This window comes from Paenibacillus sp. sgz302190 (genome assembly GCF_059820445.1).
On record NZ_JBZYAO010000001.1, the window covers coordinates 672,568 to 730,238 of the forward strand.

Annotated in this window: 52 protein-coding genes and 1 riboswitch (2 of these 53 only partly in view); all 52 genes read right to left on the minus strand. The window is 51.1% G+C overall.

Translation table 11 applies throughout. The annotated features are described in order from the left end of the window. On the minus strand, nt 1-300 hold the 5' portion of the coding sequence (locus AC6RNO_RS02875; protein ID WP_474683144.1) for a HoxN/HupN/NixA family nickel/cobalt transporter. Its footprint begins 504 nt before the window's first position; only the first 300 of its 804 coding nucleotides appear in the window; the start codon lies at nt 298-300; its stop codon lies beyond the left edge, outside the window. A 19-nt stretch (nt 301-319) separates the two neighbouring features. Next, nucleotides 320-508: riboswitch (cobalamin riboswitch) on the minus strand. A 41-nt stretch (nt 509-549) separates the two neighbouring features. Continuing rightward, on the minus strand, nt 550-1,020 hold the full coding sequence (locus AC6RNO_RS02880) for an arsenate reductase/protein-tyrosine-phosphatase family protein (RefSeq protein WP_497104487.1): 471 nt from the start codon (nt 1,018-1,020) through the stop codon (nt 550-552). Next, nucleotides 1,017-1,751, minus strand: a complete 735-nt coding sequence (locus tag AC6RNO_RS02885) for a phosphonate ABC transporter ATP-binding protein (RefSeq protein WP_474683146.1) — start codon at nt 1,749-1,751, stop codon at nt 1,017-1,019. The genes AC6RNO_RS02880 and AC6RNO_RS02885 overlap by 4 nt, the downstream gene beginning before the upstream one ends. Before the next feature lie 117 nt (nt 1,752-1,868). Beyond that, nucleotides 1,869-2,285, minus strand: coding sequence for a YlbF/YmcA family competence regulator (locus AC6RNO_RS02890; protein WP_474683263.1), 417 nt, complete (start codon nt 2,283-2,285; stop codon nt 1,869-1,871). Between the two features lie 82 nt (nt 2,286-2,367). Beyond that, nucleotides 2,368-3,849, minus strand: a complete 1,482-nt coding sequence (gene miaB, locus AC6RNO_RS02895) for a tRNA (N6-isopentenyl adenosine(37)-C2)-methylthiotransferase MiaB (RefSeq protein ID WP_474683147.1) — start codon at nt 3,847-3,849, stop codon at nt 2,368-2,370. A 159-nt stretch (nt 3,850-4,008) separates the two neighbouring features. After that, entirely contained in the window at nt 4,009-4,581 is a 573-nt protein-coding gene (pduL, locus tag AC6RNO_RS02900) for a phosphate propanoyltransferase (protein WP_488437558.1), read from the minus strand. Between the two features lie 76 nt (nt 4,582-4,657). Further along, nucleotides 4,658-5,524, minus strand: coding sequence for a 2-oxoacid:ferredoxin oxidoreductase subunit beta (locus tag AC6RNO_RS02905; RefSeq protein WP_474683149.1), 867 nt, complete (start codon nt 5,522-5,524; stop codon nt 4,658-4,660). Beyond that, entirely contained in the window at nt 5,512-7,260 is a 1,749-nt protein-coding gene (locus AC6RNO_RS02910; RefSeq protein WP_474683150.1) for a 2-oxoacid:acceptor oxidoreductase subunit alpha, read from the minus strand. Before AC6RNO_RS02910 ends, AC6RNO_RS02905 begins: the two co-directional genes overlap by 13 nt. A 196-nt stretch (nt 7,261-7,456) precedes the next feature. Further along, the gene (locus tag AC6RNO_RS02915) at nt 7,457-8,413 is read right to left on the minus strand and encodes a dipeptidase (protein ID WP_474683151.1); all 957 of its coding nucleotides are present in this window, start codon (nt 8,411-8,413) and stop codon (nt 7,457-7,459) included. 75 nt (nt 8,414-8,488) lie between these two features. Beyond that, nucleotides 8,489-8,749 carry a stage V sporulation protein S gene (locus AC6RNO_RS02920; protein WP_005550495.1) on the minus strand — a complete coding sequence of 87 codons (261 nt, stop codon included), beginning with the start codon at nt 8,747-8,749 and terminating at the stop codon, nt 8,489-8,491. Between the two features lie 114 nt (nt 8,750-8,863). Continuing rightward, the gene (locus AC6RNO_RS02925) at nt 8,864-9,658 is read right to left on the minus strand and encodes a TIGR00282 family metallophosphoesterase (RefSeq protein WP_497104493.1); all 795 of its coding nucleotides are present in this window, start codon (nt 9,656-9,658) and stop codon (nt 8,864-8,866) included. Nucleotides 9,659-9,751: 93 nt separating this feature from the next. Continuing rightward, a complete protein-coding gene (gene rny, locus AC6RNO_RS02930) occupies nt 9,752-11,293 on the minus strand; it encodes a ribonuclease Y (protein WP_474683153.1) in 1,542 nt (513 codons plus the stop codon). Between the two features lie 389 nt (nt 11,294-11,682). Continuing rightward, nucleotides 11,683-12,381, minus strand: a complete 699-nt coding sequence (locus tag AC6RNO_RS02935; protein WP_474683154.1) for a regulatory protein RecX — start codon at nt 12,379-12,381, stop codon at nt 11,683-11,685. A 70-nt stretch (nt 12,382-12,451) separates the two neighbouring features. Then, nucleotides 12,452-13,495: a recombinase RecA gene (gene recA, locus AC6RNO_RS02940; protein WP_474683155.1), complete on the minus strand. Its 1,044-nt coding sequence runs from the start codon at nt 13,493-13,495 to the stop codon at nt 12,452-12,454. A 172-nt stretch (nt 13,496-13,667) separates the two neighbouring features. Next, nucleotides 13,668-14,918 (minus strand): competence/damage-inducible protein A, encoded by a 1,251-nt coding sequence (locus AC6RNO_RS02945; RefSeq protein WP_497104496.1) that lies wholly within the window; start codon nt 14,916-14,918, stop codon nt 13,668-13,670. A gap of 37 nt (nt 14,919-14,955) precedes the next feature. After that, complete coding sequence (pgsA, locus tag AC6RNO_RS02950; RefSeq protein ID WP_474683157.1) at nt 14,956-15,543, minus strand: CDP-diacylglycerol--glycerol-3-phosphate 3-phosphatidyltransferase; 588 nt, start codon at nt 15,541-15,543, stop codon at nt 14,956-14,958. Next, nucleotides 15,540-16,868 carry a 30S ribosomal protein S12 methylthiotransferase RimO gene (gene rimO, locus AC6RNO_RS02955; RefSeq protein ID WP_474683158.1) on the minus strand — a complete coding sequence of 443 codons (1,329 nt, stop codon included), beginning with the start codon at nt 16,866-16,868 and terminating at the stop codon, nt 15,540-15,542. The genes pgsA and rimO overlap by 4 nt, the downstream gene beginning before the upstream one ends. 127 nt (nt 16,869-16,995) lie before the next feature. Then, nucleotides 16,996-17,487 (minus strand): YajQ family cyclic di-GMP-binding protein, encoded by a 492-nt coding sequence (locus AC6RNO_RS02960; RefSeq protein ID WP_474683159.1) that lies wholly within the window; start codon nt 17,485-17,487, stop codon nt 16,996-16,998. Between the two features lie 138 nt (nt 17,488-17,625). Next, complete coding sequence (locus tag AC6RNO_RS02965; RefSeq protein WP_474683160.1) at nt 17,626-18,513, minus strand: helix-turn-helix domain-containing protein; 888 nt, start codon at nt 18,511-18,513, stop codon at nt 17,626-17,628. A gap of 48 nt (nt 18,514-18,561) precedes the next feature. Then, nucleotides 18,562-19,305 (minus strand): DUF3388 domain-containing protein, encoded by a 744-nt coding sequence (locus AC6RNO_RS02970; RefSeq protein WP_474683264.1) that lies wholly within the window; start codon nt 19,303-19,305, stop codon nt 18,562-18,564. A 126-nt stretch (nt 19,306-19,431) separates the two neighbouring features. Beyond that, nucleotides 19,432-20,262 carry a hypothetical protein gene (locus AC6RNO_RS02975; protein ID WP_497104499.1) on the minus strand — a complete coding sequence of 277 codons (831 nt, stop codon included), beginning with the start codon at nt 20,260-20,262 and terminating at the stop codon, nt 19,432-19,434. Nucleotides 20,263-20,383: 121 nt separating this feature from the next. Continuing rightward, entirely contained in the window at nt 20,384-20,635 is a 252-nt protein-coding gene (locus AC6RNO_RS02980; RefSeq protein WP_474683162.1) for a DUF3243 domain-containing protein, read from the minus strand. 126 nt (nt 20,636-20,761) lie between these two features. Beyond that, nucleotides 20,762-21,511: an elongation factor P 5-aminopentanone reductase gene (gene ymfI, locus AC6RNO_RS02985; protein WP_474683163.1), complete on the minus strand. Its 750-nt coding sequence runs from the start codon at nt 21,509-21,511 to the stop codon at nt 20,762-20,764. Between the two features lie 2 nt (nt 21,512-21,513). Further along, a complete protein-coding gene (gene yfmH, locus AC6RNO_RS02990) occupies nt 21,514-22,800 on the minus strand; it encodes an EF-P 5-aminopentanol modification-associated protein YfmH (protein WP_497104501.1) in 1,287 nt (428 codons plus the stop codon). Between the two features lie 3 nt (nt 22,801-22,803). Beyond that, on the minus strand, nt 22,804-24,084 hold the full coding sequence (yfmF, locus tag AC6RNO_RS02995; protein ID WP_474683165.1) for an EF-P 5-aminopentanol modification-associated protein YfmF: 1,281 nt from the start codon (nt 24,082-24,084) through the stop codon (nt 22,804-22,806). Nucleotides 24,085-24,230: 146 nt separating this feature from the next. Continuing rightward, nucleotides 24,231-25,013, minus strand: coding sequence for a spore cortex-lytic enzyme (sleB, locus tag AC6RNO_RS03000; RefSeq protein WP_474683166.1), 783 nt, complete (start codon nt 25,011-25,013; stop codon nt 24,231-24,233). A 116-nt stretch (nt 25,014-25,129) separates the two neighbouring features. Continuing rightward, nucleotides 25,130-27,694, minus strand: a complete 2,565-nt coding sequence (locus AC6RNO_RS03005) for a DNA translocase FtsK (RefSeq protein WP_474683167.1) — start codon at nt 27,692-27,694, stop codon at nt 25,130-25,132. Nucleotides 27,695-27,764: 70 nt separating this feature from the next. Then, a complete protein-coding gene (locus AC6RNO_RS03010; RefSeq protein WP_474683168.1) occupies nt 27,765-28,007 on the minus strand; it encodes a YlzJ-like family protein in 243 nt (80 codons plus the stop codon). Continuing rightward, nucleotides 28,004-28,735: a ClpP family protease gene (locus AC6RNO_RS03015; protein ID WP_474683169.1), complete on the minus strand. Its 732-nt coding sequence runs from the start codon at nt 28,733-28,735 to the stop codon at nt 28,004-28,006. The genes AC6RNO_RS03010 and AC6RNO_RS03015 overlap by 4 nt, the downstream gene beginning before the upstream one ends. A 150-nt stretch (nt 28,736-28,885) precedes the next feature. After that, on the minus strand, nt 28,886-30,562 hold the full coding sequence (locus AC6RNO_RS03020; RefSeq protein WP_474683170.1) for a ribonuclease J: 1,677 nt from the start codon (nt 30,560-30,562) through the stop codon (nt 28,886-28,888). Between the two features lie 171 nt (nt 30,563-30,733). Beyond that, nucleotides 30,734-31,597 (minus strand): 4-hydroxy-tetrahydrodipicolinate synthase, encoded by an 864-nt coding sequence (gene dapA, locus AC6RNO_RS03025; protein ID WP_497104505.1) that lies wholly within the window; start codon nt 31,595-31,597, stop codon nt 30,734-30,736. Nucleotides 31,598-31,624: 27 nt separating this feature from the next. Next, nucleotides 31,625-32,842, minus strand: coding sequence for an aspartate kinase (gene dapG / locus AC6RNO_RS03030; protein ID WP_474683172.1), 1,218 nt, complete (start codon nt 32,840-32,842; stop codon nt 31,625-31,627). Nucleotides 32,843-32,893: 51 nt separating this feature from the next. After that, nucleotides 32,894-33,931 (minus strand): aspartate-semialdehyde dehydrogenase, encoded by a 1,038-nt coding sequence (locus AC6RNO_RS03035; RefSeq protein ID WP_497104508.1) that lies wholly within the window; start codon nt 33,929-33,931, stop codon nt 32,894-32,896. A 32-nt stretch (nt 33,932-33,963) separates the two neighbouring features. After that, nucleotides 33,964-34,560: a dipicolinate synthase subunit B gene (locus tag AC6RNO_RS03040; protein WP_474683174.1), complete on the minus strand. Its 597-nt coding sequence runs from the start codon at nt 34,558-34,560 to the stop codon at nt 33,964-33,966. Beyond that, nucleotides 34,557-35,456 (minus strand): dipicolinate synthase subunit DpsA, encoded by a 900-nt coding sequence (dpsA, locus tag AC6RNO_RS03045; protein ID WP_474683175.1) that lies wholly within the window; start codon nt 35,454-35,456, stop codon nt 34,557-34,559. Before dpsA ends, AC6RNO_RS03040 begins: the two co-directional genes overlap by 4 nt. Nucleotides 35,457-36,693: 1,237 nt before the next feature. Beyond that, nucleotides 36,694-37,149: a dUTP diphosphatase gene (dut, locus tag AC6RNO_RS03050; RefSeq protein WP_474683176.1), complete on the minus strand. Its 456-nt coding sequence runs from the start codon at nt 37,147-37,149 to the stop codon at nt 36,694-36,696. Then, nucleotides 37,136-38,392, minus strand: coding sequence for a M16 family metallopeptidase (locus AC6RNO_RS03055; RefSeq protein ID WP_474683177.1), 1,257 nt, complete (start codon nt 38,390-38,392; stop codon nt 37,136-37,138). Before AC6RNO_RS03055 ends, dut begins: the two co-directional genes overlap by 14 nt. A gap of 82 nt (nt 38,393-38,474) precedes the next feature. Further along, nucleotides 38,475-39,497 (minus strand): polysaccharide deacetylase family protein, encoded by a 1,023-nt coding sequence (locus AC6RNO_RS03060; RefSeq protein WP_497104511.1) that lies wholly within the window; start codon nt 39,495-39,497, stop codon nt 38,475-38,477. 156 nt (nt 39,498-39,653) lie between these two features. Next, on the minus strand, nt 39,654-41,756 hold the full coding sequence (gene pnp / locus AC6RNO_RS03065; RefSeq protein ID WP_497104513.1) for a polyribonucleotide nucleotidyltransferase: 2,103 nt from the start codon (nt 41,754-41,756) through the stop codon (nt 39,654-39,656). 367 nt (nt 41,757-42,123) lie between these two features. Continuing rightward, the gene (gene rpsO / locus AC6RNO_RS03070; protein ID WP_474683180.1) at nt 42,124-42,393 is read right to left on the minus strand and encodes a 30S ribosomal protein S15; all 270 of its coding nucleotides are present in this window, start codon (nt 42,391-42,393) and stop codon (nt 42,124-42,126) included. Between the two features lie 152 nt (nt 42,394-42,545). Beyond that, a complete protein-coding gene (locus tag AC6RNO_RS03075; RefSeq protein ID WP_497104515.1) occupies nt 42,546-43,493 on the minus strand; it encodes a bifunctional riboflavin kinase/FAD synthetase in 948 nt (315 codons plus the stop codon). Nucleotides 43,494-43,549: 56 nt separating this feature from the next. Next, nucleotides 43,550-44,464, minus strand: coding sequence for a tRNA pseudouridine(55) synthase TruB (gene truB, locus AC6RNO_RS03080; RefSeq protein WP_474683182.1), 915 nt, complete (start codon nt 44,462-44,464; stop codon nt 43,550-43,552). After that, nucleotides 44,461-45,462: a DHHA1 domain-containing protein gene (locus AC6RNO_RS03085; RefSeq protein ID WP_497104517.1), complete on the minus strand. Its 1,002-nt coding sequence runs from the start codon at nt 45,460-45,462 to the stop codon at nt 44,461-44,463. The genes truB and AC6RNO_RS03085 overlap by 4 nt, the downstream gene beginning before the upstream one ends. After that, on the minus strand, nt 45,459-45,818 hold the full coding sequence (rbfA, locus tag AC6RNO_RS03090; protein ID WP_474683184.1) for a 30S ribosome-binding factor RbfA: 360 nt from the start codon (nt 45,816-45,818) through the stop codon (nt 45,459-45,461). The genes AC6RNO_RS03085 and rbfA overlap by 4 nt, the downstream gene beginning before the upstream one ends. Nucleotides 45,819-45,825: 7 nt before the next feature. Next, the gene (infB, locus tag AC6RNO_RS03095) at nt 45,826-48,696 is read right to left on the minus strand and encodes a translation initiation factor IF-2 (protein WP_497104520.1); all 2,871 of its coding nucleotides are present in this window, start codon (nt 48,694-48,696) and stop codon (nt 45,826-45,828) included. Nucleotides 48,697-48,769: 73 nt separating this feature from the next. Further along, on the minus strand, nt 48,770-49,072 hold the full coding sequence (locus AC6RNO_RS03100) for a L7Ae/L30e/S12e/Gadd45 family ribosomal protein (RefSeq protein WP_474683186.1): 303 nt from the start codon (nt 49,070-49,072) through the stop codon (nt 48,770-48,772). Beyond that, nucleotides 49,062-49,376, minus strand: a complete 315-nt coding sequence (gene rnpM / locus AC6RNO_RS03105) for an RNase P modulator RnpM (RefSeq protein ID WP_497104522.1) — start codon at nt 49,374-49,376, stop codon at nt 49,062-49,064. The genes AC6RNO_RS03100 and rnpM overlap by 11 nt, the downstream gene beginning before the upstream one ends. Nucleotides 49,377-49,422: 46 nt before the next feature. Then, complete coding sequence (gene nusA / locus AC6RNO_RS03110; RefSeq protein WP_474683188.1) at nt 49,423-50,520, minus strand: transcription termination factor NusA; 1,098 nt, start codon at nt 50,518-50,520, stop codon at nt 49,423-49,425. Nucleotides 50,521-50,556: 36 nt separating this feature from the next. After that, entirely contained in the window at nt 50,557-51,021 is a 465-nt protein-coding gene (gene rimP / locus AC6RNO_RS03115; RefSeq protein ID WP_474683189.1) for a ribosome maturation factor RimP, read from the minus strand. A gap of 229 nt (nt 51,022-51,250) precedes the next feature. Then, a complete protein-coding gene (locus tag AC6RNO_RS03120; RefSeq protein WP_497104525.1) occupies nt 51,251-55,558 on the minus strand; it encodes a PolC-type DNA polymerase III in 4,308 nt (1,435 codons plus the stop codon). A 75-nt stretch (nt 55,559-55,633) separates the two neighbouring features. Continuing rightward, entirely contained in the window at nt 55,634-57,082 is a 1,449-nt protein-coding gene (proS, locus tag AC6RNO_RS03125; protein WP_474683191.1) for a proline--tRNA ligase, read from the minus strand. A 42-nt stretch (nt 57,083-57,124) separates the two neighbouring features. Then, a protein-coding gene (rseP, locus tag AC6RNO_RS03130) for an RIP metalloprotease RseP (RefSeq protein WP_497104527.1) crosses the window boundary here: on the minus strand, nt 57,125-57,671 show its 3' portion. The gene runs 713 nt beyond the window's last position; the window shows 547 of its 1,260 coding nt (coding positions 714-1,260); the start codon falls outside the window, past its right edge; the stop codon is at nt 57,125-57,127.

The following is a 57,671-nucleotide window of genomic DNA, read 5'->3' on the forward strand; positions in this document are numbered from 1 at the left end:
ATTGATCGTTCCAATGAGGAAAAGCGACAATATCGAAATCCATGTTGCGAAAGTATCGAAGTAATCGGGAAACTCAAAATCTTTGATGAACATCCCCAAAACAATCGCCATACTGGCCACTACCGCCCCATGGCCAAAAGAAAACAAAGTGCCTACCCAGCGGGCGATCGGGCTTCCCATCCGCCAATTATAGCGGGTTTGTCCGTCAATAAAAGCCAAATGATCCGCGTCCAAGCCATGACGCAATCCCAAAGCAAAAACAAGAAAAATAAGCGATACGGTTGACAATGTACTCACCATTCCTTTTCTCCGAAGGCATTTTAAGGTGTACGGATAGGTAGGTCTTCTGGCTCCCGGATCAATGCCTCTCTTCAGTCTTCCCCAGCATGCGGCTGAGTGACGTTATTGAAGAAGGCTCCCCGGTTACAGCGGCGGGACCGCTCGGGAGTTGCACCCGATTCCCTGTTACCCCTTGCTTGGCAAGGGCACCTGGCCGTAAACGTATTTGGTTGTAAAAAACGCGCAATTTTCAGGACGTCCGAGGCTAGGCTATATGCCTTCCCTGCTTCGGATAAAAGCGAGAAGGCGCTCGCAGCTGCTGTCGACCATCTCGTACACTTCTTCAAAATTGCCTGTGTAGTATGGGTCGGGGACGTTGCCGCCGCCCTTATCCGGGGCAAATTCCAACAGTTTATGAATGGAGGCGCTATGTGCATCCGGAGCAAACGATTTTAAATTCGTTATGTTGCTGTCATCCATGGCAATGATATATGTAAACTGTTCAAAATCGCCTGCCTTCACTTGCCTGGCAGTCAGTCCGTGATGATCGATGCGGTGACGGTCCAAAATTCGTTTCGTTCCCTGATGCGGCCGCTCTCCGGTGTGCCAGTCCCCCGTGCCCGCGGAATCAACAACGATACGCCCATCCAGGCCGGCCTGCTTCACTTTATGGCGAAAAACAGCCTCAGCCATAGGCGAGCGGCAAATATTGCCCAAGCATACGAATAGCACTTGAATCATGGCGCACCGAAAATAAGCTGTTTTTCTCGCATCGTAAGCCCTCTGGCAGGGATGTCAAGTACGATTTTGCCTTCCGCCAATCCCCAAATCCGCGTTGCGTACCGCTCCGCGAGCTCGACCTGGTGCAGCGCGGCGATGACCGTCAAATTGCTTTCCTTGCATAAGGATCGCAAGTCGTTCATGATGTATTCCGTCGCTTTCGGATCCAGGCCCGACACCGGCTCGTCGGCGACCAGCACTTTAGGTCCATGGATGAGCGCTTTCGCGATCGCAACCCTTTGCTGCTCGCCGCCGCTTAATTGGCTAATTTTTTTATCGCCTTTGTCGAGCAAGCCTACTTTTTCCAAATAGTCCATCCCGATAACATGCTCATCGCGTGAAACGGCTCCCGTTAAAATACGGATCGGCGTTTGATAAAATTTCCCCATCATGACATTCTTGATAGCGCTTTTATTTCTATTCAACGCCGGCTTTTCCTCAAGAAAAGCGAAATCTTTGCCGAGCTTCCATCGATCCAACAGCCCGGGCGTCGTAATATCGTTCGACTGGTAGATGAGCTGGCCGGACGTCCATTTTTCCTGGTGGCTGATGCAGCGCAGCAGCGTCGTTTTCCCGCTGCCGCTCCCTCCCACCACTGCGATGAATTCCCCTTCATCGACGCGAAAGCTGATCTGAGACAGCACTTTATTGTCCGGCGGATAAACTTTGCTTAAATTTCGTACCGTGATCATGACACCGTCTCCTTAACATTGTGCTCAACATGAACTTGAACCCGTAAGCTATTGGCAAAAATCGCCCATCTAGCGGCATCTGGCCTGACAAGAGGGCGATTTTCGGTTTCATTCACTTTATTCGCTGCAGCTGCTCGGACTCGACGCTTGGCCCGCTTCCACATTGATTTTATCCGAAATCGTATCGCGGACGACCGACATGACAAGCTGAAGCAAATAGTTAATGTCTTCCTGAGACTGTTTAAATTCGCTCACGATAGGAATCCCGTCCAGCTCATCCTGCAATTCATCGATCTCTTTCTCGATTTTATCCACCATTTTGGCGTTTTGAAACTTCTCGAAAGCGACGATTTCCTTTTGCTTTTTCTTGATTCCACTGATCAGCTTTTGAATATGCTCATTACCGGAAATTTTTTTCTCCGCTTGCTGGTAAAACTGCACCTCGTTCGAAGTCGTCAGCAGTTCCGCAAGCTCTTTCGCTTTGGCCAAAATATCCTCACGAACAATTAATTCCGTATTCGTATAATGCTCCATTTCAAACGCATGGGGATGATGGTGACTATGTTCCGACACGACTGCACGCTCCAATCTTCAACCTCACTATTGACAAATCATTTTATATGGACATCTTTAGCGGCGCTTCCACGATTTCGCCTTTCAGCACCCAAGTCTGCGCATGAGTGATTCGGACATGAATCAATTTACCGTACAAATCCTTAGATCCCGTAAAATGAATCAGCTTATTGGTCCGGGTGCGTCCGGCAAGGACGTCCGGGTTGTTCTTGCTCTCCCCTTCGACCAATACTTCCACAATTTCACCCTGCAGCTTCTCGTTGCTTAATTTGCTGTATGTGTTAAGCAATTCGTTCAGGCGGTACAAGCGCTGTTTCTTAACGTCCATTGGCACGTTATCTTCCATGCCCGCCGCCGGCGTACCTTCGCGAGGCGAGTAGATAAATGTGAACGCGGAGTCAAACTCCACTTCCTTTACCAAGGAAAGCGTATCCTCAAACTGCTCGTCCGTTTCGCCGGGGAAACCGACGATAATATCCGTCGTCAATACGGCACCCGGTATCGCCGTTTTAATTTTGCGAACCAGTTCCAAATATTGTTCCCGGGAATACTTGCGGCTCATTTTTTTCAAAACTTCCGTATTCCCCGATTGGACAGGCAAATGAATGTGCTCGGCCAAATTGCCGCCTGTGCCCAACACTTCCACCAAATGATCGTCAAAATCCCGGGGATGCGAAGTCGTGAATCGAATCCGCGGCACGTCGATCTTCCGGATATCGTTCATCAAATCGGCAAACGAATACGACATATCCTCGAAATCTTTGCCGTATGCGTTCACATTTTGACCGAGCAGCGTGATCTCCTGAAAACCGAGACGTGCCAGATCCCTCACCTCGGCAAGGACGTCCTGCGGCTTTCTGCTTCTCTCTTTACCGCGTGTATAAGGAACGATGCAGTACGTGCAAAACTTGTCGCAGCCATACATAATATTCACCCAAGCCCGGATTCCTTCCCGCTTCTTGGGCAAATTCTCGACGATGTCGCCTTCCTTGGACCAAACCTCGACAACCATTTCTTTGTTGAAAAAAGCGTCCCTCAGCAAAGTCGGCAGGCGATGAATATTGTGCGTGCCAAAAATCAGATCGACAAAAGCGTGCTTTTGCATAATCCGGTTGACAACCGCTTCCTCTTGAGACATGCAGCCGCATACGCCAAGAACAAGTCCCGGCTTCTCAGCCTTAAGAGCTTTCAAGTGCCCAAGCTCGCCGAACACTTTGTCTTCCGCGTTCTCTCTGATCGCGCAGGTGTTGAGCAAAATAACATCGGCCTGGTACTTGTCTTCGGTAGATTGGTAGCCCATTTGCTCCAGCATGCCCTTCATCACTTCGGTATCATGCTCGTTCATCTGACAGCCAAAGGTGCGAATCAAATAAAATTTATTTGTGCCGAACTCCTGCATCTCCTCAGGAATGGTGAAATCATAATGAACGGCGATCTCTTCTTTTCCGCGCTTCTTGGCATCTGTCAATGAAGGAGGCTGAAAATATTGGGAATAATCCTTGACGGATTTCGCATTGTTAGCCATTTTCCTTACTTCCTCCTAAGAGCTCCCCTAGTGGAAAGCTTTCTTCGTAAGCTTGCACTGCACATGCTCTATAAATGTAAACATGTAGATATTATTATACCATTATAGATGTGCATAGACAAAAGGAAAATGGCGTATTCGTGAAAATGACGAATTTTCCTAATTCAGCAGTTCCGCAAAATCGCCGGTCTTGACGCCCGATGCATTTCCTTCGTCCGTGTCAATATGCATATCGAGCGCAAATTGGTCGGAAACTCTGGCAATGACGTCTTCGAATATTAAAGGGCGCTCCCCGTTCATTTTGACGCGCAGCAATTGCTTGTCCGCGATGCCCCATTTTTCCGCATCTGACGTATGTAAATGAATATGTCTCGCAGCTACGATGACACCGCGTTCCAGATCGACTTCTCCCTGCGGTCCTACAACTTTCAGACCCGGAGTTCCTTCAATATTTCCCGACTCGCGCACTGGAGGGTTGACTCCCAGAGAGAACGCATCCGTACGCGATACTTCGATTTGAGTTTGGCTGCGCGCCGGACCCAAAATGCGCACTTTATCGAATTTCCCCTTCGGACCGATCACCGCAACGGTCTCTTCCGCCGCGTACTGTCCGGGCTGGGATAAAGGTTTCATGCTTGTAAGCTGGTAGCCTTGTCCGAACAAAAGTTCGATATGCTCTTGGGATAAATGAATATGGCGAGCCGAAATGCCTACGGGAACTAATTTACTCATCGAAATCGTCCTCTCTGTTTACCGCCCAATAAAAAGGACACACGGAGGATCCCCGTATGCCCTTAAGGTGCAGTTGTTATTTAAATTCTGCAAGCAGCTTTTCGAATTCCGCTTCGGAAATCTTCATATTCTGTTTCGCAAGACCTTCCTGCGGGAAGTTTGGAACCATATCTTCATAGCTCTTTTTAGCTGTGTTCTGATATATTATACCAGTCAACATGCTGTGTGTTTCCATGATTTTTGTCATAGCCATAACGCGGTTCGTCGGATCGTAGTCCGGAATTTCGTCCAGGTCTACGATGTTTTCTTTGAACCAGTCATAAGTATTTACTTTATTGAACGTTACGCAAGGGCTGAATACGTTAATCAAAGAGAAGCCTTTGTGATTCAATCCCGCTTCAATAACGGCAGTCAACTGTTTCAAGTTGCTGGAGAACGATTGCGCTACGAATGTCGCTCCGGCAGCCATCGCTACTTCAAGCGGAGACAGCGCGGACTCAATGGAACCTTGAGGCGTGCTTTTCGTTTTGAAGCCTTCGGCGCTTCGCGGCGAAGTTTGGCCTTTGGTCAAGCCGTAGATTTGGTTGTCCATGACGATGTAAGTAAGGTCGATGTTACGACGGATAGCATGTACGGTATGTCCCATACCGATTGCGAAGCCGTCCCCATCGCCGCCCGAAGCGATAACCGTCAGATCGCGGTTCGCCATTTTTACGCCCTGCGCGATTGGCAGGGAACGTCCGTGAATACCGTGGAAACCGTATGCGTTGATGTAACCGGAAATACGTCCGGAGCATCCGATACCCGAAACAATCGCCAAGTTTTCCGGCTCTAAGCCTACGTTAGCCGCCGCTCTTTGAATCGCCGCCTGTACGGAGAAATCTCCGCATCCCGGACACCAGTTTGGCTTTACATTGTTGCGAAAATCTTTTAACGTTGCCATGCGAGGGTCAACTCCTTACATTTTTGTTCAATTTCGGCCGGCAAGAACGGATTGCCGTTATATTTAAGAACGTTTTTAATTTTATCGGCGTAACCGACATGCAGCTTGATTTGATCTGCCAATTGACCTGTCGCGTTGTTTTCTACGACGATAACGGTTTTTGCTTTCTCGAGATAAGGAGCAAGCTCAGCCGCAGGGAACGGATGAAGCAGACGAACCGTAGCATGGTTGGATGTGATGCCCTCTTTGGCAATACGGCTTCTTGCTTCGTCGATCGTACCGCCTGTGGAACCCATGCCGATAATCAGCAGGTCCGGATTCTCGTGCGGAGCATCGACTTTGATCGCGTCCGTTACTTGAATGTTTTTCAGCTTCCCAAGACGCTTATCCATCATTTTTTGACGGTTGTCGGTGCTTTCCGAAGGGCGGCCCGTTTGATCGTGCTCAACCCCTGTAACGTGGTGAAGACCGTGTTTCGTTCCTGGAAACACACGCGGCGAAATGCCGTCAGCGGTAAATTCATAGCGTTTGAACAATTGATTTGCTTCAACCTCAGGAGCATCGGTAACAAGATTTCCGCGATCGATCACGATGCGGTTGTAATCCAACTGCTCGGCGGACTGCTTGCCCAAGGACAATTGCAGGTCCGTTACCAGAATGACCGGGCATTGGTATTTCTCAGCCAGGTTGAAAGCTTCAATCGTATCATAGAAGCATTCTTCGATCGTGCTTGGAGACAGCACAATTTTCGGAATTTCGCCGTGAGTTCCGTAAATCATAGCGTTGATATCGGATTGCTCTTGTTTCGTAGGCAGACCCGTACTTGGACCGCCGCGCTGCGTATCTACGATAACGACAGGCGTTTCGGTCATGCCGGCAAGACCGATTGCTTCCATCATCAAGGAAAGACCGGGACCTGCGGACGCAGTCAGAGCGCGCACGCCGCCGAAGTTGGCGCCGATAGCCATCGTACAAGCTGCGATCTCGTCTTCGGTTTGAATGACGGTACCGCCGAATTTAGGCAGCGCTTTAATCAAGTACTCCATAACTTCCGAAGCAGGCGTAATCGGGTATGCAGGCATAAACCGGCATCCGGCTGCCACAGCTCCGAGCGCGATAGCGTCGTTGCCGATCATGAACAGCTTTTGCTTGCCGTCCGCAGGCTCCAATTGGAACTCTGGAAGCGGGCCCCCTGCCAGTTGAAGAACGGATTCAGCGCCTTTGCGGACAGCTTCAATGTTCTTCTCGACTACAGCAGCTCCCTTACGGCCAAATTCTTCCTCAACCGCTTTATTAAACACATCGAGCGGCAATCCCAACAATGCCCAGGATGCGCCGGATGCAGCCATGTTCTTGAACAGGGATGTTCCCAGCTCTTCCGCAATTGCAGTGATCGGAACAGGGAACAAACGAGCGTTAATTCCTTCCGGTAAAACCGGGTTGAATTTGGCATCCGCCACGATTACTCCGTTGTCACGAAGCTCGTGTGCGTTGAAATCGATACTTTCTTGGTCAAAAGCGACCAGAATATCCAAATCGTCCGAAATTGCGCGAATCGGCTTGGTGCTGATGCGAATCTTGTTATTTGTATGTCCCCCCTTAATCCGCGAAGAGAAATGACGGTACCCATACAAATAGTAACCGAGACGGTTCAACGCTGTAGAGAAGATGCGGTCTGTACTTTCGACCCCTTCCCCCTGCTGACCTCCGATTTTCCAAGATAACTGACTAATCACCGTGCGTCCACTCCTTTTGATTGTAGCTGCATGAAGACAACAAAGGGTAATACATCATTAAAAGTTGAATAATGCTATAAAAAAAATCTTTCAGTTGTCAACCAAATTTTATGCCTTTGTAAAGGAAAAAGCAAGTGGTTTGAACAAATCTAAAACATAGAGTTTTTAGATGAAATCCATATCAATAATAGAACGTTTATTTCGCCGAGCCAGGCAGGTTCGAAACCAGGAAATTCCGCCAATTCCCATACAAAAACCGCTCGACTTGAGCCGCGTTATAGGTTTTGCATAAAGCTTCAATTATATTTTCATATTTGCCTGCGTGCTCCAATCCGGAAACCCATTGTTCAATACCGTCGAAGTCCGAGCCGAAGCCAACGTGCCGTTCGCCGCCAAGGGAACAAATATGGTCGATGTGCATCAAAAGCTGGCTAATCGTCACTGGCGAACGTTCATTCACAAAATAGGGTACAAACGTAACCCCGATTTGTCCTTTCTTTTGAATGATGGCGGTGATTTGATCGTCTGATAAATTTCTTGGATGGGGACAAAGCTTGACAACATTGGAATGAGAAGCTATGAAGGGCTTCCCGTACAGTTCAGCCAATTCCCAAAAGCCTTTTACCGACAAGTGGGATACATCAGCTATTATGTCCATTGTTTCTAATTCTTTGAGCATCGTTTTTCCTCTCCACGTAAATCCGCCTTTGCGCGGCTCCATCACCCCATCTGCCGCCCAGTTTGCATAATTCCATGTAAAACCGATACTTCTTACGCCCAAATGATACAAAATACGCAGGTATGTCATATTGCCATGCAGCGCATCCAAACCTTCCAGCGTTAAAATTGCCCCGATCCGGTTGCCCTGTTCCACTTCCAGCAAATCATTAACGTTGTTAATAAATTTCATTTGCGGGTTGTCGGCAATTTTTTTGTGAAACAGGTCGACCATCTGCAAAACATGATCAAATGTAGGGTGCTTGATTTTATCCGTCATATACATGGCAAAGCACTGGATCTTGACTCCGGCTTTCAAGAGCCGCGGATAACTGACGTCCAGTTCCCTCTCTTCTTTGAAAAAATCGAGCTTCGGGTTCAAAAACAGCTTCGTAATTGCGTCGCAATGGCCGTCGATAATTCTCACCGTTCTCATCCTCCTTCGTTTGTAAACATAAAAAAACCTGTCTACGATGTAAACAGGCGTTGGTTTGTATGTAATGAAACGATTTTACCGAGGCTCTACAATCAATTTGATGGCTGTCCGATCTTCCCCGTCGATCACGATATCAGTGAATGCTGGAACACAGATTAAGTCAACCCCACTAGGCGCAACAAATCCTCTTGCGATAGCTACAGCTTTAATGGCCTGGTTGAGCGCGCCTGCGCCAATAGCCTGAAGCTCCGCCGCTCCACGCTCGCGTAACACGCCAGCCAATGCACCTGCTACGGAGTTTGGATTGGATTTTGCTGAAACTTTTAATACTTCCATGAAAAGTACCTCCTCGGGAATGATGGATAGATTCCAGTAACCATCATATTCTAGAGGTTCTCTAAAAATTCCTCCTGCTGTAGACGGAACTTTCGAAAGATTTAGAATTTTTCGTCAATCTAAGAAAATTTGATCTTCGTCATAGCGGATAAGCTGAATACCGTTAGCAAGTCCGGTTTGATCGTTGAGTTCGATAACGACGGCATGGAAATGCCACTTTCCTTCATCCGTCACAAACCGAACGGGAAGCTGCGTTTTAAACTTTTGCAGAACAGCGTTACGTTCCATACCTAATATACCGTCCCGCGGGCCAACCATGCCGACGTCCGTCACATAAGCGGTCCCTTGCGGAAGGACACGGTTATCGTTCGTTTGCACATGCGTGTGGGTCCCGACTACAGCGGATACCCGGCCATCCAGGTGCCAGCCCATCGCAATTTTCTCCGAAGTAGCTTCCGCGTGAAAATCGACAAAAATAAATTTATGTTTCTTTTTGCTCTTTTCAATAATTTCATCGACTTTGCGAAACGGACAATCGATGGGCGGCAGAAACGTTCTTCCTTGAAGGTTGATAATAAGCAGTTCCTGATCCTTCACCTTGATCACCGTATGCCCCCGACCGGGCGTTCCGGGCGGAAAATTAGCCGGTCTGACCATTTTTTCATCCCGGTCGATGAAATCGAACACTTCCTTCTGATCCCAGGTGTGGTTGCCCATCGTAAGCGCCTGAATGCCCAGCTCATACATATCTTTGGCGATAGCCGCCGTAATCCCTTTGCCTGCGGCCGCGTTCTCTCCATTCGCTATAAACACTGCGTTCGGATGTGCGCTTTTCAGTCTCGGCATAACCGCCTTGATCGCTTTTCTTCCAACAGATCCAACGATATCTCCTATGAATACAATTTTCATATCCGTTCTCCTCTTGTGCTCAATAAAATAAGAAAAACCTCTAGGGAGTCGTTCAAAGATGAGCGATCCCGATAGAGGTATGTTAACCCAATATTATTTTGCGTACTCCACAGCTCTCGTTTCACGAATAACCGTAACCTTGATATGACCCGGATAATCGAGTTCACCCTCGATTTTCTTCGTAATATCGCGGGCTAAGCGGAACGCTTCGGTATCATCCACTTTTTCCGGTTGAACCATTACGCGCACTTCACGGCCTGCTTGAATCGCGTATGATTTCTCAACGCCTTCAAACGACTCGGAAATTTCTTCGAGCTTCTCCAACCTCTTGATGTACGTCTCCAGCGTCTCTCTGCGCGCCCCCGGTCTTGCCGCAGACAACGCATCCGCCGCTCCGACCAGCATGGCAATGACGGAAGTAGCTTCCACATCGCCATGGTGGGATGCGATACTATTGATAACAACTGGATGTTCTTTGTATTTCTTCCCGATTTCCACGCCGATCTCAACATGAGATCCTTCGACCTCATGATCAAGCGCTTTACCGATGTCATGAAGCAGCCCGGCACGTTTCGCCAAAGTTACGTCTTCCCCGAGCTCTCCAGCCATCAGACCGGCCAGATAAGCTACTTCCATTGAATGTTTCAGCACGTTTTGGCCGTAACTTGTTCTGAATTTCAGTCGACCCAAAATTTTGATCAAGTCCGGATGCAGTCCGTGGACACCTACTTCAAACGTTGCCTGCTCTCCGTATTCACGAATGCGCTCGTCCACTTCTTTGCGCGACTTCTCCACCATCTCTTCGATGCGTGCCGGATGAATACGTCCGTCTGCAACTAATTTTTCCAAAGATGTGCGGGCAATCTCGCGGCGAATTGGATCAAAACCCGATAAAATGACCGCTTCCGGCGTATCGTCTATGATGAGGTCAATACCCGTCAATGTTTCGAGAGCGCGAATATTACGGCCTTCACGTCCGATGATGCGGCCTTTCATTTCTTCATTCGGCAAAGTAACAACGGAAACCGTCGTCTCCGCCACATGATCGGCAGCGCACCTTTGAATGGCGAGCGTAATGATTTCTCTAGCTTTCTTATCGCCGTCTTCTTTGGCTTGCTGTTCGATTTCTTTAATCAATTGCGCCGTTTCATGGCGGACTTCCTGCTCTACGTTGGTGAGAATGATGGTCTTCGCTTCTTCCATAGTGAGACCGGAAATTCGCTCCAGTTCGGCGACCTGGCTTCTATAAAGCTGATCGATTTGTCCTTGCGTATCCTCGATTCGCTTCTCCTTGTTGGCTACTTGCTCTTCTTTACGCTCGAGAGATTCTAATTTTTTATCCAGCGATTCCTCTTTTTGCAACAATCGTCTCTCTTGTCGTTGTATTTCGTTTCGACGTTCACGAATGTCTTTTTCAGCTTCGGACCGCAACTTATGCACTTCGTCCTTCGCTTCCAGAACCGTTTCTTTTTTCAGCGCTTCCGCTTCCTTCTTAGCAGCTTCCCGAATTTGTTCTGCCGCTTGTTCGGCGCTGGAAATTTTCGCTTCTGCAAGAGATTTGCGGATAAAATAACCAATCCCTAAGCATGCAGCTCCAACAAAGAGAACGATCGCGATCCAGATGAAAGGCTCCATCTTGTTCACCTCCTCGTTGGTTTCTCCAAGGTGTTAGCTTGGGATTCCTTCGGTTTTTTAATCCGATTTTTAATTGTTAGGCAAAGTACGTACACCCCATACTCCCTGAAAAGCATGGCTCAAAAGTAATGCGCACTGTGTGTATGCGGCACATTAGTGCTCATCATTCATAACCAACAGCGTATAAATTGGCGATTTCTACAGCTGCTGCATCAAAACCAAACAATTTCTTATGATTTTGAATCCTTATGAAAATATACAATAGTTATTGTATCTTTTGTCAAAGAAGCTTGTCAAGCGATTGTCCATTAAAGCTTACATAATCCTGTTTGATATAAGGAAACCGAGATATCTTTTTAACTACATTAACCATGCGATCATTCATGCAGCTAAATATCTTCCTCCCATACTTCATATTCTTCTTCCTCCGTCTCCTCCTCATGATGATTTTGTGAGAGCACGGCCAGCGTCCTGCTGACGATCGAATTCGTAAAGCCTCTGCGCAGCAAGTAAGCTCCCGTCTTCCTTTTGCGGTCCAATAGCGTGCCTGATGTTTGCTTCCATTTATTTTGCCCGAGCTTCAGAGCCCCCTGGAGTTCCTCATCCGGATCGATAGCCTCCATAGCGTCCTTGACCAATTCTTTGCTGACTCCTTTTTGCTGGAGCTCCTGACGAACGAGATTGCGTCCCTTTTTCTGTGAATAGATCCGATGTTCCGTCCACATTTTGGCGAACTCTTCATCATTTATATAATTTTGCTGCTTTAGAAGCTCGCACGTCCATTCAATCACGGCCTGTTCAATGCCCTGCTCTTTCAGCTTGCGCTTCACTTCACTGGTGGAATGCGGACGTCTGCCTATCATGCGCAGCGCTTTCATATAGGCCTGGTTCCGCTCCTCGTCCTCAAGAATCGAGGCCGTTTGCTCGGGATGAATCGGCTCTCCTTTGAGAAGGCGATGCTTGATCATGATGTCCTCATGAACTGAGAACGCATATTCATCGTTAATAAAAATATTGTATCGATGCCTGCTCCGCTTCTGCTTCTCCACCATTGTAATTATAAATAGCTGCTGTTCCCCGCCGTTCAACTTTTAACCCCCTGACTAAAAACGAAAGCACCTTAACGCGAGGTTAAAGGTGCTGCCGTTAAACGCTTCATTATTCGAATGCCAATTCGGCTTCTTCCTCTTCATCATCTTCGTTGGGCCCGGTCACTTTAATCAAGTTGCTGTTATCCCGGATTTTCAACTCAATGCTGTCGGCAATGGCTTTGTTCTCCTTGAGGAACTGCTTCGCATTCTCGCGTCCCTGGCCAAGTCTTTCACCCTCAAAAGAGTACCAAGCTCCGCTTTTGTTAACGATATCCATTTCCGTTCCGATATCGATAATGCTGCCCTCGCGGGAAATGCCTTCACCGTACATAATATCAATCTCCGCTTGTTTGAACGGCGGAGCCACTTTGTTCTTAACCACTTTGACCTTGGTCCGGTTGCCGACCATGTCGTTGCCTTGTTTGATCGTCTCAATGCGGCGAACATCCAGACGAACGGAAGAGTAGAACTTGAGTGCGCGCCCGCCCGGAGTCGTTTCCGGGTTCCCGAACATAACCCCCACCTTCTCGCGAAGTTGGTTAATGAAGATCGCGATCACCTTCGACTTGTTAATGGCGCCAGACAGCTTGCGAAGCGCCTGGGACATCAAACGGGCTTGAAGCCCTACGTGAGAGTCGCCCATCTCGCCTTCGATCTCGGCTTTAGGCACGAGAGCGGCTACGGAGTCAATGACGATGATGTCTACGGCGCCGCTGCGCACCAGCGCTTCGGCGATTTCCAAAGCCTGTTCGCCCGTATCCGGCTGGGAGAGCAGCAGTTCATCTATGTTGATGCCTAATTTGCTTGCATACAGTGGGTCCAAAGCGTGCTCGGCGTCGATGAACGCTGCTTGTCCGCCGACCTTTTGCACTTCGGCGATAGCGTGCAGAGCAACCGTCGTTTTACCGGAAGATTCGGGTCCGTACACTTCGATAATTCTTCCGCGCGGAAATCCGCCGATTCCGAGTGCGATATCAAGAGCAAGCGATCCGCTCGAGATCGTCTCGACCTGCATATGTGTGGATTCTCCGAGCTTCATGATGGAGCCTTTTCCGAATTGTTTTTCGATTTGACGCAATGCATTTTCAAGTGCGGCGCGACGATCTGTCAAAACACTCACTTCCTTTTATCATTATAGGTATATGATAACTTGTTTTGGAGTGTTTGCCAAGCATTTTTTCGAACATACATTCGTTTTTTCTGCGAGCAAACAAAAAACCGCAACAAAGTTATCGCTTTGCTACGGTTCTTCCGTTAACGTATTCTTACATTATACGCGAAACCTAGCTCTCTTTCAACAGTTTCCATAAGTGGTAAAACGCGCTCTTCGCCGCCCTCAGCTTGATCATTTCCCGATTGCCGGAAAGCTTGAGCGGAACGACCTGGGTTTCGCCTCCCTTGCGGGCCACGCCTACGTAGACGAGCCCAACGGGCTTGCCTTCGGAAGGGGAGGGCCCGGCAACTCCGGTAACCGCCACTCCCCAATCGCTGCCTGCCGCATCGAGCAGATTACGGGCTAACAAAGAAGCCGTTTCTTCGCTTACAGCGCCGGGAGCGCCGTCGCCCTCCAGCACCTCCACCGGCACGCCCAGCAGCTTGTGCTTGAGCTCATTGGAGTAGCAGATGATGCCGCCCATGAACGATTGCGAGCTGCCCGGCACAGCCGTAATCAGGTCGCTCAGCAAGCCTCCTGTGCAGCTCTCCGCTACGGCAAGCGTCATTTTTTTCTCGCCCAGCATCCGCAGAACGACCGCCTCAAGCGGCACATCCTCCTCGGCGTAAATGAACTGCCCCAACCGATGCCTGATCTCCCGTTCGACAGCCTGAAGCTTGCGCTCGCCTTCCGCCGCTTCCTGCGCCCGGGTCGTCAGGCGGATCGTCACTTCCCCTTCTTTGGCATAAGGGGCGATCGTCGGGTCCGTCTGATTGGCGATCAAATCAAGCAGTTGGTGTTCCAGGTTCGACTCCCCGATCCCGGCAAAGCGGAGCATTTTGGAATACAAAGGCACTTCGTCCGTCATGACGTTCCTAAGCCAGGCTGCGGCGTAGTTCGAGAACATCGGCTTCATTTCTTTCGGAGGGCCGGGCAGCAGGATGAAATGCGTGCCTTCGTGCGTCAGCGCGACACCGACTGCGAGCCCGGCATCGTTCTGCAGCGGATCGCTGCCCTCCGGCATGAGCGCTTGTCTGCGGTTGCTCTCAACCATCGGTATTCCCCTGGAAGCGAACATCTCCGATATTTTATTCATGGAAGGTTCATGAAGAATAAGCTTACGTCCTATGTATGCGGCCAGAACATCCTTGGTCAGGTCGTCCTGGGTCGGGCCCAGTCCGCCCGTACAGATAACGACATCAGCCCGCGAAGACGCCAGCTTGAGCGTATCCAGCAATCTCTGTTCGTTATCGCCGACGACCGTTTGATAATAAATATCGATCCCCAAGCCGGCGCATTCGGTAGACAAAAATTGGGCGTTCGTATTGACGATTTGCCCCAGCAAAAGCTCGGTTCCAACAGCTACGATTTCAGCTTTCATAAGCCATCCTCCCAAATGGAAAAAACAATAGGTTCCCCTATTGCGTCTTTTCCGAAAAGTCTATGACATGTTTGTTCTTGACAAAATATTCAATGCCGGAGTACAGCGTAATGATCGCTGCAACCCAACTGGCAATCACATCAAAGGGGAAATCCAAAAACGTGAATGGAAAATTGTTGATAAGCAAAGCAATAATGGCCGTGATTTGCGCAGCCGTCTTGGCTTTCCCCCATTTGCTGGCCGCCATCACCGTTCCTTCCAAAAGCGCAATCTGGCGAAGGCCAGTAACTGCCCATTCGCGGCTGATGATCACGATGACGATCCAGGCGTCCACCTTGCCCATTTCGACCAAAGAGACGAGCACCGCTGTGACCAGAAGCTTATCCGCGAGCGGATCGAGCAGCTTGCCCAGATTGGTGACCAGCTTGCGCTTTCGGGCTATATAACCGTCCAGGCTGTCCGTGCTTGCCGCAATAATGAAGATCAGAGCGGCAATAATCTGATTGTAGGTAATGCTGAATTCCTCAATCCGAATATGCGGAAACTTCACCTTGATCAGCAAAAAAAACATGATGATCGGAACTAGTAATATCCTCGCCACAGTGATGCGATTGGCCAGGTTCATGCAATAACCTCCCCGGACAAATCAAACTCAAAGGAATGCGTAATACGAACCTTGGTCATTTCTCCGATGTTCAGTTTAGCATTGGCAACGAAAACCTCGCCATCAATTTCAGGAGCGTCAAATTGCGAACGGCCTACATAGACATCGCTTCTGCCGTCGTAACGCTCGATCAGCACTTCAAGCTCTTGACCGATCCGGCGTCCGCCGCGGAGATTCGATATTTCGCGCTGAATTTCCATCAGCGTATTCGCACGATATTCTTTCACATCATCAGGCACTTGATCCGGCAACCGGGATGCAGGCGTATCTTCTTCCTTGGAATACGCGAACACGCCGAGCCGGTCGAATTCCATCTCGCGGACAAACTGCTTCAGGTTCTCAAAATCCTCATCCGTTTCCCCCGGGAATCCGACGATTAGAGAAGTCCGCAGCGCCACGTCCGGGATGCGCGCGCGGATTTTGCGCACCAGCTCGCGGGTATCCTTTTGGCGGCCCGGTCTGCGCATCCGTTTCAAAATCGAGTCCTCGCTGTGCTGCAGAGGCATATCGATATATTTGCACACTTTGGGATTGCTTGCAATCGTTTCAATCAGTTCATCCGTAAAAAATCCGGGATACGCGTAGTGCAGGCGCACCCATTCGATGCCGGGTACTTCGCTCACTTTGTCCAGCAGCGCAGGCAGCATAAAACCATCGTACAAATCCGTACCGTAGTTGGTCGAATCCTGGGCGATGAGGCTGATTTCTTTAACTCCCTGGGAAGCCAGTTGGGCTACTTCGGCGAGGATCGATTCGATGCTTCGGCTGCGGAACTTGCCGCGCATGATCGGGATGCTGCAAAACGTACAGGCGTTATCGCAGCCTTCCGCAATTTTCACATAAGCGGTGTATCGGGGGGTCGTCACTTGTCTTGGCAAATCGGCATCATAGTTGAAAACGGGATTGCCGACCATAATGGGCTTCTTACCGCGGAGCGCTTCGTCTACAATGTGATTGATTTTATCGAAATCGCCTGTGCCGACGATGCCGTCAATCTCCGGCATTTCTTCCATCAGTTCTTTTTTGTACCGCTGCGTCAAGCATCCCGAAACAATCAAAGCCTTCAACTTGGCGGTCTGTTTCAACTCGGCCATATCGAGAATCGTATTGACCGATTCTTCCTTCGCCGCATCGATAAAACCGCATGTATTGACGATAATCACCGTGGCTTCTTCCTTGTTATCAACGAGTTGAAAACCGCGGCCGTGAATTAATCCAGCCATAATCTCGGAGTCGACCAAATTTTTCTCGCAGCCGAGTGTCACTACTTTAACCTTTTCCGTCATGAAAGAAACAACCTCCAGATAGTCCTAACCATTCTTTACAAGTATAATACATGCCCCATAGGGTGTCAAAAAAACAAAACCCCCTTGCAAGGGGGGCGTTCCGAGGCTGCGCCGAGCACGCGCACGTCTATTTGAGATTCACGAATTGCAGATCGAGCGGAATCTCCGCCTTGCGCAGCAGCGCTATGACGGCCTGCAAATCGTCTTTGCTTTTTCCCGTGACCCGGATTTGGTCGCCCTGAATTTGGCTTTTTACCTTCAGCTTGGAGTCGCGGATCAAAATGTTGATTTTTTTGGCGTTCTCCTGATCGACCCCCTGCTTCAGGCTGATGCGCTGCCTTACAGTTGAAGACGCCGCAGGCTCGACTTTGCTGTAATCGAGGTTTTTGATCGAAATACCGCGCTTCGTCATTTTAGCATGTAAAATATCCAGCACGTTCTGAAGCTTGAATTCGTCGTCCGAAACGACGACAAGCTGGTCTTTCTCCAGCTTAATGCTGCTCTTGCTGTTTTTAAAGTCAAAGCGGGTTCCGATTTCTTTCTCCGCTTGCTGAATTGCGTTGTTAAGCTCCTGCATGTCCACCTTGGACACGATATCGAATGAACTTTCCGAACTCATACCTGCAACATCCTTTCCATGAAATTACATAAGCATTATAGCAAGAAGCGGTATAAAAAGAAACATCCTTCAGCCGATTGGGCAAAGGATGCTCGCGTTGGATTCATTACCCGGGAAAGCGCAGGAAGCGGCAAAAAGCTAGCTTTTTTGCAGGTTGAGCTGCACTCTCTTCGGATTCGGCGTATCGCCTACAGGGATAACGGTTCCATTCACGGTCAGCTCGACGGCGCTCGCGGCTCCGATATTCAAATAGGCGGAACTGTCGATTTCAAAGGAATCGGTGTCGTTATTGTTGTAGGTTTTTTGTCTAAGCATGTCTCTTTTGCTGCCGTCGGTGAGCGCATCGACGCGAATCCAGCACTGCGCGCCGGTGATTTTCAATTGGATGTTCAGCTTGGGGCTGTTCGTGATCGTATAGTTGTCTACGCCCTTCTCGTTGCTGCTGAATTTGACTTGGGCGACTGCCGGCGGAGTCTGAACAGGCGTGGGCGTAGGCGTGGCAATCGTCTGTACGGGAGTGTTCGCCGCGGCATTGGCGCCTGTGCCTCCGGACTTCGTTCCGGCTGTCGGATCGGAAGAATCCGTAATTCTCGGCGATTGTGTCTGAGCCGGATTGTTTTCCGTAGGCGTTGTTTTATGATTCTTATAGGTGTAATAATAGACAATCCCGGAAATCAAAATGATAAAGCTGACAAACATAACGCTGGACGCCCAGCGGCTGATCTTCTCCGTTTGGCGAACATTGGAACGTCTTTTCCGTATCGTATCGACAACAGGCGGTTCGGATTCAGGGGAGGGATTTGTAGTCTGGTACATCTTCAGCACTTCGTTCGGGTCAAGTCCGACCGCTTCCGCGTAGCTCTTAATAAAAGCGCGAACATAGAAGCTGCCGGGCAGTACTTTGTAATTGCCCTCTTCAATCGCTTCCAAATAGCGCTTGCGTATTTTGGTAACTTCCTGTAAATCATCCAAAGATATTTTTCTGTCCATGCGCGCTTTGCGCAAAATAAATCCTAGATCGGACACAAGTTCACCTCCCCGTAACTGTTGTATGTATGTTTGACGTTCATTCCGCTAAAAAGGTTCTATATTGTAGGTAAAGGAATCATAGTTAATCTCTTCGTCAGGACTGTTGCGAAGCTCGATAATATAGTCAAAGTGATTATAAGTATATTCGGATTCTTTGATAAATATATCCGGGTGTTCAATGACTTTCGTCGAGGGCATCGCCATAATTTCCTGCAGCAGACTGTAGTGCTTTTCATTGGAACGGATCGTGGATACGATTCCGTCAATAATAAAGACGTTGTTCGGCGTCATTTCATCTTCGGAAAGCTGGCTGCGGACCGTCTGCCTAAGCAGCGTGGAAGACACGAAAGTCCAGCGCTTGTTGGAGCATACGCTTCCGGCGATGATCGATTCGGTTTTGCCGACCCGGGGCATGCCGCGAAGACCGACCACCTGGTTGCCTTCTCTTTTGAAAATTTCGCCGAGAAAGTCGACCAGCAGCCCTAATTCGTCGCGTGTAAAGCGAAAAGTCTTGCGGTCGTCGGAATCTCTCTCGATATAGCGGCCGTGCCGAACCGCCAAAATATCAACGAGCTTCGGCGGCCGCAGCGCCGTAATAGTAATATTATCTACTTTTTTCAACATTTTACCCATCAAATCGATTTTCTCTTCATCGTTCGTTTGCAGCAACATGCCGCGGGTTCTGTCTTCAACACCGTTAATGGTAACGATATTAATATCCAGCATCCCCATCAAGGATGCAATATCGCCCAGCAAACCGGGACGGTTCTTATGAATCTTATACTCCATATACCACTCTTTGACGTCCAATCGTTCCACCTCATCACAAAGTCAGTAACAAATCGTTACTCCGTTAAAATATATTTCTACAATATTCGATAAAATCCTTCTAAATACCTGAATGAATATAATTTTTCATTTCATCTTTAGTTCTTTAAGCTCTTGTTGATTATATACAATGGTTCCATTTTTCCAAGTTCGTTGGGTCATCGCCGCCAAACGGTCAGCCATGATCACATCCCAATTCAGCTCGATTGACCAAGCATTCGTTAAATCCATCACTTGAACTTGCGATCCGATCGATTTAGCTTTTTGCACAAAAGTTTGATCCACCGGTGTGTAAAAAACGACCCAATTGGAGCCGTGATGCCTGACTTGATAGGATAACTGCTGATACCATTGCTCATTGTTGTCAAGCAGCACGATATGGTCCGCTTCTTCCGAAGGCGCCCATTCCGAAGGAATCGGACTGTCGGCGCGCGTTACCCATTCGATCGACGAACGCTGCAAGAGCAGATCGTTAACCCATTTATTTTTGAGTGAATCCACTTGATTCGGATCGACGGTCAATAGCGCAGCTTTGTCGGAACTGACGCCCGAAGCGCCACCGACGAACAGATTGTCTTGGAGCAGCGTCCATTTGCCGGACAATTTGCTTGGATCCATAACAGCAGGCGCCGTTGCGATCAAATCGTTTCCGGCTACATATATGTAATCATAAGTCCTTGATTTCAATTTATTAACGACTTGATCATCCAATGCCGGCAAATCTTTGACCCACTCAAAAGCGATGCCATTCGTTTCTCTCCATTGCAAAAGCGCGGCGCCGATCGATTGCTTGGCGGCATCCGATAAGCTTGTGCCCGTAAGCATAAGCACGGACAGCTTCTTGTCCAAAAGCTCCTGCTTAATGACGGGCATTCCCCGGTTTCCGCAGCCGGTCAGCCATACACACAGCATAATCATACATAAAGCATACCTTCGAAGTAACATACGCTAACGGTCCTTTCTTATCAATAAAGCATGCAAAAGCCTCCGAAGCGGGAGGCTTTCACACGGTGCATCCTATTGAATTGTAAATCGGTTGTTAGCCTTTGTCCACTAGTTTTACCATGAGGCGGGCAAGCGTGCGTTTTTCCTCTTCGTTCCCCGCATCCCACAGCTCTTTCAACACGCGTTCTTGCGTATTTTCCGGATCAATTTTGTTGGACAGAAACTCGCCGATTTGAAAAGCAAGCTTGCTGATGGTCTCTTCGCTCATCCCCGCATGCTCGGCCTGGTTTACGCGTTCAGCCAAAAATTCTTTCCACTTATCAAATACTTTAAGTACAGTAGCCATGTTTTGAGAGCCTCCTTTTATCGATGAGAATAGGTCATTACAAGAAGTAATATGCCTTTCTCCTCAAGGAAATATACGCGAGGCTCCGGGCGCGTCCGAATGGTAAAAAGATGATGAATAAGTGCGTTACGTCAGCCAGCCGCCGTTGGGACTAATGATCTGTCCTGTAATGTACCCGGACTCGGGGAGTGCCAAAAAGTACACCAGAGAAGCGATCTCGCCCGGAAGCGCGAACCTTCCGGCGGGAATTTCGCTTTCCAGCGCCGCCTTCTCTTCGGCTTGAAAGCCGGACATCATGACCGTGTCTACGGCCCCGGGAGCAACCGCGTTCACCGTAATGCCGGAAGGAGCCAGCTCCTTGGCCAGCGCCTTCGTAAAAGCGTTCATCCCGCCTTTGGCCGTAGAATACACGACCTCGCACGAAGCTCCCGATATCCCCCAAATGGACGAAACGTTAATGATCCGGCCGTATTTTTGCCGGATCATCGACTGCATGAACGACTGCGTGCACAGGAACGCGCCCTTCAAGTTAGTGTCCATGATCATATCCCAGTCTGCTTCGCTAATATCGGAAAGCAGCCCGTAATGAGCGATTCCGGCATTGTTTACGACAATATCGGGAACCATCTCCCGCCGATCCAGCTTTTCTTTCATTTTCGAGATTTGATCTTTGGAGCGAATATCGGCTGATATTGTCAGCACTTTAGCCCCGTGTTTCATGCACGTTCTTGCGACTTCGTTCGCCGCTTCATGCGACTCTTTGTAATGGATGACGACATTCATCCCTACCGATGCGAAGCGTTCGGCGATCGCCGCGCCGATGCCTCTGCTCGCTCCGGTAATCAAAACCGTTTGTTCGGTGAACGGTTTTGCCATGTTCACGACTCGCGGCGGCGCACAATCGAAATGGCCAGCCTGTTCCAGTCAAAATGTTCGCGGAACCTGCGGTTAACATCTTCCAGCGCAATGCTTTCGTAAGCCGGAAGAATGTCGAACAGGTCAATTCCTTTGAAACGGTATTTCGTAAATTCGTTGGCGATCGCTTCCGAGGAGTTCATCGTGCGGAGGAAGCTTCCGATCTTCTTTTTCCGGCTCCGCTCGAACGCCGCGCTGTCCAATCCCGCTTCTTTGCGCTTGTCGACTTCCTCCCGAACGCGGGCAACGAGCAGTTCCGGATCTTTCGTATCGCCGCCCAAAATCGAAAACGCGTAATCTTCGCCGATGTTGTACTCATGGCCGAAATTATCCGAAATCAGCTGTTCGTCGTATAAGGACTGGTAAATGTCCGAGCTTGAGCTGAACAAAATATCGAGCATCAGCTTGGTCGTCAATTCTTTGACCAACAGCTCTTTGCCGTTCACTCCCGGCGCCGGCTCTTTGAGGCCGAACAAACATTTCGGTAGCGAAACAGGCAGCCAGGTAACTTTTTGCCGTTCGTTCACCTGCAAAGGTTCTTCCTCAAAAAAGCGCCGGATCTCGCCTTGGGGAGGGAACGTTTTCCCGGCTTGATTTTCCTTAACCACGTTAATGATTCCCTGCGGATCTACGCCTCCGACGATAAACAGGCTCATATTGCTCGGATGGTAGAACGTGTTATAACATTCGTACAGCGTTTCCTTCGTTATTTGCGCAATGGATTCCACGGTGCCTGCAATATCGATATGAATCGGATGCTTCGCATACATCGCTTCGATGAGCCCGTAGTAGCTTCTCCAGTCTGGATGATCCCTGTACATGTTGATCTCCTGGCCGATGATTCCTTTTTCCTTTTCCACATTTTCATCCGTGAAATAAGGGTTTTGCACGAAATTAATTAACGTCGTTAAATTTTTCACGATTTGATCGGTCGATGAAAACAAATAGGCTGTGCGGTCAAAGCTTGTAAACGCATTGGCGGAAGCGCCCTGGGTCGCAAAGCTGGCAAAAACGTCCCCTTCGGGCTCCTCGAACATTTTATGCTCCAAAAAATGAGCGATTCCGTCGGGAACTGTGACTTCGTCTTTACCTTCCACCTGAAAATGGTTGTCGATCGATCCGTACTTCGTCGTAAACGTTGCATACGTTTTCTGGAACCCTTCTTTCGGCAGTATGAACACACTCAAGCCGTTCGGAAGCTGTTCGTGATACAACGTTTCATTCAACTGTGGGTAAGGAATGGCTTCCATCGCTTACTCTCCCTTCTGATCCCGCAAAAAGTATATCGTGTCAAGCTGCACCTGTTTCGCTGCCTGGGCGATCGCCGCAACGTCAACCCCTTCCACCGCTTCAATAAGCGAGGGAACCGTGCGCTGTTTGCCCGAAAGAATCGCATTGAAATCGAATGAAATCAGCTCGAACGCCGAATCCTGCAATTCGCGCAATTGATTGGAGATCATCGCCCGCGTCTGGCTCATCTCCGTCTCGCTGATGTCCCCTTGTTCCATCCCATGAAGCTGCTTCCGAATGATGTCTACGGCCTTTTCATAATTCTGGATTTCAATCCCGGATTGGAGGGTAATAATTCCTTTATGCCCGTCAAACCGGGACGATGCGTAATACGCCAGACTCGCTTTCTCGCGGACGTTGATAAACAGCTTCGAATGCGGATAGCCGCCCAGCACTCCGTTGTACATCAGAGCTACGGGGTACTGCTCATCTTTGTACGAAATGTTGGCGCGCAGCCCCATGTTCAGCTTGCCTTGGTTCACATCTAGTCGCTCCACAACGGTTCGCACTTCGCGGGATGAAGCCGTGGAAGCGTTCGTCACATACCCGGCATCCTGGCTTCTTTCCACCTTGAACGCCTGCTTGACGATAGACTCCACTTCTTCCAAAGTCGTATGTCCGACTACGTAAATGTCCATTGGCGCATTTTGCAGCCACTGCTTATATTGTTCGTATAAAGATTCCGCAGTAATACCGTGCAAATCATCAATTTTGCCAAGCGCATGAAGGCGGTAAGGCTCGCCTTGGCACATTTCCTCGATACAACGCTCTGCCGCGTAGCGGATTTTATCGTTGATAACCGCTTCGATCCGCTTTTGCAGCGTCTGTTTTTCGGAATCGACATATTTGCCGCGGAAACGCCCGTTCTCAAGCGCCGGCTTCGTCAGCGTCCCGCCGACAAATTCAAGCCCTTTCTTCAGTAAAGATTCATTCGAGGAAACGAACCTGTCGTTGATGATGTCCATGCGAAGCTGCACGATCTGGTAGTCGCCTCGCTTGTAGATGTCGAAGCCGAAGCCGGCTCCGTACAATTCGTCCAAATACTCGCGAAATTGCTTCGTTTCCGGGTGAAGCTCCGTCCCCCTTCTCAGCACAAAAGGAGTCAAAGCCGTATCCGTCACCGTATCTTCCGATAGCGGGCGGCCTATGTATACCGAAATGGCAAACGTTTTGAATTGATCTGTCGGCAGCACATGAAGACGAATGTGGTTCCAGGTGCTCCGCTCAAATTGTACACGCTTCAAAGGTCCCTCTCCCTTCCAGTTTCCAAGATATGCATCCATTATATTCCGATACAAACAGGAGAAGCAACCGCAGCCGGCTCCTTCTCCTCAGTCACACCTATTTGACTACACCCGCTCAACTTCGAAACACTTCCTAGAGGTTTATCTCATTTGCAAAAAATGTGCTTGCCGATCCGTTTTACCTGCGGTCTGCTCCAAATCCAAGCGGACGTCGCCGTATCCGGGTTAAAGTAGTAAAGGCAGCCCCCAGAAGGGTCCCATCCGTTAATGGCGTCTTTCACCGCTTTTTTCGAGGACTCGTTGGGCGTCAGCCAAATTTGTCCGTCGGCAACGGCTGTAAAAGCGCCCGGCTGGAATATGACACCCGATACCGAGTTCGGGAAGCTCGCGGATTTGACCCGATTCAAAATGACTGCGGCCACCGCCACTTGACCGATGTAAGGCTCGCCCCTGGCTTCGCCGTTAACGGCATTGGCCATCAAGTTGATGTCCTGCTGCGAGAACCCCAAATTATTGGACGGCGTCAAATTGGCCGGTGCATTGCCCGCTCCTGCGTTTCCGCCGCCTCCGCCACTGTTTGCTGTGCCTGCCGGAGGCGCTGAAGACTTCCAGTCCTTGGTAGCTTCCCACAGCTTAAGCTTTGTTTTGGGACCGACAATGCCGTCAACCTGCATGCCGAATTCGCCTTGAAATCTTTTGACGGCGGTTAACGTTCTGTATCCGAAGTCCCCGTCGATATTGCCACCGTAAAAGCCGATGAACTTCAGCCTTCCTTGCAGTTCATAAACATCCGTTCCGGTAGCTCCATATCTGATTTCGTTTTTGCTGAACGTCTCCTCGGAAGGCGGGCTGGACTGGTTCTTTAATTGCAATGCGGTAAACAACACGAAAACGATGCAGAATGTCAGAACGATTAGCCTTTTGTTCATTCCCCTACTCAACCTCTCTTTTCATATAGCAGCCTTTTCTTGCTTATTATGAGAAAGAGAGTCTGCGATTATGCACAAAAAAACACTCCCGGTTAAAGGAGTGTTCATCCGTACAGCTAGGAACTGATCCGGTTATGGTGGTACTGCTCGATCGACATCAATACTTCCCGCGGCTTGCTGCCCTCGTACGGCCCGACAACGCCCTTTGCTTCCATCGAGTCGATCAGCCGCGCCGCGCGCGTATAGCCGATTCTCATGCGGCGCTGCAGCAGCGAAACGGAGGCCTGCTTCGCTTCCAGCACGATTTGCACCGCCTGATCGTAAAGTTCATCCTCGAACTCGGCCTGCTGTTCCGGTTGATCTTCAATCTGCGGCACCATTTCCTCCTGGTAATTGGCCTGTTCCTGCGTACGCACGAAGTTGACCACATGCTCGACCTCCTGATCGGATAAAAAGGCCCCCTGCACGCGCACCGGCTTGGACGAGCCTACCGGCAAATACAGCATGTCGCCGCGGCCCAACAGCTTCTCGGCCCCGACCATGTCCAGAATCGTCCGCGAGTCGACTTGGGACGATACGCCGAAAGCGATCCTGGATGGGATGTTCGCTTTGATGACACCCGTGATGACATCGACCGATGGGCGCTGTGTGGCGATAATGAGATGGATGCCCGCTGCACGAGCCATCTGCGCAAGGCGGGTAATGGAATCTTCCACATCGTTTGCCGCCACCATCATCAAATCGGCAAGCTCGTCCACGATGACGACATAATAAGGGAGCGGAGCTTCCGTGCCCGTCTCGGTCAGCATCGCGTTATAACCTTCGATATTGCGTGTTCCGCTTTTGGAAAAAAGCTCATACCGCTTTTCCATCTCAACGACGATTTTTTTGAGCGCCAGAGATGCGCGGCGCGGATCGGTGACGACCGGCGCCAGCAAATGCGGAATGCCGTTGTATACGTTCAGCTCGACCATCTTGGGGTCGATCATCAAAAATTTGACTTCGTTCGGCTTTGCTTTGTACAGCACACTCGTAATGATGCCGTTGATACATACCGACTTCCCGGACCCGGTCGCACCGGCGACGAGCAAGTGAGGCATTCTGGCCAGATTGCCGACGATCGGCTGACCGGAAATGTCCCGCCCCAACACGACGGACAGGCGTGAGCTCGACTCTTGAAAAGCTCCGGTCTCCATGACTTCCCGCATCGTAACAATCGATACTTCCATGTTCGGCACCTCGATGCCGATGGCCGATTTCCCCGGAATCGGCGCTTCCATCCGGATATCCTTGGCGGCAAGCGCCAGCGCAATATCGTCTGTCAGACTGACGATACGGCTTACTTTTACCCCGACATCCGGCTGGATCTCGTAACGGGTAACGGCCGGCCCCCTCACAACCTCCAGCACTTTGGCGCGGACGCCGAAGCTCTCCAAAGTCGCTTCCAATTTTCTCGCGTTCGCTTTGTAATCGGACATCTCGCTGCCTTTGCCGACGGCAGGTTTGGCCAGCAGGTCAAGCGCCGGCATCACATACGGCTTGCTGCTCACGGCAGGTTTCTCTGTCTGAAACTCAAGCGTAACCGGCTCTTGATCGGCATCCGTCTCCTTCGGCGCAGTCTTGGCGGCAGGTTTAGCGGGAGCCTGCTGCACGGCAGGCGGCTCGACCACTTGCTGCTGCGTTTCCTGGTACACCTGCTCTTGGAAATCGCGGATAATCGGAATGACAGATTCGTCCTGCTGCTGATCGTGAAGGGAAGCTTCTTTATCATCGTCTTCGGCGTGATAAACCGTTTTCGGCGCCGCAGTTTTGGAAGAAGTGGAATCCTCCTCTTCTTCCTCCTCACGGGCAGATACGGGAGCCGCTTTGTTTTTTCTCGCCTCTTTGATCGGACGCAGCAGTTCCATGAACACCGGCGTTTTTTTCGCTCGCTTGACGGGCTGGAACACTTCTTCGTCGAACTCGTCGTCAACCGGGACGTACGCCGCTTTCTTCGCCTTGGCCGCTCCTCCACCGGACGGGGTGCTTTGCGGCTTGGCGGCGCTTCGATCCTGCAGCCATTCATGCATTCTGTCCTTGATGTTATCGCCGACGTTTTTAAAGCGTCCGCGAACCACATTGCCTACATCCACATAAGAAATGCCGGTCGCAAGAATGAATCCGATCGCAAAAAGCGCATATTGAATGAGCCGTGCTCCCAAATTGTCAAACAAAAAATACAAAATACTGTACAGGAACGCGCCGATCATACCGCCCCCGACGCCATGCTTGAGGGCTTCCTGTCCCGCTTCCGTAGGCTTCAAGCCTTCCATCATCGCATTCCAGGTCGATGAAATTACTTTGCCGGACGTGAAGCCTCCGTCGGGATACAGCTGCAAAAACAAATCGATATGATTTTTAATCAACAAAGCCAAAATAAACAGCAAAATTCCCGCTTTTTTGGTTGTACGCAGCGGCGGCCATGCTCTCTTGATCATTGCATATAAAGCGACATATATGAAAATCAGAGGAATGATGGAGTACCACGTTCCCACAAAAAAACGAAAAAGGTACATGAGCGAGTTACCGACATGCCCCTGCTGGGCGAGCGTGATAACCGCAAAAATTAAAATAACGATGCCATACAGTTCGAATAACAAGCTGTTTTTCAAATTCTTGTTTTTCCTCTTGCGTTTGGCCACGCTTGTCACCCCCAAGAACCACATTATACCATAGTTTGCTAGGGGGAGATACTGCCAGATCGGATAGCGTTTACTTGGCCGCTTCGTCTTCGCCAAAGCCCGGTACGTACGGGATGACGGTTCCCGGCGCATAACGCACGTTCAAATAATCCTGCGGATTGCCGCTGTGCAGCCGGACGATGCGGGCTTGCTTCCCGTTCATCGGCTCGACCTGCAGCGTAATCCCCTGATGCTGAATCTCCACATATTCCGGCTCGTAAGATTCGATCCCTTGAAAAATCACATCCATCGGTATGACCGAATAATGTATCATTGTACCATACCTCCATGCAGCTGTGATTTCCTTTGCTCAATTTGCTGATTCAGCTCTTGAATCGCTTCTCCCACTCCACCGACTCTGTCAATCAGCCCGTATTTGACGGCGTCGGGGCCGATAACCGTGGTACCAATATCGCGCGTCAGTTCGCCGGTTTTGAACATCAGCTCTTTAAATTTCTCGTCCGTCACATTGGAATGCTTCGTTACGAAGCGAACGACGCGCTCCTGCATTTTATCCAAATATTCAAATGTTTGCGGAACGCCGATAACAAGCCCGTTCAAACGGATCGGATGAATCGTCATCGTAGCCGTCTCGGCAATGATCGAATGATTGGCGGATACGGCGATCGGCACCCCGATGCTGTGCCCTCCGCCGAGCACGAGCGTCACCGTCGGTTTCGACAAGGTCGATATCATTTCCGCAATCGCCAGTCCGGCCTCCACGTCACCGCCAACGGTGTTTAAAATAATCAATACCCCTTCTATTTTTGGATTCTGCTCAGCCGCCACCAACTGCGGAATGATATGCTCGTACTTGGTCGTTTTGTTTTGCGGCGGCAGCACGACATGCCCCTCTACTTGGCCGATAATGGTTAAACAAAAAATGTTGGACTCGCCCGATGGCGTGTTCGTCTGTCCCAACTGCTGAATGTTTTCAAGCGCTTCATTTTTTTTGATTTCCTCTGTCGTGCCCGTTTCCTTTGATTGTTCCGATGTTCCCATATGCGTTCCTCCCTTTTCATAATCTTCCCTAGTATGAATAGTCAGGAGCTCTTTCATTCATTTGCACATTGTCTGGCGAATGAAAAAGCTCTCCCCGCAATCGGGGAGAGCTCGTCATTATTTGCATAGGTTCAAGTGACTAGTTGAAGACTAGACTTCCATAATAATCGGAAGAATCATCGGTCTTCTTCTGGTTTGCTCATATAAAAAACGTCCTAGCGCATCTTTAACATTTGTTTTTAACGATGCCCATTCATTTACATTTTCATTCATTAACTTCGTTAATGTATTTGTTACGATTCGATTGGCTTCTTCCAACAGACCTTCGGATTCACGGACATACACGAACCCTCTGGATATGATATCCGGGCCGGAAAGTATGGTGCCATCCTGCTTGCTGAGCGTTACCACTACGACCAGGATGCCGTCCTGAGACAGCAGCTTCCGGTCGCGAAGCACGATGTTACCCACATCTCCTACACCTAAACCGTCAATCAAAATGTTGCCGCTTTGTACTTTGGAGCCTTTGCGGGCAACTCCGTTCTGAACTTCAACCGTATCTCCAATATCGCAAATGAAAATATCGTCTTTGTCAATGCCGACGGACTCTGCAAGCAAACCGTGCTGGCGCAGCATGCGGTATTCACCGTGGATCGGAATGAAATATTTCGGTTTCATTAAATTCAGCATCAGCTTCAGCTCTTCTTGGCTGCCGTGGCCTGATACGTGAACTCCCGTTACAGAACCCGGACCGTAAATGACATTCGCGCCAATGCGGAACAGTTCATCTACCGTACGGCCGACATAACGCTCATTGCCCGGAATCGGAGTCGCCGCGATAATGACCGTATCTCCCGGTAAAATATCGACTTTGCGATGCGTGGAACGCGCCATCCGCGTTAACGCGGACATCGGCTCGCCCTGGCTTCCCGTCGAAAGGATAACGACCCGGTCGGCGGCAAGCTTATTCACTTCCTCAGGCTCGATCAGCATACCGTCCGGTATGTGTAAATAACCGAGCTCGCTGGCAATCGATACGACGTTCACCATGCTTCGTCCGATTACCGTTACTTTGCGGTTTGTCGCCGCAGCGGCATCGAATACTTGCTGAACGCGATGAATGTTGGAAGCGAACGTTGCAATCACGACTCTTTGCTTCGCTTTGCGGAAAACCTCTTCGATTTCCACGCCGACACTTTTCTCGGAACCTGTGTAACCCGGCTTTTCTGAATTCGTACTATCTGAAAGCAAAGCCAGTACGCCCTTTTTCCCGATCTCCGCCATACGGTGCAAATCTGCATATTGATCATTGACCGGCGTTTGATCGAATTTGAAGTCGCCTGTATGAACGACTACGCCTTCCGGCGTATCCAGGGCAACCCCGACGGAATCCGGGATACTATGGTTTGTCTTGAAGAATGAGGCCGTGATCGTACCCAGCGGAAGAACCGTATCCGAATTGATTAAAATGCGTTTGGTCTCCCCAAGTAAGTTAGCTTCCTTCAACTTTGCTTCAATCAGTCCGAGTGTCAGCTTCGTAGCGTACACAGGCACATTCAGATGCTTAAGCACATACGGCAAGCCTCCGATGTGATCCTCGTGTCCGTGAGTGATAATAATCCCTCGAACTTTATCACGGTTTTCCGTTAAATAGCCGATATCAGGTATGACAATGTCAATGCCGAGCATGTCCTCTTCAGGGAACTTCAAACCGCTATCAATCACTACAATATCATTCGCATACTGCACGCAGTACATATTTTTTCCGATTTCGCCCACGCCGCCAAGAGCGAAGATCAAAAGTTTGTCATTATTTTTTTTGGACAAGAATATACCTCCTTCTAAGATTGGACGACGAATTTTAAATGAGAAACCGAACCAGTCACTTGCCACCATTATACATGAAGAAAAACAGCAATTACAAGTCGCTATCCTTTAAGCGCTAGTGTCCCCAAAAAAAGAAAACCGATGCTGGAAGCACCGATCCTTTAGGCGTTATCATTCAAAAAGAGATTGGATGAATTGTCCTTCTTGCTCGGATACGTTTACTAGCGGCAGTCTGACTCCACCTGTATGCATTCCTTTCAAAGCCAAAGCATGCTTGATCGGAGCAGGACTCGGAACACGGAATATACCTGTAAATACAGGATGAAGCTTACGATGCAGCTCCGCCGCTTGCTGTATGTTGCCTTCCAAATAATACTTTATCATAGATTGCATGTCTTTTCCAATCACATGACTGGCCACGCTGATAATTCCATGACATCCGACGGCCAGAGCGGGCAGCCCGTTGCTGTCGTCGCCGGTATAGACCGTAAAACCGGACGCCGCTCCGCTCACGATACGCGTAAGCTGATCCGTGCCGGCGCAATCTTTGGTCGCTACGATATTCGGTATTTGCGAAAGCCGGATCGTCGTATCCGCATCTATATTCACTCCCGTGCGCCCTGGCACGTTATAGAGTATGACCGGAAGCTCCACGGACTCGGCAACCGCTTTGAAGTGCTGATACAGCCCTTCCTGCGAAGGACGGTTATAGTAAGGAGCTACGACGAGCAAAGCGTCGACTCCGAGCTTTTCAACCTTTTGGGACAGATGGATCGTATGCGCTGTGTCATTACTGCCTGTACCTGCGATAATTTTGCAGCGTCCTCTGGCGTAACGGACGGATGCTTCGATCAAGCGCAGCTTCTCCTCTTCCGTCAATGTCGGCGACTCCCCCGTCGTTCCGCAAATGACGAGGCTATCCGAATGCTGCTCCTCGATCAAATAGTCGATCAGTGGCTCCACCTGGCTCCAGTTGACTTCTAAATTCTCGTCGAACGGAGTTACCATCGCTGTAATTAATCTTCCGAAATCCACCGTATTATGCCTCCTACGTGTAACGATTTACATGTTCAAATAAAACTTATGATGAAGCGCTCTCACCGCTTTTCTCATATCGTCGCCCTGCACGAGCACCCAGATTGTCGTATTGGAATCGGCCGATTGCAAAATACGGATATCTTCTTCGGTCAAAGCCTCTACGATACGGGCCATAATGCCCGGCACGCCGTTCATGCCTCCGCCGATGACGGAAACTTTGGCGCAGCCGCTTAACGCTCTCGGTTCATAGCCTTGGCTTCGCAGCAGCTTGACGGCCCGCTCCGCTTCTTGATCAAAAACGGTATAGACAACCCCTGAAGGGTTCACATTGATAAAATCGACGCTAATCTGATTTTGCGCCATCGTTTTGAATACTTTGAGCTGCAAATCAAATTGCCCGTCTACAGCGGCGACCTGAATTTGCGTAATATTCGTAAACTGCGCGATGCCTGTCACAAAGCGGTCATCCACTTTGCTGTCCTCATGCGCCGCATTGTCCACTGCCGCCACGAGCGTCCCTTCTTCTTTGGAAAATGTCGAACGGACGCGAATCGGGATATTCGCCTGCATCGCCACTTCCACGGCGCGGGGGTGAATCACTTTGGCGCCGTTGTGCGCCATGTTGCATATTTCCGCAAAGCTGACTCTTACGAGCGGCTTCGCATCTTCCACGATTCTCGGGTCCGCCGTCAAAATCCCTTTGACATCGGTAAAAATATCGACAATTTCAGCCTTGAGAGCAGCTCCCAGCGCCGTGGCGGACGTATCGCTGCCCCCGCGGCCGAGCGTTGTCAATTCGCCTTGGCCGGTTTTGCCCTGGAAGCCGGCAACGATGACAACGAAGCCCTGCTCCAGATGTTCGACAATCCGGTTCGGTTGAACGGATACGATCTGCGCGTTGCCGTGCACATCGTTCGTCTGAATCCCGGCTTGCCCGCCTGTCAGAACCGTGGAACGGATTCCTCTGGCTTGCAGCAAGCTGCACAAATGGACTGCGGATATCAATTCCCCGCAGCTCATCAGCAAATCGAGCTCCCTGGCCGGAGTCCCTTCCCCGTTCTGGCGTACCAGATCAAGGAGGGTGTCCGTGGCGTAGGGCTCGCCTATTCTTCCCATCGCGGAAACGACTACGACTAATTTATAGCTGTCTGCTAATGCGTCTTGAATGTGTCCGATGACATGTTCTCTGGCTTGAGCGGTGGAAAGCGAAGTACCTCCAAATTTTTGCACAAGGATTCGCATGAGTTTCCCCCATATTCATGTCCATCTGCATAAATCAAGCAGCTGGTGCGATTATTGTTCTATAGCAATATATTCAGCAATTTGCACGGCATTCCAGGCAGCGCCTTTGAGCAGGTTGTCGGAGACGATCCAGAGGTTGAGGCCTCTCGGATTGCTCAAGTCGCGGCGCACGCGGCCTACGAAGGTCTCCAGCTTGCCTGCCGCGTCCGTTGCGAGCGGATACTGCTGTTCGGCCGGATTGTCGACAAGAACGATGCCGGGGGCGTCGGCCAGCAAGCTCTTCACTTCCTCGATATCGAAGTCATCTTTCAACTCGACATAGACGGATTCGGAGTGGCCGTAAACGACCGGAATGCGCACGCATGTAGCCGTCACTTCAAGGGACTCGTCGCCCATAATTTTTTTCGTTTCCAAAATCATCTTCATCTCTTCGTTCGTAAAGCCGTTGTCCAAAAATTTGTCGATTTGCGGAATCGCATTGAAGGCGATTTGGTGCTTCACCGGTAAAGAACCAACCGGCAAAATGTCGGGATTCGCCGCTCTTCCTTCAAGAACTTCCTTGGACTGTCTCAGCATTTCGTTGATCGCTTTGGCGCCTGCGCCGGAAACGGCTTGATAGGTCGAAACGATAATACGCGAAATGCCGAAACGGTCATACAGCGGCTTGAGAGCCGCCACCATTTGAATCGTCGAGCAGTTCGGATTGGCAATAATGCCTTTGTGTTCGTTGATTTTGTCAACGTTCACCTCGGGCACGACGAGCGGAGTTTCCGGGTCCATACGGTACGCGCTCGTATTATCGATACAGATCGTGCCGGCCTGAACGGCATGCGGAATCAGCGCCTTGGAGACGTCCCCTCCGGCGCTGAACAAGGCGATATCGATCCCTTGAAAACTTTCGGGAGCCGCTTCCTGAACCGTGATTTCCTGACCTTTAAAAGCAAGCTTGACACCTGCGGATCTGGCGGATGACAACAGCTTCAATTCCTTAATGGGGAAATTTCGCTCTTCCAATAGACGGATAATTTGTTCTCCGACGGCACCGGTAGCGCCGACTACTGCAACGTTAAATAATTTCTGGTTCGACATGTCCTGTCCTCTCCCCTGTGAAGAATATATATTTATTGATATAGAAATCTCTCAATGATCATTGGCTGCAGCTGCTTGCCTTCCAATGCGGATTCGCAGGCTTCCATGATGAGATCCATTCTGGCTACTAACGAATTGGGCTTCGCTCCGGGAGCGTCCTGACCGAAAGGGACGAAGTAAATATTTTTCGTAATCAGAAGCTTTGCGATATTCATCGCATTAAGACCAAGCCCGTCATTCGTGGAAATGGCCAGGACAAGCGGGCGCTGGTTTCTCATTTGAGCTTTGGCCGCCATGAGCACAGGGCTTTCCGTCATCGCATTGGCAAGCTTGCTTGTCGTGTTGCCTGTGCAAGGCGCAATGACCATGACGTCAAGCAGCTTGGAAGGCCCTAGAGGCTCGGCTTCGACGATCGAGGATATAATCTCGCTGCCTGTGATTTCCTTCAATTGCCGCTGCCAATCCGCCGATTTGCCAAAACGCGTATCCGTTGTCAAGACCGAATTCGATACGATGGGGACTACGCGAGCTCCCGCATCTACGAATCTCTTAATCTGCGGCATAACTTCCTCCAGCGTACAATGAGAGCCGGTTAAAGCATAGCCGACCGTTTTCCCCGCCCAATTCATTTCACATCGCTCCTGTCTTTGAAGTCTTCCTCAATCAGTTGGCTTAGCGTGTTCGCCATGATGCGGCCAGCTGTTTTCGGTGCGACAATGCCAGGCAGTCCGGGTGCGAGCATCGCTTTGATCCCCCGTCTCTCGGCAAACCGGAAGTCCGTTCCGCCGGGCTTGGAGGCCAAATCGATGATCACCGCGCGATGCGGGATATTGGTAATAACTTGCGCTGTGACTATCATAGTCGGAATTGTGTTAAAAAGCAAGTCAATATTGGCCACTTCCAAGTACAACTCCCTCGTATAGAAGGGCTGAAATCCCATCTCCCACGCTCTCGCAAAATGCTCCGCCTTGCGCACGCCGATTTTGACTGTCGCACCTAGTCCCTGCAGCGTTCTTGCCATCGTAAAACCCGTGCGGCCAAAGCCCAGAACCATGCATACGGAGCCGTGAATCGTAATATCCGTATTTTGAATGGCCATCATGAGGGCGCCTTCGGCCGTCGGAATCGAGTTGTAAATGGCAACGTCATCCCGGTCAAACAATTCAATCAATCCGATACCGTGTGCCGCGCAAAGCTTCTTTAAATAACCTTTGGCCATACCCGTATATACTTTGGCATGTCTTGGCAGAGCGGTCATATGATCATCGGTCAAAATCAATTCTTCACTGGAAAAGATGGACTCCACCTGTCCCGAATCGTCTGTACCGACGGCAGGCAGTATCAGTACATCGATCGTTTCAAACAGTGACGGACGAAGCCTGGCGTTGGTCACTCCGCTGAATTGCCGTCCCAAGTTGTCGAAGCCGATTAAAGTAACCGCGGCGTCAAGCTCGGTAAATTTCTGAATCACTTCTAGCTGCCGGGCGTCGCCGCCCATGAAAGCAACCGAAATACCAGTAAGCATTCCCGCTTACACCCCTTTCTCGGTCGTTACGATAAGTTATAATATGCTTACGCCTAAGGATGCGTTACTTGTCGCAAGGAGTTTCGTCAAGCGTTTCACCGGGCTTTGCCGTACTTCCCGCACATTGAAATTCTTACACAATCGCAGGCTTTTCGCCCACGCGTGTAAGACCTGCAAAAACTCTCACGACGCCGTAACCGTCACTCCACAGCAAGAAAGTAATCAGCTCTACTGCGGTTAAAGTGCGGTTTTTTTCTGTGCATGCGGCCATTACGAGAAAAAACGTGCGATTGTCCGGCTGTTGAGAAAATCGTGTAGGGAGGCTCTCATCACGAAGAGGAAAAATTGATTTAAACCGATTTGAGAGGGATATTTAGGCCATAAAAGTGGGTTCTCAACAGCCCGGATTGTGCAGAAACTCCCGATAAAAGAGCTTGAGCTCATTTACCCGCGGAAAAACTCGCACAATTGTAGACCGTTGAGAAAAACGTACATTGTAGAGGTTGCATCTCTATCAACGTGTAGAAAACGTGCAAAATCAGATTGTGGATAGAGTGAGGGGCTAGTGGAATCGGAGGGGGTGCGGTCGCTCTTCCCCAATCCGCGCTCTCCTGCAGGAGTTGCGGCGCTGAAGTGGGAGCACGAGGCGGCTTGGCAAGGAGAAAACCTGCGAAAGTGCAGGTTTTCTCGTAAAAGTGGTTCATCTTGGCGAAAAGCCTGCGATTTTGCAGGAATTTTCGCTGAAAATGAACCTGGGCCCCTGCTCGCGGCGAAAAGCCTGCACATTTGCAGGAATTTTTCGTTGGCAGCGTATCCGCGGGCAAAAAACTGCACTTTTGCAGGTTTTCTTTGTGTAATCAAGCAGATTGTGCGACCGCGGCTCTGGAGTGTTGGTTCTGGGCAGCCGGTGAAATTGCAGGAATATTTCGCTGCGGTCGACCAATCGCCGTCATGCAGCGCAACACCGTGCGCTGGGAGCCGCGCGGCCAGCCCATCCGTTGAGCAAAAACTGCATTACGAAAATAGAACACGGCAGACCTGAGTTATTTCACCATGTAGGGTGACGTTCGCGACCTCATGAGAGCTTTTGCGGGCTTTCGCTTTCGCTTTCGCGCCCCGGAGCCGGCACAACTGAAAAAAGACGCCATCCAACCGCTTGATACAGTGGTTGAATGGCGTCAGATCGTTGCGGCTGACGAGGACAGCCGCTTTATACCGGAACGCGCCGGCTTCGCCGTTAGCGTCCCGTATGCCCGAACCCGCCCGAGCCGCGCTCGGTCTCGGTCAATTCCTCGACCTCGGTGAGCCGGATCTGCGGGACGAGCTGGAACACCATTTGCGCGATCCGCTCCCCGCGCTGAATCGTGAACGGCTCCTGCCCGTGGTTGATCAGGAGCACCTTGATTTCGCCGCGGTAGTCGGCGTCGATCGTGCCCGGCGAATTCAGCGAAGTGATGCCGTGCTTGTACGCAAGGCCGCTGCGCGGGCGGATTTGCGCCTCCAGCTCGGGCGGCATGCTGAGCGCAAAGCCGGTCGGTATGAGCAGGCGCTCGCCGGGCTGCAGTACGACGGGCTCGCTCACGGCGGCGTGCAGGTCGAAGCCGCTGGCGGCGGCGGACATTTTGCGCGGCAGCTCGATGTCTTCATGACCGGGGAGCCGCTTGATTTGTACGTCAAAATCAGGAATTGACAAGCTGATCCCTCCTAAACTCTTTCAGCGCGGCATCGGAATGCCCGACCATGGACAAAGCGAACGGCGTGGCGAACAACGTTTTCGTCAGCTCCCGGACATGATCCATCTGTACGCTCTCGATGCGCCGGATCATTTCGTCCAGGCTGTAATGCTTGCCGGTCATCAGCTCGTTTTTGCCCAGCCGGTTCATGCGGCTTCCCGTACTTTCCAGGCTCAGGATCAAGCTGCCCTTCAGCTGTTCCTTGCCTTTTTTCAGCTCGGAGTCCGTGATTCCGTTTACGGCGATGTCGTGCAGCAGCTCCAAAGTCACTTTAAGCACTTCTTCGGTCTGCTTGGGGGCCGTTCCCGTGTAAATGGTAAACATGCCGCTGTCGATATGGGAAGAATGATAGGAATAGACGGAATACGCCAGTCCGCGCTTCTCGCGAATCTCTTGAAACAGCCTGGAGCTCATTCCCCCGCCGATAGCGTTGTTCAGCAAAACGATGGGATACAAGTTTTCCTCCTGCAAGGATAACCCCGGGAGCGAGAGGCAGATGTGGTTTTGCTCGGTTTTCTTTTCGTGAAAAACAAGCTCGCTCAAAAAGTCGGGAGCATCGTAGCCGGTTTCTTGTCCGGTTTGAGTAAAGCTTCCAAAATGCCGCTCGATTAATTCGCGCGCGCTGTCGTCGATGTTGCCGGCGATGCTGATCACGGTATTTTCCGTGTTGTAGTACTGCTTCATGTAGCGGCGCAGGTCGTCGGGCTTCATTGCGGACAAATTGTCCTGCGTTCCAAGAATCGTGTAGCCGAGCGAATGGGAGCCGTACGCCGCTTTAGCGAGCAAATCATGGACCAGATCGTCCGGCGTGTCTTCGTACATCGAAATTTCCTCGAAGATGACGTTCTTCTCTTTCTCCAGTTCAGTCTCGTCAAAAGTCGAATGGAAAAACATATCGGCAAGAACGTCCATAGCCAACGGCAGATGATCGTCCAGCACTTTGCAGTAATAGCAAGTGTATTCTTTGGAAGTGAACGCGTTCACATTCCCGCCGATACCGTCGAAAATTTCGGCGATGTCTTTGGCGGAATGGCGTTCCGTGCCTTTAAAGAGCATATGTTCGATAAAATGCGAAATGCCGTTATTGTCCGGCTTTTCGTTGCGTGAGCCTGTCTTGACCCAAATTCCGAACGATACCGAACGGCACGTCGGGATTTGTTCCATAACTACTCTTAACCCGTTATGTAAGCGGTAGTTGATCACCAATGTTCCTCCTCGAATGAAACGCCTAAAATGCTGCTCCCCCAATTATACTTACTTAGTCTAACAAAAATGTTCCATCGACTCAACTTTGCAGATTCGGTTCGGGAACCCGGCTCGGGGAAATGAGCTCGCTTACCGTCCCCAAAGTAAGTCCTTTATTTTTAATGGTGCGGATCATCCCGGCAAGCGCTTCGCTGGAAGACGCCGTCGGATGCATCAAAATAAGCGAGCCCGGCTCCACATTTTGATTCAGCCGCTGGATGATGCGATCCGCCCCCGGATTTTTCCAATCAATCGTATCGAACGTCCACAATATCGTTTTGAGCTTGTATTCGGCGGCAACCTGAACGGTCTCTTCGTTAAAATAACCGGACGGCGGTGCAAACAGCTTGTTTTCGACACCCAGCCGTTTCAGCAGTTCCTCCGTCTTGCCGATCTCTTCCGCTGCGCGGGCCCGGCTAACCGTCCTCATATCCTTGTGGGAATATGCGTGATTGGACAGCTCGTGTCCTTCGTTTAAAATTTGCTTTGCCAGCTCCGCGTTTTTGCTCAGCCACATGCCGTCGAGAAAAAAAGTCGCGTGCACGTTTTCTTTCCGGAGCGTCGCCAGCATGCTGTCCAAGTATTCGTTGCCCCAGGCGACATTGATCATAAAAGAAACCATCGGTTTCTTGGGATTGCCTTTATATATCGGATTCGGCCCCAAATCGTTCAATTGTACGCTGGGAGGCGTCTCTTTCATCACATAATGGATTGTTCCCGGAGTCAGCCGGTGCTCGGCGAGCTTGAGCGTCTCCTCGACGTCGACCTCCAAACCGTTGTAGCCGGGTATCGCTTTCCAGACGCGGTCCAATTTGGCGTCAATGGGCGAGATTTTGCGTTTCTCCGCTTCGGCTTTGATCGTCTCAAGCAGATGACCGGGCTGCTCCCGGACGGGATCAAACGTTTGGACGGAAGCCGGGCTGTTCGTACGGCCAGCCGCTGCATAAGGCTTAGAGCCGGATTTTACAGCATCTATGAAGGCGTCTATGCTTGGGACAGCTTCGATACCGGTCAACATCGCCAGAAAGAAGCTTCCGAGCAGCAGCCATTTTTTGTTGACCATTCTCTTGTCCTCCTCTACCCTATGTCCTGAGCTTATGCCTGCAAGGACAAGAATAGAACGGCGCAGAAAGCCATGATAAAAAGCAAAAAAGAGACAGACTGATCTGACTCTTTATCCTGGCGCATATGAAATTGTGACTGCGCAAGTCACACGGCTTTAGGTTTGAGCCGGGACTTGCGAAGTTAATGTAGCTTTGCGGGAAAGATTGACACGGCCTTGCTGGTCGATTTCGGTCACCTTTACCGTAATCTGATCGCCGACATTCACGACATCTTCCACTTTCGCCACGCGCTCGGTAGATAGCTGCGAAATGTGCACCAGCCCTTCCTTGCCTGGCAAAATTTCCACGAAGGCGCCGAATTTTTCAACGCGTTTCACCGTACCGAGATAAGTTTCGCCGACGACAACTTCGCGGACGATGCCTTCGATGATCGAACGGGCTTTCTCGTTCATCTCTTGGTTAGAAGAAGCGATAAATACGCGGCCATCCTGCTCGATGTCGATTTTTACGCCGGTTTCTTCAATAATCTTGTTGATGATTTTACCGCCTGCGCCGATGACATCGCGGATTTTGTCCGGATTGATCTGCATCGTAACGATTTTCGGAGCATAAGGCGAAAGAGCTTTCTTGGGCTCATCAATGCGCGCGAGCATTTTGTTCAAAATGTGCATGCGGCCTTCTTTGGCTTGCTCCAAAGACTGCTGCAAAATGCTGCGGTCGATGCCGTCGATTTTGATATCCATTTGCAGCGCGGTTACGCCTTTGGCTGTTCCGGCCACTTTGAAGTCCATATCCCCGAGGTGGTCTTCCATGCCTTGAATGTCGGACAAAATCGAGAAATGGTCGCCGTCTTTAATAAGACCCATGGCGATACCCGCTACAGGAGCTTTAATCGGCACTCCGGCATCCATTAATGCCAGTGTGCTGGCGCAAATACTTGCCTGGGACGTCGAACCGTTCGATTCCAGCACTTCCGATACGAGACGGATCGTGTAAGGGAAATCGGTCTCATTCGGGATGATCGGCTCAAGAGCCCGTTCGCCAAGCGCGCCGTGACCAATTTCTCTGCGGCCCGGCGGACGAAGCGGTCTGGCTTCCCCTACGCTGAACGGCGGGAAATTGTAGTGATGCATGAACCGTTTGGTTTCCGTCAGGTCGAGACCGTCGAGAATTTGCACATCGCCTAATGCGCCCAATGTACATATGCTTAATGCTTGCGTTTGTCCGCGTGTGAACAGTCCGGAGCCGTGTGTGCGCGGCAGCAGCGTGATGTCGCACTCGATCGGACGAATTTCTTCGAGCTTGCGGCCGTCAGGTCTCACTTTGTCGTGAGTGATCAGTCGGCGTACTTCTTCCTTGACGATATCGTACAGCGTTTCTTTCACATCGTCCATGCTGTCCGGCGTTTCCGCATATACCCCAGTGAAATGCTCGACGGCGTCGGCATTCACGGCGTCAATCGCTTCCTGTCTGGCATGCTTCTCGGCAATTTTGATCGCTTCCACGAGGCGCTCTTGCGCGAAGTCGCGAACAGCCTTGCTCACTTCCGCATCGACCGTGTGAAGCTTCACTTCCATTTTCGGCTTGCCCGCCTGTGCGGTAAGCTCTTCAATGACCGCAACGATTTTGCGGATTTCGTCATGGCCGAACATAATCGCTTCCAGCATGACTTCCTCCGGAACTTCGTTCGCGCCCGCTTCCACCATCATGATCGCGTCTTTGGTTCCTGCGACGGTCAGGTGAATGTCGCTTTTCTCGGCTTGCTCCGTCGTCGGATTGATGACGAATTGACCGTCGACGCGGCCGACGATAACGCCGCCGATCGGACCGTTGAACGGCACGTCGGAGATGCTCAGCGCAGCGGACGTACCGATCATCGCCGCGATTTCGGGAGAGCATTCCTGATCGACGCTCATGACGATCGATACGATCTGTACGTCGTTGCGGAAGCCTTCCGGAAACAGCGGACGGATCGGACGGTCGGTAAGACGGCTGGCCAGAATCGCTTTCTCGCTCGGGCGTCCTTCCCGCTTGATGAATCCTCCGGGGATTTTGCCTACGGAGTATAATCTTTCTTCATAGTTGACGGTTAACGGGAAAAAATCGAGATCCTTCGGCTCGCTGGACGCCGTAACCGTACATAGCACGACCGTATCGCCGTAACGTGCGGTAACGGCGGCGTTGGCCTGTTTGGCGAGCCGGCCCGTTTCCAGAATAAACGGTCTGCCGCCGAGGTCCATTTGTACCCTTGTCTCCATAATATCCTCCTTCAAGTTTGGCTTTTCAGTGCGCAAAAACAGAGTCAGGCCCGAAAATATGTACCTAACGTTGAGTCTTCCTCTATTTCTGCATACTCACCAGTATTTCCTTCTTTTACGGTTTTAAAAATAACAATGGTGCATCCGATTGTCCGGTCCCGGTCCCGGAACGCACATTGTCCGTGTACACAAGGATAAACGACTCCGTCGTCCTTCTGGGACGAACGCGTTTATCAAGGTAGATGCGAAGCAAAAGTATAAAACATATACTTTCTTATCTACAGAAAAAGCAACCTTATGCCGCTCTTTCGCTCGGCTCTTATCGAGCCCAGCCATGGAGCGGCAGGTTGCTTCTCGTTGTCGGTTTTTATCGACGCAAGCCGAGCTTTTCAATCAAAGCACTGTAACGTTTCACATCTTTGTTCTTCAGGTATGTCAGCAGCTTACGGCGTTGTCCGACCATTTTGAGCAAACCGCGGCGGGAATGATGATCTTTCTTGTGCGTCCGCAGATGATCCGTCAGGTTAACAATGTTTTCCGTAAGGATAGCGATTTGTACCTCTGGAGAACCCGTGTCGGTATCGTGTACCTTGTGAGTTTGAATCAGTTGAGTTTTGCGCTCTTGTGTTAATGCCATCCTTGTTCACCTCCTGTTTCAAAGTATCCCCTGTAGCCCAGAAAACGCCGGTGATAGCGTGGTTCCAAGCTAAGGTTCCAGCCAAAACGATGCTTCGCTTTGACAACGTTCATCAGTATATCATATCGAATAGGCAGATGTAAATGCCTGGATTATAAAATGGTTGAGAATATTTCTTTCGCAGCCCCGGCATCTTGACCGATTTGCGCAATCAATTCATCGACCGAAGCGAATTTCCGTTCCTGCCGGAGATAAGCGACCAGTTCGACTGCAACTTCCTCGCCGTAAATATCACCGGAAAAATCGAACAAATGAGCCTCCAAAGTCGGTTTCAGCTCCCCGGTTTCAAAAGTGGGCTTTACTCCGATATTCATAACCCCTTTGTAAGGTTCCCCTTTAACATGGGCTTTAACCGCATATACGCCGTTGGCCGGTATGACAAAAGGCTCTTCCAGCCGAATATTGGCCGTCGGAAATCCGATGGTGCGCCCGCGCTTGTACCCGTCTACGACTGTGCCCCGCAGGCCGTAATAACGCCCCAGGAGCCTGCTGGCCGTTCCGATGTCGCCTTGCTGGAGGGCGTCCCGCACCGAGGTGCTGCTCACTTTTTCTCCATCCATATGAAAAGGGCGAACGACTTCTACGGCGAATTTGCCGTGGCTCAGCTCGCAAAGCGAATCCGGATTCCCCCGCCCCTGAAAGCCGAAGGTGAAATCAAAGCCGCAAACGACGCTTTCCACGCCCAGCACGTGCAGAACCCGGTCCACAAAATGTTCGGGAGACAACCGCATGAGCGAAGCATCGAAAGTGACTACGTAAACATGATTCACGCCAAGGGAAGCAAAAATTTCCATCTTCTTGCTCATCGGCGTTAATAGCTCGACATATTTGTCCTGGCCCATCACAGCTCTGGGATGAGGATGGAACGTCATAATGGAAGCGGGAAGTTTCAACTGCTCTGCGGTATGGATCGCGCGGCCGATCACTTCCCTATGCCCCAAATGAACGCCGTCAAAATCGCCGATCGCGAGTACCTGCTTGCCGACGCAGAGAGGAGCCGATTCCAGATCAATCGGATATGATAGCGGAATAATTTTCATAAAAACTGAATTCACCTGCCTATTTCAGCCCGTCCGGTCATGAATCATACGGAAAATTATAAAAATATTTTTACGGGAACAAGCGTTTGATCCCCTTTATTCCATTCAAATAAACCCAGAAAACGCCCGTCCGGCGAATAAGCGCGGAGCAGCGGCTGCAAAGCGCGAACATGCGGAATGCGTCCGGCCTGGCAAGCGATTCGTTTGCCCTGGAGCGCATGCTCCGCTTCCTTGGCTGAAAGCCGCACTTCGGGAATATGCGAAACTGCTTGATCCATGGGGATCATTTTTGCTTGCAGCGTGCCCGCCGCCTTCAGCTGCTCGATCTGCTCAAAGGTCAGACACTGCTCCTGGCGGATATTTCCCGTTGAGGTGCGGATCAAGCTTTTCATCACCGCCGGATAGCCCAGTGCCTTGCCGATATCGACACACAATGTGCGAATGTACGTCCCCTTGGAGCAGCTTACCCGAAAATGGATCTCAGGGTGCTTCGCGTCCGCATCGATGCGCAAAATCTCGATGCCGTGAATCGTTACTTTTCGCGACTTGCGTTCGACTTCCTTGCCTTCGCGGGCCAGTTCGTAGAGCCTCTTTCCGTCCACTTTCACGGCCGAAAACATCGGAGGAACCTGTTCGATCTCCCCCACGAACGACGCCAGAGCGGCGCGGATCTCGTCCTCCCGAAGCGAGACTTGTCCGGCCTCTTCGAGGACGGTTCCCGTCATATCCTCCGTGTCCGTCGCCAGACCGATCAGAAGCACGGCCTCGTATTCCTTCGGCAGATCCTGAATGTATTCCACCATCCGCGTAGCTCGTCCTACGCATAAGGGCAGCACACCCGTAACCTCCGGGTCCAGCGTCCCCGTATGGCCGATCCGCTTGACGCCCAGCAGGCGCCTGGCTTTGGCGACAACGTCGTGCGACGTAAAGTTTTTCGGCTTCCATACCGGCAAAACGCCTTCTAACGTCATATCAGTTCTGTCCCTACTTCCTGAATCATGGTTGCCACCGCTACATCCAGCGTTCCGTGAATCGTACAGCCCGATGCCCGGACATGGCCGCCGCCGCCCAAAGCTTGCGCGATGCGGGCTACGTCCACTTTGCCTGCGGAACGGAGACTCACTTTGATGACACCGGCGGCTTTTTCCTTAAACAGCATCCCCACCTCGACGCCTTCCACATTGCGCGGGTAGTTGACCAGCCCATCGAGATCTTCGCCGGAAGCCCCGGTTGACTCGAGATCCTCAAGCGAAACGGCAAGCCAGGCCAGCTTGCGGTCGCAAGCAAACGAAAGCGTCGGAAGCGCCTTTTGCAGCAGTTCGATCTGGGCAAATGTCAACCGCTCGAGCACCTGCTCGGCGATGTCCGCGCCCTTCACCCCTAGCGCCAACAAAGAAGCGCCTATTTGCAGCACCTCCGGCGTTGTGTTCGAATAGCGGAAACCTCCCGTATCGGTCAAGAGTCCCGTATAAATGCATTCCCCAAACGCCAAAGCGGGCTTGAGGTTCATATGCAATGCCAGATCGTACAAAATTTGCACGGTAGCCGCTGCGTCATCCTTGATCAAATGACACGTCCCGAATTTGTCGTTCGTAGGATGATGGTCAATGTTGAGCAGTTCCGCCCGATCGTCAAAAAGAGTGCTGATCTTGCCTATTCTGGAAAAATCAGCACAATCAACGCTTATGATCGTTTGAAAACTGCGGGCCGGACGCTCCTTGCCGAAGTCCAGCACCCGATCGCTTCCCCACAAATAAGCGAATTTGGATGGCATGGGACCTTCGTTGATCATTGTGAAACATTTCCCAAGCTGCTGCAGCATCCATCCTGTCACATATGTAGAGCCGGCGGCATCCCCATCCGGCTGGATATGGGATACCACCAGGAAATCGTCATGCTGCTCGATAAACTTTGCAGCGGCATCAAGCTGCTGCCTGTACTCGGGTGCATGGTTCATTCCGCTCGTCATAAGTTCGGATTTCCTTCCTCGTTGAGCTTGTGCAGCAGTTGGTCGATGCGGCTTCCATAGTCAATGGAGCTGTCAAACTTGAATTGAAGTTCGGGAATTTTGCGCAAACGAATTCGCTTGCCGAGCTCCGAACGGATATACCCGGTGCCGGAGGCCAACGCTTTGAGCGTGGCTTCCTTCTGCTCGTCGGTTCCCATAACGCTCAGGAACACGCGCGCAAGGGATAAATCGTTCGTAACTTCTACGCCGGTTACCGTCAAAAATCCGATACGCGGATCCTTCAATTCGGATTGTATAATTTGGCTGAGCTCTTTCTTGATTTGCTCACCTACGCGTCCTACTCTTACTCTGGCCATACGTCAATCACCTCTCAACAGTTTCCATGATGAAGGCTTCGATAACGTCCCCTTCTTTAATATCATGATAACGCTCCAGAGATATACCACATTCGTAGCCTTGAGCGACTTCTTTTGCATCGTCCTTGTATCTTTTCAGGGAATCGATCTTGCCTTCATGCACGACGATGCCGCCGCGGATTAAGCGAGCCTGAGCGTTGCGCGTAATTTTGCCGGAGGTGATCATGCAGCCTGCGATCGCACCGACGCCGGTAATTTTGAACACGTTGCGCACTTCGGCTTGACCGAGCACGTTCTCTTTGAAGATCGGATCCAACATGCCTTTCATGGCCTGCTCGATTTCTTCAATGACGTTGTAGATGATGTTGTGCAGACGGATATCCACTTTTTCCTGGTCGGCCGTCGCTTTCGCAGCAGGCTCAGGACGAACGTTAAAGCCGATGATGATCGCATTCGAAGCGGAAGCGAGAATAATATCCGATTCCGTGACCGCGCCGACGCCGTTATGAAGAATTTTTACGCGTACGCCTTCGACTTCAATTTTCTCCAGAGAGCTTTTCAGCGCTTCGACCGAACCTTGAACGTCCCCTTTGATGATGACATTCAAATCTTTGATTTCGCCGTCTTTAATATGTTTGAAGAGATCATCCAGCGTAACGCGCGCGTTGGCGCCCATTTCGGACTGGCGAAGCGCGGTCGCGCGTCTTTCCGCGATGTCTCTGGCTTTGCGCTCATCCTCGTAAGCAAGGAACGGATCCCCTGCTTGAGGCACCTCGGTCAGACCGGTAATTTCGACCGGTGTGGAAGGACCTGCTTCTTTCAAACGTTTGCCTTTGTCATTGACCATCGCTCTGACGCGGCCGAAGCATACGCCAGCTACGAAGCTGTCGCCGACTTTGAGCGTGCCGTGCTGAATAAGAATACGGGCCACGGGACCTCTTCCTTTGTCCAGCTCAGCCTCGATGACTGTTCCTCTTGCCCGCTTGTTCGGATTCGCTTTGTACTCCTGAACTTCGGCGACAAGCAAAATCATCTCCAGCAGGTTCTCAAGTCCGATGCGCTGCTTCGCGGAAATTTCGCAGAAGATCGTGTCTCCGCCCCATTCTTCCGGCACGAGTTCAAATGCCGTAAGAGCCTGCTTGATTTGATCCGGATTAGCGCCTTCTTTATCGATTTTGTTCACCGCGACGATGATCGGGCAGCCAGCCGCTTTGGCATGGTTGATCGCTTCAACGGTCTGAGGCATAACGCCGTCATCCGCCGCAACGACGATAATTGTAATGTCCGTCACTTGAGCGCCGCGGGCACGCATCGTTGTGAACGCTTCGTGGCCCGGAGTATCCAGGAACGTAATTTTTTTATGGTTCACTTCGACCTGATAAGCGCCGATATGCTGCGTGATGCCGCCTGCTTCGCCTTCCGTCACATTCGTTTGGCGGATAGCGTCGAGCAGGGTCGTTTTACCGTGGTCGACGTGACCCATGATCGTAACGACCGGAGGACGCTCCAGAAGATCGGCTTCATCATCGACTTCTTCGAATGTCTCAAAGCGGTCTTCTTCGACTTTGATCTTAACTTCGACCTCAACTCCGAATTCGTTTGCGATGAGTTGGATCGAATCCAAATCAAGCTCCTGGTTAATCGTCGCCATGACGCCCAGGAAGAGCAGCTTTTTAATGACTTCCGAAGCATCTTTATGAAGCAGTTTGGCCGTTTCGCCGACCGTCATGCTGCCGCGGACGATGATCTTCTTCGGCGTATTGTCGATTTTCTCTTTCTTCACTGGTTCCTGCTGGAATCTGCCTCTTTGATTGCCTCTTTGGTTGTTTCTGGAATTGCCGCCTGGGCCGCGGTTGCCGCCTTGTTTGCCATCGTCGAAACGTTTGGTCGTCGGCTTCGTTTTCTTCGTCGTTTTCACGCCGGCTTTAGCCGCCGCTTCATCCAATTCCGCTGCCGTCGCGCCAACGTGGAACTGCGGCTTCGCTTCCTGGATGACCGGTCTGCTGCTCTGATTGTGGCGGTTGTCAAACTGACGGGCCGGACGGTTCGACGAAGTGCTGCGGTTCGGAGTGCCTCCGCCTTGCGGACGGTTGCCGCCTCCCGCATTCGATCCGCCGGACGAAGCATTGCCGCCCTGATTCGGGCGAGGGCCGGAATTGTTGAAGCCGCCGCTGCGGTTGCCGCCGCCTTGACCCTGACCTTGGCCTTGCCCGCCTGAGCGCCCATTAAAATTGCCGCCGCCGGAAGGACGCTGATCGTTCTGACGGTACGGTCTTTGATCGCCGGAACGCTGCTGGCCGCCTTGACGCTGGTCTCCGCTGCGATTGCCGCCGCCTTGACCCTGGCCTTGACCTTGACCTTGATAATTCGTGCGTTGACCCTGGCCTTGCCCGCCTTGGCGTTGGTCGCGCTGCGGCTGAGCCGGACGGCTGGCCACATATTGATCGTCGGAGCGTCGGGATTGCCCGCCTTGATGGCCCTGTCTTTGGCCTTGCGATGCTTGATTATGCTGTTGTTGAGGCGCGGATGGTTTTGTTCCGCTGCCGCTGTTTGCTTGCTGCGATGCCGGTTTCGAAGCCGAGTTCGCAGCTCCTTTATTTTCTGGTGTAGAACCCTGTCCTGCAGGCTTCTGATTAGTCGTCGTTGAGTTCACATTTCCTCCGTCCGTAGCTGCCCGCTTGGCAGCCGCATTTGCTTTAATATCGCGAAAAAATCTTTCCACACTATCCACCGCTTCATTCTCCATGACGCTCATGTGATTGTTAACGGGAATATTTAAACGTTTGAGAATCGTAATGATCTCTTTGCTGCTCATATTGAGCGATTTGGCATATTCGTAAACGCGAAGTTTGTCCTTATTATCCTGTTTATTTGTCAATACTTTTCACCTCCGCAGTAATTATACTGAAAGCGGACTGCATCTAACTTCTTTTAAACATCGGAGCCGGCTTTCAGTCTACCTGACACTTCAGCAGCATCTGTGCGAAGCCTCCGTCCAAGACGCCGAGAATGACGCGCATTTCCTTGCCAATGCTGCCTCCCAGTTCCGCCTTGGAGCCCATTTCCATGAGCGTAACCCCATAGAATCGGCATTTATCTTGAAACTTTTTGTGCGTATTGGCGGAAGCATCCTCTGCGATAATGACCAGTTTGGCCTCGCCCGAGCGAATGGCCTTCATCACGCCTTCGTCGCCGGTTACCAACTTGCCTGCCCGCATGGCTAAACCCAAATGAGATAAAAATTTATTCTTCATCGTCCGTCATCTCCTCTTTCGAAGAGATAAACTCGTCTTCCACTTTAATGAAATCCTGCTCCAACTGGTCGTAAATTTCAGCGCTCACCGTATGCTTCAGCGCCCGGTCCAGCGCCTTGCTTTTCTTGGCCAGCTTAAAACAGGAAACTTTGCCGCACAGGTAGGCACCGCGCCCGGACTTTTTCCCTTTCAGATCGATAAGAATCTCGCCTTCAGGCGTTTTGACGATGCGGATCAGTTCCCGCTTCGGCATCATCTCCTGGCAGGCCACACATTTTCTCAAAGGGACTTTTCTTTGTTTCATTCCCCGGTCACCCCCTTGATTTCGGCAAACTTAAGCGCAGTCCGGCTTAATCGATGCTGACGGAATCCTGATGCATCTCTTCCGTCGATGTCCTCGGTCTGCCGTATTCTTGTTCCGCTTGCGATTCGCTCTTGATATCGATCTTCCAACCGGTCAGTTTAGCCGCCAGACGGGCGTTCTGACCTTTGATGCCGATCGCGAGCGACAATTGATAATCCGGCACGATCACGCGGGCCATTTTCTCCGTTTCATGCACTTGCACTTCGAGCACTTTAGAAGGGCTGAGCGCGTTGGCAACGTACTCTTCCACGCTCTCCATCCAGCGCACGATGTCGATTTTCTCGCCGCGCAGCTCGCTGACGATCGTCTGCACGCGCATTCCTTTCGGGCCTACGCAGGAGCCGACGGGATCCACTTCGTCATTGCGGGAGTGCACGGCGATCTTGGAGCGGAACCCGGCTTCGCGCGCTACGGAGCGAATTTCAACCACGCCGTCGAAAATTTCCGGAACTTCCAGCTCAAACAGCCGTTTGAGCAAGCCCGGATGCGTTCTCGACAAAATGATTTGCGGACCTTTGGTCGTATTTTCCACTTTCGTAATGTAAGCCTTGATCCGGTCGCCTTGCTTGAATTTGTCGGTCGGCATCAGTTCGGTAAGCGGAAGCACGGCTTCTACCTTGCCCAGGTCCACATAAATGTTGCGTTGATCCTGGCGCTGCAAAATGCCTGTTACGATATCTTCCTCTTTATCGATAAAAGCGTTGTAGATCAAGCCTCTCTCCGCTTCGCGGATACGCTGGGTGACGACCTGCTTTGCCGTCTGGGCGGCAATACGGCCGAAATCGCGCGGCGTAACTTCAATCTCCACGATGTCGTCAAGCTGATAGTTCGGATTGATTTCCCGGGCCGCGTGAAGCGAAATTTCCATTCTTGGGTCCAGCACTTCTTCCGTCACGTTTTTGCGAGCGTAAACTCTAATCAAACCCGTTTGGCGGTTAATGTCTACGCGCACATTCTGCGCGGTGTTGAAATTTCTTTTATAGCTCGAAATCATCGCTGCCTCGATCGCGTCAATCAACAGCTCCTTGGAGATGCCTTTCTCACGTTCAATTTCCGACAGCGCTTCGATAAAATCCATGTTCATTTGAACCGAGTTCCCCCTTTCAATAAATAGCAATCGCTAAAAGACTATGGCCAACCTGGCGCTGGCTACTTTTGCGAGCGGAATCGTGCTCTTCTTTTTGCCAGCTTCAACGACAAGCTGCTCACCGTCGTAAGACAACAGCAACCCTTCGAATTCCTTCGCACCGTCAATCGGCTCATAAGTCGTAATAAATACATGACTGCCTACAGCCTTCTGATAATCTTGAGGCTTTTTCAGCGGACGCTCCGCCCCCGGCGAAGATACTTCCAGGAAATAAGCGTCGGCGATCGGATCCTTCTCGTCGAGCTTGGCGCTTAAATATTCGCTGATACGGCCGCAATCATCTATATCAATGCCGCCTTCTTTGTCTGCATAGACGCGAAGGAACCAGTTGCTGCCTTCTTTGACGTATTCGATATCCACGAGCTCAAATCCATTCTGCTCGATGAAATCTTTCAGCATGTCCTCAACGACGGATTTGATGTGCGCTTGTGTAACCACGTATTGATATACCCTCCTAAATTGAACTTTCGCATTCTGAGCAGCTTCATAAGCCAACCTACCCGCGCCGGTTACACCCAGCGCGAAAAGTCCTATATCAAAATGTAAAGAGTGGGTTTCCCCACTCTTTAATCACAAGATGATATCCTCATTATTGCCAAGAAAAATTATACCATAACCGTTAACGGCTTTACAATAGGAAGATTGGTAATTCATGCTGTTTTGCGGATTAGAATAAGGACAACTGATTCGATTCCGGCAAGCCGCGGAAACAGCCCATGGAAGCGAGCAGTTCGACGATCGTCTTCGAAGCTTTCGAGCGGTTTTGGAAATCTTCCACAGACAGGAAATCGCCTTCCTCTTTGGCGGCGGCGATATTTTTCGCAGCGTTCTCCCCGATTCCCTGCATCGCGGCAAACGGCGGAATCAGCGCAGTGCCGTCAATGAGAAAACGTGTCGCATCGGAACGGTACAGATCGATCGGCTTGAAGCTGAAGCCGCGGGCCGTCATTTCCAGCGCCATCTCGAGGATGGACACCATCGCTTTTTCCTTCGGCAGAGCCTGGAAGCCCTTCTCCTCGATTTCGATCAGCTTCTTCAAGATGGCGTCATAGCCCTGGCACAAAATTTCCAGGTCAAAGTCCGAAGCGCGCACGCTGAAATAAGTCGCGTAGTAAGCAAGCGGGTGATACACCTTGTAGTACGCCGTGCGCACGGCGGAGATGACGTAGGCGGCAGCGTGTGCTTTCGGGAACATGTATTCGATCCGTTCGCACGACTCGATGTACCAGGCCGGCACGTTGCAGCGCTTCATCTCTTCCTTCCACTCGTCCGTCAGCCCTTTGCCTTTCCGCACGCTCTCGGTAATTTTGAACGCAAGTCCGGCATCCATGCCGGCTTTGTAGATCAAATAGAGCATGATATCGTCACGGCAGCCGATCACCGTCTTAATGTTGCATATGCCTTTCTTGATCAGCTCCTGCGCATTGCCCAGCCAAACTCCGGTGCCGTGGGACAAACCGGAAATTTGCAACAAGTCGGCAAACGTGCTCGGCTGCGTCTCCTGCAGCATCTGCCGCACGAACTTCGTTCCCATTTCGGGAACTCCGTACGTGGCGACGGGCGAGCGAATTTGCTCCGGCGTAACGCCGAGAGCTTCCGTCGAGTTGAAGATGCTCATCGCCTTCCGGTCGTTCATGGGCAGCGTAGTCGGATCGATGCCGGTCAAATCCTGCAGCATCCGCATCATCGTCGGATCGTCGTGCCCGAGAATATCGAGCTTCAGCAAGTTCGCGTCGAATGCGTGATAATCGAAGTGCGTCGTCTTCCACTCCGCGCTCGTATCGTCGGCCGGATACTGCACCGGCGTAATGTCGTCGACCTCGATATAGTCGGGGACGACGACGATGCCGCCGGGATGCTGGCCCGTGCTCCGCTTCACGCCGGTGCAGCCGGCCGCAAGCCGGTTCAGCTCGGCGCCCCGCCATTTTCGGCCGTGCTCCTCTTCGTACTTCTTCACGAAGCCGAAGGCCGTCTTTTCCGCAACCGTGCCGATGGTGCCCGCGCGAAATACGCTTTTCTCGCCGAACAGCACCTTCGTATAGTTATGGGCGACAGGCTGGTATTCGCCCGAAAAGTTCAAATCGATATCGGGGACTTTGTCCCCCTTGAAGCCAAGGAACGTCTCGAACGGAATGTCGTGTCCGTCCCCGCGCATATTCGTGCCGCAGTGCGGGCAAATTTTGTCCGGAAGATCGAAGCCCGACGGCACGCTTCCGTCCAGAAACCATTCGCTCTGCTTGCAGGAATGGCAAACATAGTGCGGCGGCAGCGGGTTTACCTCCGAGATGCCCAGCATCATTGCGACGACGGAGGAGCCTACGGAGCCCCGGGAGCCAACGAGGTATCCGTCTTCGTTGGACTTTTTCACGAGCCGCTCGGAAATCAAATAGTTCGCCGAGAAGCCGTACTTGATGATCGGCACGAGCTCTTTTTCCAAACGGGCCACTATAACTTCCGGCAGTTCGTCGCCATAGATGCTTTTGGCCGTGCTGTAGCAGGTGCTGCGAATCTCGTCATCCGCGCCTTCGATAATCGGTGTAAACAGCTTGTCCGGAAACAGCTGGATTTCCTCAAACCGGTCAGCGAGCTCGTTAGTGTTGCGGATCACGACTTCGTGCGCCTTGTCCTCGCCAAGGAATTTGAACTCTTCCAGCATCTCTTTTGTCGTACGGAAATGGGCGTCCGGCTTTTTCATATCTTTAAGCGGGCTAAAGCCTGTGATCCCGTGTATAGTGATGTCCCGGAACAATTTTTCCCTTGGATGCAAATAATGGACGTTGCCCGTCGCGATGACTGGCTTGCCCAGCTTACTGGCGATCTGGCACACGCGTCTTACCGCACCCTCCAAATCTTCCTTGCTGCCGACCAGTCCTTTGTCTACCAGATGCATGTTGTAGCTGACAGGCTGGATTTCCAGCACATCGTAAAACTCGGCTACCTGCTCGGCCTCTTCCACCGATTTATTGAGCACAGCCTCGAAAAACTCGCCTTTCTCGCAGCCCGAGACGACGAGAAGCCCGTCCCGCAGCTCTACGAGCTTGCTTTTGGGAATGCTGGCCACCCTGTGAAAATATTCGGTGTGAGAGAGGGAGACAAGCTTGAACAAATTTTTCTTGCCGACGGCGTTCAGCGCATAAATATTGCAGTGAAACGGCCGCTGAGTCCTTAAATCCTTACCGACATATTCATTCAATCCGGCAAGATTCGTCATGTTGCGTTCACTGGCTTCATTGATCAAATGAAACAGCACGTATCCCAAAGCGATCGAGTCGTCAACCGCGCGGTGATGGCTTTCCAGGCTGACTTTGAATTTGTCGGTCAATGTGTTGAGACGGTGATTTTTTAATGTCGGGAACAGCAAGCGCGCAAGCTCCAGCGTGTCCAGAACCGGGTTCGGCAGCTCCGGCAAGCCCATCTGTTTCAAATTGGCCTGAATGAATCCCATATCGAATCGGGCGTTATGTGCAACAAGAATCGCGTCCTCGACAAACGCCACAAACTCCGGCAGCTTGTCCTCCAGTTCGGGAGCGTCCTTGACCATGTCGTCGTTAATGTTCGTCAACTGCTGAATATTGTAAGGAATTCGCTCATGCGGATTAATAAATGTCGCAAAACGGTCGATTTCTTTGCCGTCCTGCATTTTCACGCCTGCAAGCTCGATAATTTTATTATTCGTCACGGACAAGCCCGTGGTCTCAATATCGAAAATAACATAAGTCCCTTGTTTGAGATCGATGTCCTGCGCATTCATCGCGATCGGGATGGAATCGTTCACGACGTTCGCCTCGATGCCGTAAATCACTTTGATCCCGTGCTTTTTGCCGGCTTTTCCCGCCTCGGGGAAACATTGAATGTTGCTGTGATCGGTAATGGCGATCGCTTTATGCCCCCATTTGGCGGCCATTTTAATGTATTGATCGACCGGCGTCAAGCCGTCCATCGTGCTCATCGCCGTATGTAGATGAAACTCTACGCGCTTTTCGGCTGCGTCGTCCATACGATCCTTGGGTCCCATCACTTCGTTGAGGTCATTCGGAATCATGACCAATTCGGGAATTTGCATGAAGCGGTCGTATTCCACTTTGCCCCGGGCTCTAATCCATGTGCCGTTCGCCAGCAGGCTGAGAATTTTGACATCGTCCTTCGTTTTGGCAAAAACCTTCATGGACATCGAGTCCGTAAAGTCCGTTAAATTAAACGTGAACAGCGTACTGCCGTTCCTTAATTCCTTGACATCAAGGCCGAAAACGGTCCCCTGCACCGTCACTTTCTTTTCCTCTTCCACAATATCTTTCAGCGGCGTCGGCACTTCCTTGATATCGTAACCGATCATCAGCTTAAGATCCGTATCCGGCAGCGAAGACTCCTCTTCCTGCTCGATGGACATCATGATCTCTTGCGTTACGGTTTTCTCTTCTTCTTCGATCAGTTTGGCAAAACGTTCCTTCTCCGCCTCCGCGTCGCTCGAATCGCTCAGCCCGTACTTCACGGTGAAATCCGTCTGAAAATAGTTCAGGAAAAAGTTTCTCGCGTACATATCGATATTTTTCTTCTTGGCCAGTTCCAAACCGATCTGGTCCAGCATCATTAAAGTGAGGTTATGCCCCTGCACTTCAAACTTCGCCCTGCTCATCCAGCCGTTGACGGTAGCGGCTTCCCGCTGCAGCCATTCGATAAACAAAGACCAGTATTCGGCGACCAAATCGGCCGGGTCGGCTTGTTCGAACCGCCAAATAAAGCGAATTTTGGCGATATGGGCGAATTTTTCCTGAATCGTTTTGCAAAAAGAGCGGTATATGTTCTGAGGCACTAATTCGTTTTTGATCAAATAAAAGGTCCAATCCCGATTCTTGCGGCTAATCTCCACCTGATCGATATACCCTTCCGAAAAAAACGAGCGGATCGTCTCGGCCGGAATCTCCGCTTGCTGCATCAATAGCTCAAAGCGATTCCTTTTGTCAGCCAGATTACTCATGAACATCCTCCCCAAGAAAAATACGAAGGGCAAAGGAGATGGTGCATTCCGTTTGCCCTTTTATAACACCTGCTATTAGTAACTGCGGCCAAATACGACGGTGTGTTCGGCAGCTTCCCCGCATACCAGACAAGTCGATTTCGTCACGGACGGCGAGAACGGAATATTGCGGCTTGTCGCCCCCGTCTCTTCCTTAACCTGCGATTCGCAAGCTTCCGAGCCGCACCAGCCGGCTAGCGCAAAGCCGCGCTTGCCTTCGAGGAACGTCTTGAATTCATCAAGCGTATCGACGGCGACGAAGTGTTCGTCTCTGAACTGCTTCGCTTTATCATACATCTGCTGATGAATCTCAGCAAGCAAATTTTGCACTTCCTGAACAAAATCGGCCTGGGCCACCACTTTTTTCTCGCCGCTGACTCTGGATACGAGAACGACTTGGCCGTTCTCCATGTCGCGGGGACCGAGCTCGACGCGAATCGGCACGCCTCTCATCTCGTATTCGTTGAATTTCCAGCCCGGACTTTGATCCGGACGGTCGTCCACTTTCACGCGAACGCCGGCTTTTTTCAGCTCCGCGTACAGCTCGTCCACCCGCGCTACGACCTGCTCTCTCGTTTTCGGAGGACCGATCGGAATCATCACCACTTGCGTCGGAGCCACCTTTGGAGGAAGCGCCAGTCCGCGGTCGTCGCCGTGAACCATAATCAAAGCGCCGATGAGCCGCGTGCTCACGCCCCACGACGTCGTATGGGCGAATTGGTGCTGATTCTCGCGGTCCAGATACTTGATATCGAAAGCTACGGCAAAATTCGTGCCCAGGTAATGCGATGTTCCGGCTTGTACCGCTTTGCCGTCTTTCATCATCGCTTCGATGGAGTACGTAGCGACCGCCCCGGCGAATTTCTCCGACGGCGTTTTCTGACCGACGATAACCGGTATCGCCAGGAAGTTTTCGGCAAAATCGCGGTAAACCTCCAGCATTTGCATCGTTTCGCGGCGGGCATCCTGCTCGTCCTCATGCGCCGTATGGCCTTCCTGCCATAAAAATTCGCTCGTGCGCAGGAACGGCTGCGTTCTTTTTTCCCAACGGACGACGTTCGCCCATTGGTTGATCAGCAGCGGAAGATCGCGATACGAATTGATCCATTCCGAATACATATGGCCGATCATCGTCTCGGAAGTAGGACGAATCGCGAGACGCTCCTCCAGCTTCTCCCCGCCCGCTTCCGTCACCCAAGGAAGTTCGGGATTAAAGCCTTCGACGTGCTCTTTCTCTTTCTGGAAAAAACTTTCCGGGATGAACAGCGGGAAGTATGCGTTACGGTGCCCCGTTTCTTTGAAGCGGGCATCCAGCTCGCGCTGAATGTTCTCCCAGATTTCGTAGCCGTCCGGCTTGAAAACGATGCATCCGCGCACAGGCGAGTAGCTCATCAGGTCGGCTTTTTTTATTACATCTATGTACCAGCGGGAGAAATCTTCTCCCTGTGGGGTAATTTCTTTAACAAACTGCTTATCGTTCGACATGTTCTCCTCCTCAGAACTTCCATACGGAAATCTTCCCTCGCGCTACCCTTTAATCAATCTTAAAATGTCGTTGTACGTCACGGCTACCATCAGCAGCATGAGCAGCGCGAAGCCGATGAAGTGCACCATGCTCTCGCGGTTCGGATCGATCGGCTTGCCGCGCAGCGCCTCAAGCCCCATGAAGAGCAAACGGCTTCCATCCAGCGCCGGAATAGGCAGGAGGTTGAATATGCCCAAGTACAAGCTCAGCGTCGCCGCCCAAGAGATCAAGTAGCTCATGCCCATCTTGGCGAATTCGGCGGAAACCTGCGCCGTCCGGAGGGGACCTCCCAAGTCGTCGAGCTTGAACTGGAGCATGACCAGCTTTTGCAGCCCGGTCATGATCCCGATCGTCGTGCCGACCACCTGATCATAGGTTCCCTTGATGACTTCGGTGAAAGTAGCGCTGCGCCGGTCTCCCGAGATCACAACTCCGAGCTTGCCTGCTCCGGACTCCATTTCCGGTGTAACTTGCAGCGTCAATGGACTGCCGGCGCGGTTCACAACCCAATTCATCGGTTTGCCTGCGGACTGCTGGATAGCCGTCACC

Coding starts and splice junctions, on each gene's coding strand:
- rpsO (WP_474683180.1), bottom strand. CDS start 42,393: ATGGCATTAACACAAGAGCGCAAAACTCAACTGATTCAAACTCACAAG.
- AC6RNO_RS02920 (WP_005550495.1), bottom strand. CDS start 8,749: ATGGAAGTATTAAAAGTTTCAGCAAAATCCAATCCAAACTCCGTAGCA.
- rimO (WP_474683158.1), bottom strand. CDS start 16,868: ATGACGGAAAAGGTTAAAGTAGTGACACTCGGCTGCGAGAAAAATTTG.
- AC6RNO_RS02975 (WP_497104499.1), bottom strand. CDS start 20,262: ATGATTATGCTGTGTGTATGGCTGACCGGCTGCGGAAACCGGGGAATG.
- dpsA (WP_474683175.1), bottom strand. CDS start 35,456: ATGCTTACTGGTATTTCGGTTGCTTTCATGGGCGGCGACGCCCGGCAG.
- pduL (WP_488437558.1), bottom strand. CDS start 4,581: ATGAGTAAATTAGTTCCCGTAGGCATTTCGGCTCGCCATATTCATTTA.
- yfmH (WP_497104501.1), bottom strand. CDS start 22,800: ATGGAAGCCATTCCTTACCCACAGTTGAATGAAACGTTGTATCACGAA.
- rny (WP_474683153.1), bottom strand. CDS start 11,293: ATGGAGCCTTTCATCTGGATCGCGATCGTTCTCTTTGTTGGAGCTGCA.
- AC6RNO_RS02885 (WP_474683146.1), bottom strand. CDS start 1,751: ATGATCACGGTACGAAATTTAAGCAAAGTTTATCCGCCGGACAATAAA.
- AC6RNO_RS03075 (WP_497104515.1), bottom strand. CDS start 43,493: ATGAAAATTATTCCGCTATCATATCCGATTGATCTGGAATCGGCTCCT.
- AC6RNO_RS03060 (WP_497104511.1), bottom strand. CDS start 39,497: ATGGTCAACAAAAAATGGCTGCTGCTCGGAAGCTTCTTTCTGGCGATG.
- AC6RNO_RS03040 (WP_474683174.1), bottom strand. CDS start 34,560: ATGAATTGGGCGGGGAAAACGGTCGGCTATGCTTTAACCGGCTCTCAT.
- pnp (WP_497104513.1), bottom strand. CDS start 41,756: ATGGAGACAAGGGTACAAATGGACCTCGGCGGCAGACCGTTTATTCTG.
- dapG (WP_474683172.1), bottom strand. CDS start 32,842: ATGCGAATCCTTGTGCAAAAATTTGGAGGTACTTCGCTTTCCACCGCT.
- AC6RNO_RS03100 (WP_474683186.1), bottom strand. CDS start 49,072: ATGAAGAATAAATTTTTATCTCATTTGGGTTTAGCCATGCGGGCAGGC.
- truB (WP_474683182.1), bottom strand. CDS start 44,464: ATGACGTTAGAAGGCGTTTTGCCGGTATGGAAGCCGAAAAACTTTACG.
- proS (WP_474683191.1), bottom strand. CDS start 57,082: ATGTCGAACGATAAGCAGTTTGTTAAAGAAATTACCCCACAGGGAGAA.
- AC6RNO_RS03085 (WP_497104517.1), bottom strand. CDS start 45,462: ATGACGAGCGGAATGAACCATGCACCCGAGTACAGGCAGCAGCTTGAT.
- AC6RNO_RS02970 (WP_474683264.1), bottom strand. CDS start 19,305: ATGGAGTATAAGATTCATAAGAACCGTCCCGGTTTGCTGGGCGATATT.
- pgsA (WP_474683157.1), bottom strand. CDS start 15,543: ATGAACCTGGCCAATCGCATCACTGTGGCGAGGATATTACTAGTTCCG.
- rbfA (WP_474683184.1), bottom strand. CDS start 45,818: ATGGCCAGAGTAAGAGTAGGACGCGTAGGTGAGCAAATCAAGAAAGAG.
- AC6RNO_RS02880 (WP_497104487.1), bottom strand. CDS start 1,020: ATGATTCAAGTGCTATTCGTATGCTTGGGCAATATTTGCCGCTCGCCT.
- rnpM (WP_497104522.1), bottom strand. CDS start 49,376: ATGAAACAAAGAAAAGTCCCTTTGAGAAAATGTGTGGCCTGCCAGGAG.
- AC6RNO_RS02960 (WP_474683159.1), bottom strand. CDS start 17,487: ATGAGTTCGGAAAGTTCATTCGATATCGTGTCCAAGGTGGACATGCAG.
- nusA (WP_474683188.1), bottom strand. CDS start 50,520: ATGAACATGGATTTTATCGAAGCGCTGTCGGAAATTGAACGTGAGAAA.
- AC6RNO_RS03015 (WP_474683169.1), bottom strand. CDS start 28,735: ATGGGAACATCGGAACAATCAAAGGAAACGGGCACGACAGAGGAAATC.
- AC6RNO_RS02905 (WP_474683149.1), bottom strand. CDS start 5,524: ATGGCAACGTTAAAAGATTTTCGCAACAATGTAAAGCCAAACTGGTGT.
- AC6RNO_RS03010 (WP_474683168.1), bottom strand. CDS start 28,007: ATGATACATTATTCGGTCATACCGATGGATGTGATTTTTCAAGGGATC.
- miaB (WP_474683147.1), bottom strand. CDS start 3,849: ATGGCTAACAATGCGAAATCCGTCAAGGATTATTCCCAATATTTTCAG.
- sleB (WP_474683166.1), bottom strand. CDS start 25,013: ATGAACAAAAGGCTAATCGTTCTGACATTCTGCATCGTTTTCGTGTTG.
- AC6RNO_RS02890 (WP_474683263.1), bottom strand. CDS start 2,285: ATGGAGCATTATACGAATACGGAATTAATTGTTCGTGAGGATATTTTG.
- AC6RNO_RS03120 (WP_497104525.1), bottom strand. CDS start 55,558: ATGAGTAATCTGGCTGACAAAAGGAATCGCTTTGAGCTATTGATGCAG.
- AC6RNO_RS02980 (WP_474683162.1), bottom strand. CDS start 20,635: ATGGCTACTGTACTTAAAGTATTTGATAAGTGGAAAGAATTTTTGGCT.
- ymfI (WP_474683163.1), bottom strand. CDS start 21,511: ATGGCAAAACCGTTCACCGAACAAACGGTTTTGATTACCGGAGCGAGC.
- AC6RNO_RS02945 (WP_497104496.1), bottom strand. CDS start 14,918: ATGAAAGCTGAAATCGTAGCTGTTGGAACCGAGCTTTTGCTGGGGCAA.
- AC6RNO_RS02915 (WP_474683151.1), bottom strand. CDS start 8,413: ATGAGAACGGTGAGAATTATCGACGGCCATTGCGACGCAATTACGAAG.
- AC6RNO_RS03035 (WP_497104508.1), bottom strand. CDS start 33,931: ATGTCGAACCAGAAATTATTTAACGTTGCAGTAGTCGGCGCTACCGGT.
- AC6RNO_RS02925 (WP_497104493.1), bottom strand. CDS start 9,658: ATGAAAATTGTATTCATAGGAGATATCGTTGGATCTGTTGGAAGAAAA.